The organism is Sphingomonas arabinosi (genome assembly GCF_036663715.1).
Lineage (GTDB): Bacteria > Pseudomonadota > Alphaproteobacteria > Sphingomonadales > Sphingomonadaceae > Sphingomonas.
Genome location: NZ_JAXOJN010000003.1, coordinates 169,959 through 227,629, shown reverse-complemented (window position 1 = coordinate 227,629; position 57,671 = coordinate 169,959). Strand labels below are relative to the sequence as shown.

Here is a 57,671-nt window from a genome sequence, read left to right as displayed (position 1 = left end):
GACGCCGGCCGCAACACGCGCACCGGCACGCTGCTCGGACTAGACCCACAGCGCGTCTATCCGTCGATCGACGCGATGATCGCAAGCGAGCGAAACCTACCCGCAGACCAGCGCATCGACGCGCTCGCGGTCGTCACGCCGAACCACCTCCACGCCCCGATGGCGATCGCCGCGCTCGACGCGGGCTTCCACGTGTTCTGCGAAAAGCCGATGGCGATGAGCGTCGTCGAGGCCGAGGCGATCGCCGCCGCCGCCAAGGCCAGCGGCCGCCTGTTCGCGCTGGCGTTCACCTATAGCGGCTATCCGCTGATCGAGGAGGCGCGCGCGCGCGTCGAACGCGGCGATTTCGGCACGATCCGCCTGGTCCAGGTCGAATATCTGCAAGGCTGGCTCAGCCAACCGATCGACACCGACGGCAACAAGCAGGCGGAGTGGCGCACCGATCCCGCCCGCGCCGGGCTCGGCGGCTGCCTCGGCGACATCGGCACGCATGCGTTCCAGCTCGCCGAGTATGTCTCCGGCCTGTCGGTACACTCGGTTTCCGCAGACCTGACGACGCATGTCGACGGTCGTCGGCTCGACGACGACGTCAGCGCGCTGCTCCGGTTCGAGGGCGGTGCCCGCGGCGTGCTCAAGGCGACGCAGGTCGCGGCAGGCGAGGAGAACGGGCTGCGACTGCGCATCCACGGCGAACGCGGCGGCTTGGACTGGTCGCAGATGGAACCCAACACGCTGACGCTCCGCTGGCTCGACCGCCCCGCCGAGATCGTGCGGACCGGTGGCCCCGGCATGCTCGACGCGACCGCCTCGCTGGTGCGTACACCTGCCGGTCATCCCGAGGGCTATATCGAGGCTTTCGGCAATCTTTACCGCGCGTTCGCCTCGGCGATCCGCGGTGATCAAGACGGCAGTGGCGGAGAGCGCCGCTGGTTTCCGGGCGTGACCGATGGCCTGCGCACGATGCGCTTCATCGAGGCGGTGATCGCCAACGCCGGCGCAGACCAGAAATGGACTTTAGTAAATCCGGGAGAGAATGAATGAAGCTGCTCATGGCTCTGGTCGCGGGAAGTATCGCGGCAGTTGCGGCAGTCACGGTCTCAGCGCCGACCACCGCGCAATCCACCGCGGCTGCACCGCCGGCCTTCGCCGCGTGCCGCGCGTGCCACACCGTCGTGAAGGGCGGCAAGAACGGCATCGGCCCCAACCTGTACGGCGTGGTCGGCCGTGCCGCCGCCGCGACGCCCGGCTTCAACTACTCGCCCGCGATGAAGGCATCGAAGCTGCGCTGGGACGAGAAGACGCTCAACGACTATCTCGCCGCACCGCAGAAGAAGGTGCCGGGCACGCGCATGCCGATCGCGACGCCCGATGCCGCCAAGCGAGCGACGATCATCGCCTACCTCAAGGCCGAGGGCTCGAAATGACGGTAATGGTCGCATGACGCTCTCCCGCCGAAATCTGCTCGGGGCCGGGCTCGCGGCAGGCGCTGCCGCGTCGCTGGTGCCGGGCATGGCCGGGGGGCAACGCCGCAGCTCGAACGCCGCGCGCTTTTCGCTCGGCTACGCGCCGCACGAGGGCAGCTTCGCCAGCCGCGGCGGGCGGATCGAACAGATCGCCTACGCCGCCGATCAGGGCTTCACCGCCTGGGAGGACAACGAGGCGGCGACGCGGTCGGTGGCCGAGCAGGAGCAGATGGCAAAGGCGCTGGCGCAGCGCGGTATGACGATGGGCGTGTTCGTCGCCAGCATGCCCAAATGGTCGAAGTCGCGGCCCTTGCTCGGCGCGACCGACGGCGCCGAGCGCGAGGCGTTCCTCGCCGATATCCGCGCCTCGCTCGAGGTCGCCAAGCGACTGAATGCGAAGCGGATGACCGTCGTCACCGGGTTCATGGACCCGAAGGTTCCGGTGGATATCCAGACCGCGCGCGTGATCGACGTGATGCGCCGCGCCGGCGATATCGTCGCGCCATCGGGGGCGGCGATGGTGATGGAGCCGCTCAACACGCGGACCAACCATCCGGGCGTCTATATGCAGACGATCTCGCAAGGCTATGCGGTCGCGCGCGGTGCCAACAGCCCGGCGGTCAAGGTGCTCGCCGATCTGTATCACGAGCAGATCCAGTCGGGGAACCTGATCCCGACGCTCGACACCTGCTGGAACGAGATCGGCTATATCCAGTTCGGCGACAATCCGGGCCGCAACGAACCATCGACCGGCGAAATCAACTACGCCTCGATCGTGAAGTGGCTGCGGGCAAAACGCTATTCGGGCGTGATCGGCATGGAACACGGCAATTCGATCGCCGGGCGAGCGGGCGAGGATCGCCTGATCGCCGCCTATCGCGAGATCGATGCAGCATGAGGGGGACGGGGATGAGGGGAAGACGCATGAACACCTGTTTGATGGCGAGCGTCGCCACGGCGTTGACGCTGATGGCGACGGGGTCGGTCGCGGCTCAGGAGAAGCCCGGCTTCAAGGACACGCCGATGCTGCCAGGCGGCCAGTGGCGCGTTCATGACGCCGACCGCCCTGCGCCGGTCGTCGTCGCGCCGGCCGCGACCCCCGGCGGTCCACCCGCCGATGCGGTCGTGCTGTTCGACGGACGTTCGCTCGATGCATGGAAGCCCGATCGGATCGCATGGCCGATCGCGGACGGTGCGCTGACGATCCCGTCGCGTGCGAAGAGCGGCGGCGAGAACAACCTCGTTTCGAAACAGAGCTTCGGCGACGTGCAGATGCATCTCGAATTCCGCTCGCCAAACCCGCCGACCAAGACCTCGCAGGACCGCGGCAACAGCGGCATCTGGTTCATGCAGCGCTACGAACTGCAGATCCTCGATGGCTCGCAGAACCCGACCTATGCCGATGGCACGGTCGGCGCGGTCTATGGCTGGAAGCCGCCACTGGTGAACGCCTCGCGTCGCCCCGGCGAATGGCAGACCTACGATATCGTGTTCGAGCGACCCCGCTTCGCCGCTGACGGTAGCCTGGTCCGCCCCGCTTATGTCACCGCGCTGCTGAACGGCGTGCTCGTCCAGAACCACCAGGCGATGCTCGGCACGACCATCTGGCGACAGGTCGCGAGTTACAAGGCGCACGCCGATGCCGCGCCGATCCAGCTCCAGGATCACGATTCGCCGGTGTCGTTCCGCAATATCTGGGTTCGTCCGTTGCCCGAGGCGGCGATCGCACAGGACCTGAAGAAGGACGGTAAATGATCGATCGTAGAACTGCACTCGCGGGCGTCGTCGCCATGTTCGGCACGGCCCTGTATGCGCCGATCGCGCGCGCGGCCGGTGTCGCGCAGGCGCCCGGCGCGGCCGCCGGCATCCCCGTCATCAGCGAGGGCCCGCCCAGCGTCGCGGTCTTCACGGCCCCCCAGCGCGCGCTGATGACCGCACTCAGCGAACGTGTGCTGCCGACCACCGATACGCCGGGCGCGATCGCCGCCGGCGTCCCGGCCTATATCGAGAAGCTGCTCGCCGACTGGGCCCTGCCGGCCGATCGCGTGCCGATCCTTGCCGGGCTCGACGCGATCGAGGCGCGCAGCCTGAAGGACTATAAGGTCGCCGGTGCGAAGGCGACGGCGGCGCAGCAGGATGCGCTGCTCACGCTCGCGATGAACGACCAGATCCCGTCCGGCGGCGTCTTTTTCGAGGCGTTCCGGCAGCTCGTCGTCACCGGCTATTACACCTCCGAAATCGGAATGACGCAGGAGCGGGAGTATTTGCCGGTGCCTGGTGAGTATAATGGTGAGTTTCCCTATTCTCAGGTCAACAAGGTGTATTCCGCATGATGCTCAGCCGTAGACACCTGCTCGCGGGTTCGGGCGCGGTGGCCGCGCTTGCGTTCGTGCCGGCCGCGTCGGCGGCGCAGTTGAGGGCGATCGGCCTGCAACTTTACACGATCCGCGACATCTTCGCGAAGGACCCGGTCGGCACGCTCGGCAAGGTCGCGCGGATCGGTTACCGCGAGATCGAGTTTGGCGGTGGCGGCTATGACGGCATGGACCACGCGATGCTGCGCCGGACGATGGACAAGCTCGGCCTGACCGCACCGTCCGTGCATATCGGCTACGACGCGCTGCTTCACCGGTTCGACCAGTCGGTGACGATGGCCAAGACGCTCGGCGCGACCACGGTCGTGCTGCCGTACATGACCGACGAGCATCGCAACGAGGCTGGCTGGAACGCGGCACTGCCGAACTTCAACCGGTTCGCGACCGACCTGAAAAAGGCCGGGCTGGGCTTCGCCTATCACAACCATGATTTCGAGTTCACGACCAAGCCGGGCGGCGTCAGCCTGTACGAACGTCTGCTGAAAGAGACCGATCCGGCGCTCGTGAAGCTCGAACTCGATCTCTACTGGGCGCTGCATGCCGGTGAGAACCTGACGACACTGATCGAACGCCTGTCGCCGCGCCTCTACGCCTATCACGTCAAGGACATGCGCCCCGATCGGAGCATGACCGCGGTGGGGCAGGGCACGATCGACTTTGCCGCGCTATTCAAGCTGAAGGCGAGCGCCGGCGTGCGGCATTTCTACGTCGAGAACGATCAGGCTCCGGCGCCGTATCTGCCCGACATCACCACGAGCTTTCGTACGTTGCGCGCGCTTCGTTTTTAAGCGGGGTCTCTAAACGGCGCGTTTCCGACGGGGCGTGAATCTGAGTATTAGGAGAGGAAGATCATGGCTGAGACCAACAGGTTCGACGCGATCGTTATTGGTTCGGGCGTCAGCGGCGGTTTCGCTGCGAAGGAATTGACCGAGAAGGGCCTCCGCGTCCTGATGCTCGACCGCGGCAAGATGGTCGAGCACGGCGAGGGCTACACCTATGACGGCAAGCCCGCTTACGAGGTGCCGGCGCGCAACATCATGCCCAAGCCGTTGCTCGACAGCGATTATTTCATCGCCAAACACGGCTATGTCGCGCCCAGTAACCGCGAGTTCCACAACGACGACCGGCTGAACCCCTATGCCTATGACGAGGGCAGCAAGTTCTACTGGATCCGGCCCGGCGCGGTCGGCGGCAAGTCGCTGATCTGGGGTCGCTGGTGCTTCCGCTGGAGTCCCGCGGATTTCGAGGCGAACAAGCGCGACGGCATCGATGGCGACTGGCCGATCCGCTATGACGACGTCGCGCCGTGGTACAGCTATGTCGAGAAATATATCGGCGTGTCCGGCTCGCGCGAGAATCTCGATTATCTGCCCGACAGCGAATTCCAGCCGCCGATGCCGATGAACGTCGCCGAGAAATGGCTCAAGCAGGGCCTCGAATCCAAGTTCCCCGGCCGGAAACTGATCAACACGCGGCTGTCGAACATGACCGAGGACAAGCCCGACCAGAACCGCACCAAGTGCCAGTTCCGCAACCAGTGCGGGAATGGCTGTTCGTTCGGCGCCTATTTCTCTACCCAGGCGGTGACGTTGCCGGCGGCGCGCGCGACGGGGCGCCTGACGCTCAAGTCGGACTCGGTCGTCACCAACCTCGTGTACGACGCGGCGCGAAAAAAGGTCACCGGCGTCCGCTATATCGATGCCAAGACCGGGCAGGCGGAAACGGTGCAGGCCGATCTCGTCTTCCTGTGCGCCTCGGCGATCGCCTCGACGCAGATCCTGCTCAACTCGCGCGCACCCGGCAGCGACCGGAGCTATTTCGACGATAGCGGCACGCTCGGGCGTTACGTGATGGACCATATCTTCCGCGTCGGCGTCGAGGGCGACATTCCGGGCATGGAGGAGTTCATCGAGTTCGGCCGTCGTCCGGGCGGCGTCTACGTGCCCCGCTTCCGCAATATCGGCGGCGACGAGGGTGTCGGCTTCAAGCGCGGCTATGGCTATCAGGGCAGCGCCTATCGCAACCCCGCGGCGCCGGTCGGGTTCGGCGCGTCGATGAAGCAGGGCATGCGCAAATACGCGCCGTGGCGGTTCAGCATGGGCGCGTTCGGCGAATGTCTGCCCTATGCCGACAACAAGGTTTCGCTGCACCAGTCGAAGGTCGACCGGTTCGGCGTGCCGCTGATGCGCTTCGACGTCCGCTTCCGCGACAACGAGTTGAAGATGATGACCGACGCGCGGACGCAGGGCGAGGCGATGCTGAAAGGGGCGGGCCTCACCAACGTCAGGAGCACGGAAGGCGAGCACGTTCCCGGCGACGCGATCCACGAAATGGGTGGCGCGCGAATGGGTCGCGATCCGCGTACGTCGGTGCTCAACGAGTGGAGCCAGGCGCACGCCGCGTCGAACCTCTACGTGACCGACGGCGCGCAGATGGCGTCGATCTCGTGCGTGAACCCGTCGCTGACGTTCATGGCACTGACCGCCCGCGCCGCCGATCACGCGGTGCGCCAGATGAAGAAGGCCTAGGCTGGGGAAGGACGTTCGTGCGGACGTCGGCTGGGGCGCGTTTGGTCGCGCCAGCCGGCGGTCGGGCCGGGCGTCGGACCGAGCGTACTGTCCGCGAGACCAGGCACCGGCAGGCGCCGTGCGGGATACGAAGCCGCCGCCGATCGGTCGGTGAACGGTTCCTTTCTTCCGATTTCGTGCAAGTGCCGATGAGATTGCGGTGCTTGTGACGTAGCGCCAGCCCCGGTAGGTCGCGAGCATCATGTCCAGCGCTCAGCGTCCTCCCAACCTCCGATCCGACGGCGACGTGCTGCGCTCCAATGGGAATGTGCTGCGTTCGATCGGACATAATCTCGGTTGGCTGGTGGGTAGCCGGGGCGTCGTTGCGATACTGTCCCTGCTGTATCTCGGCATTGCGGCGCGCACGTTGGGCGTGACCGGATTTGGCCGATTTTCGCTGATAACCGGAGCGGCGCAGGCTCTGGCCACGCTGGTCGCGTTCCAGAGCTGGCAGGTGATCGTCCAGTTCGGCGTCGGCCTGTCACGCGGCGAAGACGAACCGAGGCTGGCACGCCTGTTTCGCGGAACCGCGGCGCTCGATCTCATCAGCGCCTTGATCGGAGCAGCGCTCGCGGTCGCCATTCTCGAGCTCTGGAGCGATGCCTTCGGTATCGGTGCAACGCTCAAACGTGCCGCGCTGATATTCACGGTGGTCCAGCTGGTGACGATCCGGTCCGCCGCCGTCGGCATCCTGCGCCTGCGGGACAAGTTCCGGCTTGCGGCGATCGCGGACAGTATAACGCCGATCGCGCGGGCGGTCGGGGCCGTGCTCGTCATGATCTTCCATCCCACGGTCCAGGCGTTCCTGGCGGTATGGGCGATCGCCGAAGTGCTGACGTCCGCCACGTACTGGGGGATGGTCGCGCATATCGGCGACTTGAAGCTCCTGTGGGGCGGGGCCGGCTTCAAGCGGATGGTGCGGGAGAATGACGGCATCCTGAATTTTGCGCTGAGTACGAACGCCAGTTCGACATTGGCGCTCGCCAGCAAGCAGTTGCCGTTGCTGGCCGTCGGCAACGAGCTGGGCGTCGCCGCGGCCGGCACGTTCCGGCTGGCCGCGCAACTCGCGCAGTCGCTCGGAAAGATAGGCCAGCTGATATCGCGGGCGGCGTTTCCCGAAATCGTACGCGCCGTTCAGGAAGCCAAAGACGAAACCGTCCGGCGACTGGTCCTGCGAACCGTCCTGATGAGTACCGTGGCGGGCGCGGTGATCATGCTGATCGCGGTCGTGTTCGGGAAGTCGGTACTCAAGCTGGTGGGCGGGCATGTCTTCGGTCAGGGAAACGTCGTCCTGATCTGGATGGCGGCGGCCGGTGCGATCGACCTGGTCGCGGTCGGGCTGGATACCGTATTGACGGCTCGCGGCTATGCCGGGCGCATTTTCCTGATCCGGATCGTCAGCGTCGCGATCATGCTGGCCACGGCTCTGGTCACGCTGCCCCTATGGGGTGAGGTCGGGATGGCCGTCGCGGTCGTCGCGGGGTCGACCGCCGTCACCAGCCTGCTCTTCGTCATAACCTATACGAAGAAGCCCGAACCCGCTTGAAGGTGCACCGTCCGCGCTATCGGGGATGTGGGATCGCTCAGCGATATGCGTAGGTCCGCCACGCGTCTTTTACCCATCCCCTGACATCTGGGCCGAGCAGGCTGGTCGGCAACCGCGTGGTAAAGGCCTTGATCGCCTGGGCGCGTCCGATCTTCGGTGCCATCGCGCGGCAGGCAAGAAGCCAGAAATAGTCGCTCGCCGTATCGAGCGCGCCGGGATCGAAGACGTGCGTATCGTCGTTCGCACGTCGCAACCGGGACAGCCAGTCGCGGGCCCAGGGCAGGAATTGCGTATCGACATCGGCATCCCGCAAGTCGGCAAACCCGAGCAGGACATGCCGTTCGACGTCGGTCCTCGTCGCGTCGATCCGCAGGGCCGCCAGCGTCGGCGCGATCAGCATCTCCCGGCTCGTCAGGATCTCGCTTCGAAATTGGCGAACGGTCTGGTCGGGGTGCATGCGACGATCGATCAGGATTTCCGGCAGGTTCGCAAGACGATGGTCGTGCTGTAGGCGTACGAACATGTCGACGTCTTCGCAGACCCGGTATCGTGGATCGTACCGATACGACTTCAGTATCTCTGCGCGTCCCATGATGGAGGATTGCTGAAACGCCGACCGGAACAACAGCCACGCGGCGATCATCGGCGGGCTGAGCGGCGGCATGCGGGTCCCTTTCTTCGGGGTGCCGTCCGCGTTCATCTTGCCGGCAGCCGAACCGACCATCGCGATAGTCGGGTTGTCGCGCAGGAAATCGACCTGTTTGCGTATCCGCGTCGGGCGAGCGACGTCGTCGCTGTCCAGCCAGGCGATATACTGGCCGCGCGCGGCCGCAAGGGCGGTGTTGCGTGTCTCCGGAATGCCGCGGTTGATCTCATGGCGTACAAGTCGCAATCTCGGATCGTCGAATGCTGCGATGATCTCGAGCGTTCGATCGGAGGATCCGTCGTCGACGACGATCACTTCGGTATCGGTCAGCGTTTGCTTGAGCGCACTGGCGATCGCGTCGCCGACGTAATGCGCGCGATTGAACGTCGGGATTAGGATCGAGACCGTCGGAATGTGCATGCGAGCTGCTTAAGCGCGCCACGAGCGAACGCCAACATCATCGGCGAGGGTATGATGGGCCTCCGAGCGTGAGCTATTGCGGGAGCAGGCGCGGAAACTCGGCGGGAACCTCGCGGGCGAGAAAGCCGATCGGACCGCGCGTGGTTGCGACGCGTCGCCCGCTCTGTCCGTGCAACCAGACGCCCCAGCCGGCCGCGATGATCGGGGACGCGCCGCGGGACAGTAGGCCGCCGATCGCACCGGCCAGGACATCTCCCGATCCGCCGGTCGCGAGTCCGGTGCCGCCGCCGCCATAATGCAAGGTCGTTCCGTCGGGTGCGGCGATGATGGTATCGCTGCCCTTGAGGACGACGACGGCGCCGTATTGCGCGGCGACGTCCCGCGCGATCTTGTCCGGGGACTGCGCGATCGCGTCTTCCTCGATACCCGTCAGCATCGCCATTTCGCCGTGATGCGGCGTGAACACCATGCGACCGTCGAATGCCGCGAGCGCTTCGCGCTGACCTCGCGCGGATCCGATGGCCATGGCATCGACGACCAACGTGACCTCGTCGCAAGGCTGTGTCAGGATCAGACGGAGTAGCGCCTCGGCGGCATCGGCGGACCCCATGCCGGGCCCGACGACCAGCGTATCGCAGCCGTTCAGCGATTTTTCGAGTAGGGGGCCGGCTGCGCCGTCGATCTCTCCGTCGCCGTCTTGCGGCAGTGCGAGGACACCGGCCTCAGGGACGAGCAGGCCGAGGCCGATCGCCGCGGATGCGATCGTGGCCATCTGGAGCTTGCCCGCGCCGACCCGAAGCGCGGCCTCGCCCGTCAGGCGAAGCGCGCCCGGCACCATCGCCGAACCGCCGATCGCCAACACGCGGCCCCGGCTGTTTTTCGTGGTTCCGGGGCCATGAACTGGGGGCGGGTTGGCGGCGATCCAGCTGCTGTCGAGGGGAATGGTATCGGTCATCCTCGTACTCCGGTGGTACGGTCCGGCTCGGCGGTGACCGGGGCGGACCCTTTGTGGTCGACGACGTCGTTGTAGCGAACGAGCGTGAGCGCGCCGTCCTGCGGTCCGTCGGGATCGAAGCGATATTCGGTGACCGAGCAGTTCGCGACGTCACCTTGATGGTCGATCGCCAGGATCTCGTCCTCGGTCAGGTTCTCGATGACATAGCGCAGGCAGAGGACGACGACCTGATGCGCGACGATCATCACGCGGCGTCCGGCATAGTGCAGTGCGATCGTATCCATCAGCGATCGGAGGCGGAAGATGACGTCGCACCAGCTCTCCCCGCCGGGCGGCCGATGATAGAATTTGCCGAGGATGCGGCGGAACTCGGCCTGGTCCGGATATACCGACGCGACACCGCTGGTGGTCAGGCCGTCGAGAATGCCGAACTCCTTTTCGCGCAGGCGTTCGTCGATCCCGATCGGCTCGTCGCCGACCGAACCGCCCTGTTCACGGAACAGGTTTAGGGTCTGGCGCGCGCGGACATAGGGCGAGACCAGCAGGATGTCGGGGCGATCGTCGGGATCCGTGCGGGCGAACCATGCGCCGAGCGCGCGGGCCTGCTCCTCGCCCAGGGGGGACAGCGGAATATCGACGTCGCGGTGCGACAGGTCGATCCGTTCAGCGCCGGCGGCGTGTGCTGCATCGCGCGCCACGTTTCCCGCACTCTCGCCATGACGGACGATCCAGAGGCGAGACGGCCAACGTGCAGAGGTCATGGAATCCTGTCCAAAAGAGTTGCTACGGTTCGCTCAACGCGGTCGGCACGGGATGGCTGCATGACTCTTCGGCGAAGTCTGCGCGGTCGTGATCGCGAGGGGCGGGCTCCCGATCGGCATGGCATGAAAAAGGGCGCCGACATTGCTGTCGACGCCCTCTCTTCAGGTCCTGAACCGACAATCAGTCGAGCAGGTCGTAGCGGTCCGCGTTCATCACCTTGGTCCATGCCGTCACGAACTCCGCGACGAACATCTCCTCCGCATCGGCACAGGCATAGACCTCGGACAAAGCGCGCAATTGCGAGTTCGAGCCGAATACCAGGTCGGTACGCGATGCGGTCCACTTGTGATCGTGCGTGCCGCGGGTCGTGCCGACATATTCCTGGTCGCTTTCCTCGCTGACCTGCTTCCATGCGGTGCGCATGTCGAGCAGGTTGACGAAGAAGTCGTTCGTCAGCTGGCCCGGGCGATCGGTGAACACGCCGTGCGCCTTCGCGTTGGAATGGTTCGCACCCAGCACGCGCAGACCGCCGATCAGCACCGCCATCTCAGGGGCCGACAGGCCCAGGAGCTGCGCCTTGTCGACCATCAGCTCCTCCGTCGGCACGGTGAAGCGCGTCTGGAGATAGTTGCGGAACGCATCGGCCTTGGGCTCGAGCACCTTGAAGCTCTCGGCGTCGGTCTGCGCTTCGGTCGCGTCGGTGCGACCAATCGTGAACGGCACTTCGATGTCATGGCCAGCGGCCTTGGCGGCGGCTTCGATGCCGACCGATCCGCCGAGCACGATCAGGTCCGCGATCGAGACGCGCTTGGCACCCTCGCTCGGATCCTTCGCGTCGAACTCGGCCTTGATACCGTCATAAACCGCCAGAACGCGAGCAAGCTGCGCGGGTTCGTTGACGTCCCAGTCCTTCTGCGGCGCGAACCGGATGCGCGCACCATTCGCGCCGCCGCGGTGGTCCGACCGACGATAGGTCGAGGCCGACGCCCAGGCGGTGGTGACGAGTTCTGCGATCTCCAGACCCGAATTGGCGATCGCCTTCTTCAGGTCGGCAACGTCGAACGAGTCGATCGGCTTGTAGTCGGCCTTCGGGATCGGATCCTGCCAGATCAGTTCCTCGGTCGGCACTTCTGGGCCGAGGTAGCGCTGCTTGGGTCCCATGTCGCGGTGGGTCAGCTTGAACCACGCACGCGCCCAGGCGTCGGCGAAGTATTCCGGGTCCGCCCGGAACTTCTCCATTACCGCGCGGTAGCTCGGGTCCACCTTGAGCGCCATGTCGGCGGACGTCATCATCGTCGGCACGCGCTTGTCGGGCGAATGCGCGCCGGGCGCCAGCGTCTCTTCCGGGTTGCCGACCGGCTGATACTGATGCGCGCCCGCCGGGCTGCGGACCAGTTCGTATTCATGGTCGAGCAGCATGTCGAAATACGTCATGTCCCACGTGATCGGCGTCGGCGTCCAGGCGCCTTCGATCCCGCTGGTGATCGTGTCGTCGCCCATGCCGGTGCCATGCGTCGACGTCCAGCCGAGACCCTGCGACGCGATGTCCGAGCCTTCGGGTTCCTTACCGACCTTCGACGCGTCGCCGTTACCATGCGCCTTGCCGAAGGTGTGGCCACCCGCGGTCAGCGCCGCGGTCTCGACGTCGTCCATACCCATCCGGGCGAACGTCTCGCGCATGTCGCGTGCCGAGCCCATCGGGTTCGGGCAACCGCCGGGACCTTCGGGATTGACGTAGATGAGGCCGTGCTGGATCGCCGCGAGCGGCTCCTCCAGCGCCATGCCGGCTTCCTCGTCGATCCGGGTCTGGCCGAGCCACTCTTCCTCGGTGCCCCAGTAGATGTCCTTCAGCGGCTCGAACACGTCGGCGCGGCCACCGGAGAAGCCGAAGGTCGGTCCGCCCATCGACTCGATCGCGACGTTGCCGGTCAGAATGAACAGATCGGCCCAGCTCAGCGCGCGGCCGTATTTCTGCTTGATCGGCCACAGCAGGCGGCGTGCCTTGTCGAGGTTGCCGTTGTCCGGCCACGAGTTGAGCGGTGCGAACCGCTGTGCCCCCGACGACGACCCGCCGCGACCGTCACCGGTGCGATAGGTGCCGGCCGAATGCCATGCCATGCGGATGAAGAAGGGGCCGTAATGCCCGTAATCCGCAGGCCACCAGGGCTGGCTGTCGGTCATCAGCGCAACGAGGTCGGCCTTTACCGCGGCATAGTCGAGCGCCTTGAACGCCGCGCGGTAATCGAAGTCATCGCCCAGCGGGTTCACCGCGAGGCCGGGGCCCTGCAGGATTTCCAGCGGCAACGTATCAGGCCACCAGTCACGGGCGGTACGACCCAGCAGCGCGCGCTTGGCAGCCGGCTGCTTACCCGGATCGTTGATCGGGCTACCTTCGGTGATCGCGTCCATGTCTCTCTCCTAATGGCAACTTGTGTGCCTTCTTTAATACCCGTTTACCTCGGACTACGGCAACGATTTGCTGAGATAACTATGATCGAACAACTCGATCGTAGGCTCCCGGTACTTATGCTTCGATGCTGACTTTTGGCCAGTCCGGTAGAAAAGGCGAGTCCTACTTCTAGCCGTCAAGGCAAGCAGTATGCGCCGGATGGCCGCAGTCGGGCGACCGGAATCCCGGAACATCGAGTCCGGGTTCCGGTCGCTACGCGCACCGTAACTGTATCTAATCCACGTCACCGGGAAGCGGTGCTGCGGAGTCGACGAGCCCGGCGTGACGGAGGTCGTGCCAGAACTCGCCGGGTATGATCTCCGTCAGCGCGGCCCGATCCTCGGCTATCCGGCTTGGCCGGCTGGCGCCGGGAATGACGGCCGCGACCGCCGGGTTCGCCAAGGAGAATTGCAGACCGGCGGCCTTCATGCTGACACCGTGACGATCCGCGATCGCCTTGATCCGGGCGACCTTGTCGAGGATCGCGGGCGAGGCCGGGGCGTATTCGAAATTGGGTCCACCGACGAGTACGCCAGAACTATAAGGACCGCCGACGACCACGCCGAGACCGCGTTCGGCGACCAGCGGCATGACGCGTTGCAGCGCGCGGGAATGGTCGAGCAGGGTGTAGCGTCCCGCGAGCAGGAAGGCATCCGGTCGCGGCTCTTGAAGGTCGAGCAACGTCTCGATCGGCTCACACAGGTTTACGCCGAGACCCCAGGCCTTGATGACGCCTTCGTCGCGGAGGCGGTCGAGCGCGCGGAACGCGCCGGTACGCGCTTCCTCGAACCGGCCGATCCATTCGTCGCCCCAGAAATCGCGGGCAAGATCGTGGACGAAGGCGATTTCGATATGGTCGGTGCGCAGGCGTTCGAGACTGCCCTCGATCGAGCGCAACGTCGCATCGTAGGAATAGTCGTTGACCACGGTGTTGGCGCGACCGTGCGCGAAGACGCCGGCCTTCTCGCCCTGTTGACGGGCGCTGACGTCCTCGAGTTCATCCAAGATGACGCGGCCGACCTTGGTGCTAATGACATAGGCATCGCGCGGCTTGTCGGCGAGCGCCTCACCCATTCTCAGTTCGGCGAGCCCGGCGCCGTAGAACGGAGCGTTGTCGTAATAGCGGATGCCGTCGTCCCACGCCGCTTGAACCGTTGCGAGAGCCTCGTCCTGCGGAATGTCGCGGAACATGTTGCCGAGCGGGGCGGTACCGAAGCCGAGCTTGTCGGCAAGAACGTCCTTGAGAGCCATGATCGGTGTCCTTTGCGGGGGAAAGAAGGGGCGGGGGCTCGGCGCGTATCATGCGCGTCCAGGTCCGAGTCCGGTCGTGCCGATGTATGCGCGATGCGGGCATGCGCAACCACGGGATTTCGCCATCGGGGCGATCGTCTTCCTGGTATCGAGCGCCGCCTTGGCCGCGCGCGGGGTGGCGGGCAGGTCGTCGAACAACCCCGAGTGACCGTTAATCTTCGGGTTCGGAACGTTGCTGGCCAACCCCGTTGCAGGCGTGCCGCTCGGTGTCCCTGCGCGCACCGTCGCCCAGGGAAAGCGAGTTTCGGATATGGCCCGGTCCGGTAGGAACCGGCCCGTTGCTCAGGATGCTATGGCGTAGCTGACGAAGACCTGGGCCCTGGTCTCGATCGGTGTCGGTTTCAGGTCGATCGTGACTGGCGATACCCTTGGCGCCGGCGGCGCCGCGGGAGCATTCGCGCCACGCAACGCTCCCGTCACCGTTATGTCGTAGCTCGCCTGATCACGCACGGCGATGATCGGACCCAAGCGAAGACCTGCGCCGCTTGCCAACGCAGCGGCACGCTTTGCGGCATCGGCGATCGCTGCCATGTTCGCTCTGGCTCGCGCAGCTTCGGGATCGGACAACGCGAACCCCTGCACGCGGGCGTCACTGGCGCCTAGCCGCGAGGCCAATCCAGCGGCGGTCGCGGCCTTCTCGACCGCGCGCGTACGCACACTCGTCTGCATCGTCGCGATGAAGCCCGACACGGCACAATCGCCGGTGCTGAGGCGTGGTCGACTGCCATATCCCTGCCCGTCGGCGCACGCGCCGCTCCGCGCTTCGATGATCGTGACGTTGCTGGCGGTAAGCTCGCTGTTCGACCCCAACAGGCCGACCAGCGCCTCGTTGACCGCTTTCTGCTTCGCCGCGATCATCGTCGTGGCCGCGTCTGGAGTAGGTCCTTCGCCACGAATATATATGGTGAGCAACGCAATGTCCGGGGCCGTTTGAATGGTCCCGGTGCCCGTCACCTGGACGGTGCGCTCGGGCGGGACTTGGGCGAGGACAGCCTGGGGGATCAGTACGGCAACCGCTGTAACCAAATACCTCATGATTCTATCCTCCCATATTGTCCCGCTAGCATCCTCCGCGCGGCACGCGACGGCAAGGGGCTCGCCCACGTTCGTGCAAGGATAACCGAGTGGAGACGGGGCGGTCGTCTCGATCAGCGCTCCGTTAAGAGGGAGCGGCTATGCGGGTAGGGCGACCGTGATACGGGAAGATCTCAATCGATCCTTACCACCGCGATCGATTTCGCCGGCATGTCGAAAACGATGTGGTCCGCCTCTACGCGACCGGCGAATGGCACCGGCTTGACCGTGTCCGGCGCGTCGAAGCTGTTGTGGCTGTCGATCTGCGGGGCGGTCAGCAACCGGCCCCGAGCGGTCCCGGTCAGGTTCGTACGGACATGCGCCGCCTTGTTCGGGCTGACATTGACCAGCGAGAGATAGAGCTTCCCGTCCTTGCCCCGTGCCGCCGATGCGTCGATCGTCGCCATGCTGACCTTGCCCTTGGTGTAGGTCGGGCTCGCGACCAGCGCGGGGAACGGGGTCGCATCCATGAACGGCTGGTACATGTCGAACACGTGATAGGTCGGCGTCAGCAGCATCTTCTGCTTGTCGGTCAGGATCATCGCCTGCAGCACGTTCACCATCTGCGCGATGTTGGCCATCCGCACGCGGGCGGTGTGGCGGTGGAAGATGTCAAGCGTGAGCGCGGCCACCATCGCATCGCGCAAAGAGTTCTGCTGGTAATGCGCGCCCTCGGGAGCTTCGGGCGGCTGGGTGTACCAGCTTCCCCATTCGTCGACGAAGAGCGCGATCTTCCGCTCGGGATCGGTGCGGTCCATGATCGCCTCGGTCCGCGACACGAGCGGCTCCATCCGCAAGGCGAGCGCGATTTCGTTCGCCCAGCCGTCCTCGTCGAAGCCGACCGCGGGGCCCTTCGCGCCGTCGGGCATCGCGTAATAATGGAAGCTGAGCGCCTGCGTCGCGCCCATGTGCGCCATCATCGCGGTGGTGAACGCCTCGAAGTCGCCGCCGCCCTGGACGCTGGCGCCGCTCGCCACCTTGACCATCGGATAGCCGCTCGGCGCGCGCGCGAAAATCGCATAGCGCGCGTTGACGTCGGCCGCGTAATCGGGACGCATCTCGCCACCGCAGCCCCAGGTCTCGTTGCCGATGCCGAAGAACGGCACGCGCCACGCCTTGTCGCGGCCGTTGGACTTGCGCTGTTGCACCAGCGTCGATTCCGGCTGGTCGGAGGTCATGTATTCGATCCACTGCGCCATATCGCGCGGCGTCATCGATCCGACATTCCCCGAGACATAGGCGTCCGCGCCGATCAGTTCGGCGAAGTCGAGAAACTCGTGCGTGCCGAACTGGTTGGTGTCGATCGTGTTCGGCCAGTTCATCGTCACGCGGGTCGGCCGCTTCGCGCGCGGCCCGATCCCGTCGCGCCAGTCGTAGATTTCGCTGAAGCAGCCGCCCGGCCAGCGGATCACGGGGACGTGGATATGGCGCAATGCCTCGACCACGTCGCGACGATAGCCGCGGATGTTCGGGATATTGCTCTTCTCACCGACCCAGATGCCTTCGTAGATGCCGCGTCCGAGATGCTCGGCGAACTGGCCATAAATGTGCTTGGCGATGACCGGGCCGGGTGCGTCGAGGTTCACGACTACGTCCGCCGAGACGGCCGCAGCGTTATCCTGTGCTGCCGCGCGCCCGTTGGGTGCAGGCAGCGCGGCGGCGATCAGGATACCGATAAGAGCCAGGCATGTACGCATCGCGATCTCGTCAAATACAGGAGGACTGGGGCATCATGACCGAACGATCGCCCAGGGCGATACCAGTCGGCCGAGTTTCGCAGGGCGCGTGTCGAGTATCGGTGGTCCGAAATACGACGCCTTGGGATCGTCGTTCGCAATCGCGATGGCCTGCACCACCATCGTCGGATCGATCATCGCGACGGTCAGGACGTGGCGGCCAGGGCGATCCGCGTCGATCGTGAACCGCATCGTCCGCGCGTTGTCGGCGGTGTTGACCGCGTGCTTGGCGCCGAGAAAGTCCTGCGACGGACCGTCTTCGGGTGTGAAGACCGTACCGATCTCGGGCTGCTGGTCGTCGAGCCAGACCGCGACGCTCAGTTTCCGCCCGGGGATGACTTCGAGCGTCGGGCCGGTGACCAGATCGACGCGGTACTTGCCCGCTGCCGCCAGGAAGATCGGGTACTCCAGACGCGGTGCGCGCGTCGGGTCCGCGAAGGAGGGCGCATCGACCGGGAAGATCGACATCGCCGTCTCGACCCGACCGAAATCGGGGATCGTGTCCCAGCGCACGTTGCCGACGGGGACCGACCGCGTAAATTCGGCAACCGGCACCGCGAAGGCGCCGGCGAGCCCACCGAACGCACCGCGCGCGTCCTTCTCCTGCTGCGGCGTCGCGCGAACCGCATCCAGCCGGACGGTGATCGTCGTGTCGCCCTTGACCGCGATCGTCGCCTTTGCCTTGCCTACCGGTGCCTTTGCCCAGTCGACATCGATCCAGAACCGCTTGTCACGCGGCGATGCGCTGAACGCCTTGCCTTCGCGGATCGTCACCCAGGGCTGATCCGCGGTCACCGTCACCGGGGCTTCGGCCAGCCCGCGCGGGAACACGTCGAGATAGGTGGGCAGTCGGGTGATGCTGTCGAGCGTCGGCAACGTGGGGGGCAGGTAATAGCCCGGCCATCCGCGGCTGTCCCCGTCGACGCTGATGCCGAAGCTGGTCACGCCGTCGAGATCGAGGTCGGCGACCGCGGGCATGATGTCGGATTCTGGCGGATACCAATCGAAATAGCCGATGTGCGTCTGGTCCATCATGTGGTTCCATTTGCCGCCGGCCATGACGTGATTGTAGGTGTCGCGGAGTTCGTGGTCGTACTTGAAACGCCGCCGCACCTCGTCCGCCTCGGCCTTGGTGCTGGCGCGTGCCTGCTCGGCGAACCGCGCGTTGCGCGCGGCGGCGGCGTACATCAGCATCAGGTTGGCGCAGGCGCGGACCGGATATAGCACGAGCTGGTAGAACGCATCGCGCTGGTCGGGACGCAGCGCCGCGTTCACCGCATCGGCGCGGCGCACGAGATCGCTCCAGGCCTCGCACATGCGCTCCGCCTCGCGGTAATGTTCCAGGCTGAACGTTGTGGGCCTGAGCTGCTCGGGTTTGCGCATACCGTTGTATTTTGCGTAGCGCGCCGCGAGGAACGCGATCTCGGTCGCATGCTCGGGCCCGAACTGGCGTTCCGCCCAGGCGCGCGTCCAGTCGGCGATCTTGTCCTTGGCGACGTCGGCGGGGTTCCACGCCATCGCCAGGAAGAATTCGATCGGCAGTTCGAGCGGCTTCAGGTCGCCGACATTGGCGATCCACATCTCGTTCGCGCCGTACTGGTTGGCCAGGTTCATCTGCTCCCAGATTTTCGGCAGCGGGTTCGAATTAATCCACTGATACGCAAACGGCCCGCCGTGCATATCCATGTGGAAATACACGCCGAAGCCACCCTTGCGGCTGCGCTCGGTCGGGGTCGGCAGGCGGCGCAGATTGCCGACATTGTCGTCCGCGAGCATCAGCGTCACGTCGTCGGGGATCTTCAGCCCGGCATCGTAATATTTATAGACCTCGGTGAACAACACCCACACCTGCGGCACCTGTTCGGCGGGTTTGCCCATGCCGGACGCGATGATCGCGCGCTGGTCGGTGATAATGCCTTCGAGCAATTTGACGTCGGACTGGATACCGCCGGTGCTCTCCAGCGCGACATCGCCGTCGCCGCGCATCCCGATCGTGACGACGACTTCGTTGTCGCGATTGCGGACGATCCCCTCACGGAAGAATTTGGCGACCGCCGGCCCGTTGGTCGCGTAATTCCACGCGCCGTTGCCATAGTCCTTGCGGTTGTCGGTCCATTCCTTGTGCGCGCGCATCATCGGCTCGTGATGCGACGTGCCCATCACGATGCCATACTCTTCGGCGAGCGGCGCGTTGGCCGGGTCGTCGATCGCGAACGCGTTGTTCCACATCGCCGGCCACAGGTAATTGGCGCGCAGCCGCAGCAGCAGTTCGAATAGGTTGCCGTAGAATTTCGCGTTCATCCCGCCGAACTTCTCGGTGGTCCAGCCTGACAGGCACGGGGCTTCGTCGTTGAGGAAGATGCCGCGATACTTCACCGCGGGCGATCCCTGCACGTAACGGCCGTTCGCGACGCGAAGGTGTGCCTGGCGGACGACGGGCACGTCCGCCCACCAATACCAGGGCGACACGCCGATCATCCGCGACAGGTCGTACGCGCCATAGATCGCGCCGCGCTTGTCGCTGCCGACGATCACCAGCGCCTCGGTCACGCCCGGCAACGGGTTGGCGATCGTCTCGACGACGAACGACTCCCATTTGCCGCGAATGCCGGCGACGTCGAGTTTACCGCTGGCGATCATCCGGTCGATCAGCGGGCTATGGCCGATCGATCCGACCAGGATGATCCGCGCCGGCAGACGCGTGCGGTCGCCGACGACCTGCGCCGCGGTGCCAGTCACACGGCCGATATCAGCGGCCAGATCGCTCGCGGCCCGACGCACGCCGGGCAGGTCGTTTGCATCGACGAACACGGGCACCACGCCGCCGCCGGCTAGCGTGATGTCGAACCCGCGCTTGCACCGGTCGAACCGCACTGCGGCGGCCAACGGCGATGCCATGAGCCCTGCCGCCACCGCGCCGCCCATCATCTTACGGCGCGTGATCATCGTTCCGTCTCCGCATTCTTTGGGGGCCGCAGCATCGTGTCGGTGAAGTTCGCGATGTTAGCCGGTGACGGCGCCGCTAGCGGCCGCATCGATCGTGCCTGGGGTATGAGGCGCCAAAATCATCCAATTCCCGATCAAGCCTGTCTGACGCTGGCGTTTGATAGCGTTACCTTACGCTCGCTGATCCGGGTGTCAAGTTTTCGGTCTGGCCAATCGTAGGGATCGGTCGGCCAGTCCGTTCCAACTGGACGGACAGAAACGTTTCCTGACTTATCAGTTACTGATCTGCTGCCGGTTCCGAGCCGTCAAGGCTGGTCAGTGTACCCGGGCAACTTCGTGCAGCTATTTTCTCATGATGATGCCGGCAGCGGCCGGTCGATGGAGCTTATTTCACAGTCGATGGTAACCTGTGTAATATTGGTTAGAACAGATCTATTATAGGATTTAGCTTGGAATAAAATCAAAATGGATGTTTCCATAATTGAGCTTTGGATCAGGACTTTAAAGGAATTTAAACCAAGGATTCGATAATGTTCGGTCCCATGGCTCTTTCTGAAATTCACAGGGTTGAAAGCGGCAGCGATACTGTCAGTATTTTGCTGCATCTTCAGAACGTCATCTTGCGAATGATTGCCAGAGGTGCGGGGCTCGAGCCGACGTGCAGCAGGCTTTGTCGGGAAGTCGAGAAAATCCTTCCAGGGGTAACGTGTTCGGTTCTGACGGTCGATTTGGCAGGCCTGCTCCATCCGCTAGCCGGGCCTAGCCTCCCAGAAGCATATTCCCAGGCGCTGGACGGCGTTTCGGTCGGTCCCTTGGCAGGCTCGTGCGGGACTGCGGCCTATCTGAAAACGGATGTCGCCGTGACGGATATCGAAAGCGACGTCCGCTGGCAGGCTTTCAAGCATCTCGCACTTCCGCATGGGCTGCGTGCCTGCTGGTCCAGTCCGATATGCGATGCGGAGGGTCATGCGATCGCGACATTTGCGTTCTACTATCGCGAGGTCCGGGGGCCGACGGCCTTCGAATACGAAGTCGTGGCCAACTGCGTTCATCTTACGCAAATAGCGATAGACCGGCACGAGCGTGTTCTCGAACATCAGCGTCGAGCATTTACCGACTCGTTGACCGGGTGCCCCAATCGCGCCGCCTATCATGCGGCGCTTTCCAAGCTCGAAAATGCTCCGGTCGGCAGCTGGGCGCTGTTCGTCCTGGATCTGGATAACCTGAAAGTGGTCAACGATACGTTTGGCCATCACGCGGGCGACACGCTTCTTCAGGTGGCCGGCGAAAGGATTTCCAAAGCGGTAAGTCCAGGTCGGACGTTCCGTGTGGGGGGTGACGAGTTCGCGGTCATCCTGCAGGCGGCCGAGGACCTGCGGGATCTGGAGGCGACCGCGGAGAACATCCTGCGCGCACTTTCGCTGTCTACGGACTGCGGCGGGCACATCATAGTCCCGCGCGCTACTATCGGAGGCGCGCCTTTCTCGCAGGACGATGCCGGTGTGGAGAGCGTTCGCCAGAATGCCGACTTCGCGCTCTACCATGCCAAGGAAACGGGCCGGGGCGGGTTCGTGCGATACTGGGCAGGGCTCCGTTCGAGCATGACGCGCCGGATGGGTGCAATCAGGGAACTGAGCGCTGCCTTGCGGGAGGACCGGGTCGAGCCGTTCTATCAGCCGATCTTCCGACTGGACACGAGGGAGATCGTTGGGCTGGAAGCGCTTTGCCGCATGCGTATCGGCGACAAGATGGTTTCCGCCGCCGCCTTCCACGAAGCGACCGCCGACGCACAGGTCGCGACGTCGCTGACTGAGCGGATGATGACCCTTGTCGCCGCCGACCTGCGCCGGTGGCTGGATCTGGGCATTCCGTTCCAGCATGTCGGTATCAACGTCTCTTCTGCGGACCTGAGCGGCGGCGCCGTCGGACAGGTCCTGAACGCAGCGCTCGAACGCGAAGGGGTCCCTATCGATCATGTCATTCTCGAGGTGACCGAGACGGTGTACATGGGCCGTGGAGACCAGGCGATCCAGGAAGCGATCAAGGCGCTACGTGCCGACGGCATACGTATCGCGCTGGACGATTTCGGGACGGGTTTCGCATCGTTGACGCATCTGCTCACGGTTCCGGTCGACATCATCAAGATCGACAAATTGTTCGTCGACCATCTCGAACCCGATGGGGTGAGCGTGACGATCGTCGAGGGCCTTATCCGTACCGCGAAGAAGATGGGCATCCGGATCGTGGCCGAGGGGATCGAGACCGAAGAACAGGTCGACCAGCTTCGTGAGATCGGTTGCGAGCTGGGGCAGGGGTATATCTTTTCGCCGGCGGTCGATCGCGATGCCGCGACGGCCCTTCTGCTGGAACACGGCCAGGGTCTCTCGCAAGCCTCGGCCATGCCTGCGAAGAAGAGAATAGAGCGGATTGCGCAGCCGGGCGACTTCGCAGCTTAGTCGGACCGTCTTCGATCGGCGTTCGGGATGGGTTGGAAACTATGTTGCCGACCAATCTATGATGGGGCGGGCAGCAAGCGCATCGTACATAGCCGCCCGCGTAGGGCAGCTCGACCCTAGGCGAAAATGCTGGCCAGCATTTCAAGATGGGGAACGAGAGTGGAGCCGGCGTTAGGAGAGCCCGAACCCGCAACGCGGCAGGTTCACATTCTGGTCGTCGAGGACGAGCTGTTCATTCGGATGTTCGTCTCCGATGCCCTCAGGGATCAGGGCTATACCGTCATCGAAGCGATCAACGCCGATGAAGCGGTCGATATCCTGATGGCCGGCAAGTCGATCGACGTCGTCTTCAGCGACGTGCGGATGCCTGGCTCGATCGATGGGTTGGGTTTGCTCGGGGTTATGAAAAGCCTGTTTCCGCACGTTCCGGTCATATTGGCCTCGGGTCACTTGGGTTCCCAAGAGGCGCTGGCCAAAGGAGCGAGCCACATCTTGTCGAAGCCCTATCAGATCGACGCAGTTCTCGAGTGTATCGCGAAAGAACTGGCCAGCACGGTATGACGGAGTCGATCAGTCCGACGACCGCTACCGGCGCCGTCGTTATCGTCGACGGCGATATCCTGTCGCGTCACGCGATCGCCGACTACCTCCGGCACTGCGGTTACGATGTCGTGGAGGCGGCCAGCACGGATGAAGCCGTGATTGCCGTCAAAGATCCGTCGTTTGCCGTCGATATCGTGCTCTGCGACATTCAAGCCGTCGGTACCAAGTCAGGGTTCGAGCTATCCACCTGGATACGCGGGAATCACTCTGAAGTTGACGTCAAATTGGCGGGCAATCTCACTGGTATCGTCGATACGGCGACGGATCTTTGTGAAGAAAGCCCGCATTTCGCCAGACCCTATGAGCCACAGGCCGTAGTCGATTATATCAAGCAGCTTCGCGCTACCCGTGACCGAACCGCGCGTTCGTTTTCTCGACCATGATACGCGTTCGTGACGTGCCTATCCGACGACGTTTGTTTCTCGATCGGCCATATCTTAACGATGATATGCTGAAACATGGTATCGACCGGTAGAGGGCGCATGCGACTGATCGAGCGTCGGGGGGGCGACGTGGGATGACTATAGGCACCATTTCGATCGACAGCATCGACGCAAGCTCGAACGAACGCTTTGTCAGGCTCGTCACCGACAGCCCGATACCCTCGGTGATCAGCGACCCACGCCTGCCCGACAATCCGATTATCGCCTGCAACCAGCCGTTCTGCGATCTGACGGGCTATTCGACGGACGAGGTCGTGGGGCGCAATTGCCGATTCCTTTCTGGACCGGCGACCGAACCCTGGTTGTCGGAAGAGATCCGACGCGGCGTGCGGGAGCACAAGCCGGTGCTGGTCGAGATCCTGAACTACAAGCGCAACGGCCTGCCGTTCCGAAACGCCGTATTGGTTGCGCCGCTGTATGACGAGGAGGACCGTCTCCTGTATTTCCTCGGCTCGCAGGTCGAGATCGACACCAATGCGGCGACACCGACCAGCATGCGCCGGATCAGGGCCGCGGAGATGGTCAAGGCGCTGTCACCACGGCAGGGTCAGGTGCTCAAATTCGTTGCACAGGGCCTGCTCAACAAACAGATCGCCGCCGAACTCGGCCTCGCCGAGAAGACGGTCAAGATGCACCGGGCCATCCTGATGGACCGACTGGGCCTGAACACTACCGCCGATCTGATCCGGCTCGCGGTCGAGGCGGGCCTCTGAATCGCTAGCCGGTCGTCGCGGTAATTCCGCGGCGGATATGGCCCAAGGTCCGTATCGCCCGCTGCCCGGCCCCGGCGTATCCGGTGCTTGGTCGTCACAGCGGCTGGGTCGCGGGCCGTATTAGCCATCGGTTCCGCGACTTGGGTGGGACTCCCTCCGTTGCCCTTCAAGTCGCTGTGGCGCCATCTCCGGGTGGACGACAACCGATCTCTCCATCGGCCTTCGCTCTCCCGCAACAAGGCCCGTTCGCCACCGTAGCGGGCGCGGCACAGCAAGGTGATGGAGACCTTCATGGACAGCATAACCCCGTTCCAGTTCTCGCTGGTATATAACGCGTTTTCATTCACGTTCGCGACGATGGCCGCGACCACCGCCTTCCTGTGGCTGTGCCGATCGCAGGTCGCGCCGGCATACCGTACCGCCGTCACCATCTCGGGGCTGGTTACCGCGATCGCGGCGTATCACTATCTGCGGATCTTCGAGAGCTGGAACGAGTCCTATTCGCTCAAGGACGGGATCATCGCGGGCACCGGCTTCGCGTTCAACGACGCCTATCGCTATGTCGACTGGCTGCTGACCGTGCCGCTGCTGCTGATCGAGCTGGTGCTGGTGATGCGGTTGTCGCCCGAGGAGACGTCGTCCAAGACCGTCCGTCTCGGCTCCGCCGCGGCGCTGATGATCGTCCTGGGGTATCCCGGCGAAATCGCGACCGACATCCCGACCCGCGTCCTGTGGGGCACGCTGTCGTCGATCCCGTTCGTCTATATCGTCTGGGAGCTGTTCCGCGGTCTCGGCGAGTCGATCGAGCAACAGCCTGCCGTCGCGCGCGCCCTGGTGCGAAAGGCACGCCTGCTGACCTTCGCGTCATGGGGTTTCTACCCGATCGTCTACATGGCGCCCTATGCCGGGATCAGCGGCGCGACCGCCACGACCGTCATCCAACTCGGCTACACGATCGCGGATATCGTCGCAAAGGCCGGGCTCGGCGTGCTGATCTACATGATCTCCGTTCGCAAGTCGCAGGTCGAGGCGGGTGGTGTCGCTCTTCACACCCATTGACCCGAATGCGTCCGTCCGTGTCGCGGCACAGATTGCCGTGACCAGCCTCGACCGCCGCGCCTCATCGGGGCGCGGCGGCGTCGTGTTTCCCGGCTTCTGGCTCGCCGCCGTCTATCTGACCGCCGCGCTGGTTGCAGGCGTGCCGCTCGGAGGACCCGTAGCGACGCTGATCGCGACGGTGGTTTTCATCGGCGGTGGGATGCCACACGGCGCCTACGACATATCGTTGCTGGCGCGCGCAACGCGTCTCGGCCGTCGTGGCCTGGCTTTGGCAGTGGGCGGCTATGTCGGTATCGCGGTCGCGATGGCCGTGATGTGGATCATCAGTCCGCTGGTCGCACTGGTCCTCTTCATCACGGCCGCCTCGGTGCATTTCGGCGAGGACTGGGCGATGCTCGACGAGCCGTTGCTCAAGGTCGCGGCCGGAACAGCGATCATCGCCGCACCCGCGATCGGCCACCCCGCCGACGTCGCACGACTGTTCGTCGCGATGGTCGGCAACGCCAGCGGCGAGATCGTGGCAAAGGTTCTGATCGCAGTCGCACCGGTTGCGCTGCTGGTGACGATCGTCGGCATCGTCGATGCGTGGCGCGGCGGCGCGCGGGAGTGGGCCGCGGCGACCGGGGCCGCCATTCTCGGCCTGATGATCGCGCCGCCGGTGGTCGGGTTCGCCCTGTTTTTCGTGTTCCTCCATTCGCCGCGCCATCTGGTGGATGCACGGATCACGCTGGGCAAGGTTTCGCATCGTTGGTGGCTTGCGACCGGCGCGATCTTGTCGCTGACGGCGATCGGGGGGTGGGCGATCTTCGCCACGAGCCTGGCGCAGCGACTTCCCGCCGACCTTACCGCGCAGGCGTTCCAGCTGCTCGCAACCGTCGCGGTGCCGCATCTGGTGTTTTCGAAGTGGATCGAGCGGCGACTGATGCTTGGCGCTGGTCAATTCGACATGGCCTGATGCACAGGCGGTCGCGCGGCCTCAGGTGCGTTCGAGCATTTGCTCGGCGAGATGGCGGCCGGACACCCAAGCGCTCTCGATCCGCGGTGCCAGCAGCCAGTCTCCCGTCGCGCCGATCCGCTCACCGGCATTCCACAGCGACCCGAGATCGGCGCCCGACGCTCGCGCGTAGCGCCAACGATGCCCGGTACGGATGATCAGCTTTGGGAATTCGGTCGGGCTGTGGGTCGCCAAGGCCGCCAGCAACCGATCGACGACGGTCTCGATGGAGTCCTCCAGATGGTCGCGCGACCAGTCCGGCGTGGCCTGGACGACCCAGCTTTCCGGATCACGGCGTCCGGGCTTCGCGCTGTTCCGCGCGGCCCAGCCGATAATGCCGGCATCTTTCAGGACATCGGACTGGATTGCCAGCCGCGTGTCGAACGCGAACATCGCCGTCCAGCATGGCGCCGATCGACAGGCGAGAGCCTCGCTCGCCATGGCCGGTTCATGCGGAGCGAGCAACGGCGCGGCCTGTTCCGCCGGGGTCGCGATGACGACTGCGTCGAAGAGGGTGCCGGTCGCATCCGGCTCAATCGTCCAACCTGCTGCCGTCCTGCGGATTCCATCGACACGGCAGTTCCAACGGACCTCCGCCTGGGCGGCCAGATGCTTGACTATGGCATTCATTCCAGGCGTGCCAACCCATGCATCGGGGCCGGCGGCGGGCCAGCGCGCAACGACACCGGCAGCCTCCCAAGCGTGCATAGCGGCGACGAAGTCGGGATCGCGCATCGTCAGATATTGCGCGCCGTGATCGAAGAACACTTCGTCCCCGGCCATGTCGATGCGTCGCGTCGCCATGCGACCGCCTGCGCCCCGTCCCTTGTCGAACAGCGTCACCGCAAAGCCGCCATGCTGGAGATGCACGGCGCACGACAGCCCGGCGATACCCGCACCCACGATCGCAACCTTCACGCGCGCCTCCGTTTCAGTGATACCGGGGCGGGAAGCCCCGGTACCGGTTATACGAACGGATCAATCGGTTGGCAGCAATACCGTGTCGATCGCGTGAATCACGCCATTGGTGCATGTGATGTCGGCGGTCACGACGCGGGCGCCGTTGACCGTGACGCCGTCCGTGCCGTCGACATGCACCGTCGCGCCGCCCACGGTGGCGGGATCGAGCACCTTGCCCGCTACATCGTCCGCACGGACTGCGCCGGGCAGGACGTGCAGGAGCAGGATCGCGGTGAGCTTATCCTTATTCTCCGGCTTGACGAGGTCGTCGACGGTCCCCGCCGGCAGCGCCGCAAACGCCGTGTCGGTGGGGGCGAATACGGTAAACGGACCCTCGCCCTTCAGCGTATCGGCGAGACCTGCCGCGCCAACGGCTGCTACCAGTGTTATGAACGACCCTGCGGCAATCGCGGTGTCGACGATGTCGTGCTTCGTATCGGTCATTGTTTGTCCTGGAATAGGAGGGCGATGCCGGTGTCCGGCCCGCGTCCTTCCCACCAAGCCAATCCAGGTGCGATATGACCTTTCGGTCGTATGGAAGTCGTTGGAATGCGCTGTCGGGATTTCGAGGACGCTGTTCGAGGCGGACAGAACGCTCGGTGAGTCGGGGTGTTCTAGGATCGACGTCGTTCGGATCGAGTCTCGGTTGGACACAGTGAGGAGCGTGATCAATAACCGACTTGTCATCGATCACGTGTGCACGGACACGCCACGAGTGCCCTCTTTATCGGTTTGTTCGAAAAAGGCCTAACGCTATACGCTGTGCGGCATTGACGAGATATTGACCGTAGTTGCCAATAAGCGGTCAAGCCTCCGGATCCGGTCATATTTTATACGCATTGGCCACGTACGGGCGATCGATCGCAATTGCCGGTGTGTTTCATCGGCATCACGCTTGAGAGGCGCTTCATATGGCAATCGGTCGCCGGACCTTCCTACTCGGCGCGTCTGGTGCCGCAGCCGCACGGGGAAGCGCCGCGGCAGTCCTGCGCCGTCCGGGCGCGCAGGGGTCTATCGCGGACGTCGAGCATGTCGTGATCCTGATGCAGGAGAACCGCTCGTTCGATCATTATTTCGGGACGCTGCGCGGCGTGCGCGGGTTCGCGGATCCTCGCCCGGTCATGCTGCCCGGCGGCCGGACGGTATGGGCGCAGCGCGGCGCCGATCGCGACGGCGGACGTACGATCTGGCCGTTCCGACTGGATTACAACAGCAGCAACGCGCGTTGCTTCACGGGCCTCGATCACAGCTGGAAGGACAGCCAAGCCCGCTGGCGCAACTGGGACGTCTGGGCGGACCAGAAGGGCCCGCTGACCATGGCGCACCTGACCCGCGCCGACCTTCCTTATTATCACGCACTCGCCGACCAGTTCACCATCTGCGATGGCTATCATTGCTCACTGCAGGGTCCGACCGGGCCCAACCGGCTCTATCATTTCTCCGGCACCAACGGGCTCAGCGTGGGGCAGGAGGGGACCTATTGCGTCACCAACGGTGGTACCGATCCAAACCCCGGTGCCGACATGGCCAAGGACGACGCCACCGAAGGATTGCCGTGGCGCACCTATGCCGGACGGCTCGAAGACGCGGGAATATCCTGGCGCGTGTATCAGGAGGCGGCCAATTATTCGGACAACCCACTCGGGTATTTCAGCGAGTTCCGGAAATTGGACCGCTCATCGTCACGCTACCGACGCGGGCGCGCGAGTGTCGATTGGATCGACGGCGTCGCGCCGACGGATCCGGAGAAGACGCAGGCGAAGCACCTGATCGCCGCGTTCGCCGCCGATGCCGCCGCGGATCGGCTGCCCGCGGTGTCTTGGATCGTGCCGATGATGCAGATGAGCGAGCATCCCGATGCGCCGGTGCCGTTCGGCGAAGTGCTTATCAGCAGCGTGGTCGCAGCACTCGCGGCCAATCCGGAGGTCTGGGCGAAGACCGTGCTGATCGTCAATTACGACGAGAATGACGGCTTCTTCGATCACGTCCCCGCGCCGGTCCCGGCGATCGCGCCGCGCTACGGTGCGAGCAATGTCGATGTTCGCAGCGAAACCTATCAAGGCGAACCGGTTGGGCTCGGCCCGCGCGTCCCGATGACGGTCATCTCGCCCTGGACGCGCGGCGGCTGGGTAAACTCGCAGATGTTCGATCACACCTCGGTCCTTCGCTTCCTCGAGAAGCGCTTCGGCGTCATGGAGCCCAACATCTCACCGTGGCGGCGCACGGTTTGCGGCGATCTCACCTCGATCTTCGATTTCGACGTACCGCTGAGCGTGCGGCGGGATGTGCGTTGGGCCGCCGCCCTGCCGTCGGTCGCCGACTATGTCGTGGAGACGGAGCGGCTGTGCGCCACGGCACCGCCGCCGTTAATTGCCAACGGGCAGGGCGTGCCGGTTCAGGAGGCAGGGACGCGGCCGGCGCGCGCGCTGCCGTACCGATTTGCCGTCGAGCCCTCATGGTCGGCGTCGGGCCTGACCTTGCGGTTCGTGAACGAGGGCCCGGTGGGCATGGTGTTCGGCGTGCAGGACGAGGTGGCGTTTCCCGGCTGGCGCTATTTCACGGTGGCCGCCAACTCGCGCCTGGAGGAAAGCTGGGTCGTCCCATCGGACCAGCCGCACGCCCTGGTCGTCCGCGGCCCCAACGGCTTCCAGCGCGACTATCGCGGCTCGGGCGGCAGCGCGCGGGTCGAAGCCGCCTGGCGCGACGACGGCACGAGCGGGGTGATCCAGCTGCGCAATCGCAGCGTCGCGCCCTTGGCGATCGCAATGCACTGCGCGCATTCGGGTTCGCACCGCGAGATAGTCATCGCGGCCGACAGCGCTGCGGAGATCGCTATCCCGTCCGTCGACCATCGCTGGTACGACCTGCTGCTGACTGGCCCGGGCGGCGTGCGCCTTCGCCTCGCCGGTCATGTCGAGACCGGGCGGCCAAGCATCAGCGAACCGGCGGCACGCTTTCCGCATCCCGTCTGATCGCGACTGTCACGGTCGTGTCGCCAAGCCGGCCTAGCTGCGCGATGTGGCCAGGGTGGACGAGATGCAGGGCGGCGCGACCGTCGAAGGCCGGATCTTCACGCGGCGCTTCCTCTCGCTCGCGGCGATGGAGTTTCTCGAACGCTTTGCGGTCTCGGGGATCAAGTCGCTCCTCGTCCTGATGCTGGCCGATCGGTTGCTGGTCGGCGACCTGTCGCGCATCGTCGGCGCCACAGTGTTGCGCCAGGCGAGCTCGGCGATGTTCGGTCCCGTCTCCACGACAGGACTCGCGTCGCAGCTCTACGGGTATGCGAACGCGCTGATCTACCTTGCGGTCCCGATCGGCGGACTGATTGGCGACATGATAGCCAGCCGGCGCGCGATGGTGGCGATCGGCGGGCTAGGTATGCTGGGCGGCCTGACGATGATGCTCAGCGAGCCGACGTTCCTCATCGGCCTCATTCCCTTCGCGGTCGGAGCCGGGCTGTTGAAGGGCAATCTTTCGGCGCAGGTCGGACTGCTGTTCCACGACGAGGCGCAGCGGCGACGCGGCTACACCGCCTATCTCGGCTTCCTCAACGCCGGCGCCATTTGCGGCCCGCTGACCTGCGGCGCACTAGCCGCATTCGCAGGCCCAGACTACGCGATCGGTGCAGCCGCAGCGGCGATCGCGCTGGGACTGGTGCTGTACGCGGTGACCGGTCGCGATACGGTCGAGGCCGATGCGCCGACCATGCCCGCCGGGACGCCACTGGGCGGCGCACAGGCAACCGCGCTGCTGGTGGTCGCGCTGGCCGCGGTCTATCTGGTTTATTCCGCCTATGATCAGCTCGGCAACATCTTCCTGATTTGGGCGCGCGAACGGACCGACCGGCAGATCCTCGGCTGGACCATGCCGGTCGCCTGGTTCATCGCGCTCGATGGCGTCTTCACGCTGGCGTTGATCGGAGGGTCGGGGCTGATCTCCCGCCTATCCGCGCGGCGCGGCATCCGGATCGGGTCGCTGATGCAGATTTTTCTTGGCGGGTTGCTGTGCGCAGCCGGGTACCTCGTTCTGGCGCTTGGCGACGCGGTCAGCGACGGCGCACCGCTCGGGTTGCCCTGGGCGCTGGTCTATCTCTTATTCGTCGACGGCGCGATCGTGCTGATATGGCCTTCCGCGCTCAGCCTCATCGTCGGCGCCGCACCCCGCCGGTTGGTCGGCTTATGGATGGGACTGTTCTACCTCCACGGCTTCGTCTCCAGCTTGTGGGCGGGATTCAGCGGCGTCTATTACGATCGCCTCGCCAGCCCGCATTTCTGGCTGCTGCATGCCGCGGTCGCGGGCTCCGGCGCGCTGCTGATCTTCGTCGCCGGGCCGCCGCTTACCCGGCGGATGCGTCAAGCTAACAGCACCTGCGCATGGGCGAACGCGTCGGCATAGTCGTCGGCGAGCGGCTGGTCGGTCACCAATATGTCGACATCGGACAATGCCGCGGTCTGGATCAGCGCGTACCGCCCGAACTTCGATGCATCCGCCGCAAGCAACACCCGCTCCGACGTGGCATAGGCGATCCGGCTCATTGCCGCCTCGCCCGGATGGAAGTCCATCAGCCCGCGTTCCAGGCTGATGCCCCCGACCGACAGGATCGCCAGATGCGGCGTGAATCCCCGGACATAATCTTGCGCGACGTGATCGGAGAAGGCGCGGTAGTCATAGTCCATCTGCCCGCCCGCCAGGAAGAGCCGGTTGTTGTTGATCGCGCCCAGATCGGCCGCCACGCGTAGCGAGTTGGTGATCACTGTCAGCGACCGCCGTGACGCCAGATGCCGCGCGATGAAGCAGCTCGTCGTCCCCGAGTCGATGAACAGGATCGCGCCGTCTTCCACCAGTTCGGCAGCGGCGCGGGCGATCCGCAGTTTTGCATCGGCATTCTCCTCCATGCGCTGGTGGAGCGGTCCTTCGTGCACGGGCGTCGTCATCCGCGCGCCGCCATGTTCGCGGATGATGACGCCGTGATCCTCGAGCGCGCGCAGCTCTCGCCGGATCGTCTCGTCCGAAACCGCGAGCTCGGCGGCCAGCGCCGTTACCGACAGCGTCCGGCCACCGCGCAACCGCGCCATGATCTCGTGCTGGCGTCGTGATCGTTTCTCTATGATGCCCTCCATCGTCCGGATCAGACATGCTCCATGCCCCGGTCGACACGCAAGCGCATGCCGACCGAGATGGCATCAGAAGCCGACGACCGCCGTCAGCCGGACCGAGCGCGGAGTCTGATACGCGACCGGCGAGCGATAGTCCGAGTTGGCCGAGCCGTCGCTCAACTCGCCGAAGTTGTTGTACGAGGTCGTCGCCGAACTATCGAACACGTTGAACACGTCCAGCCGTAACGAGGCCTGGAGGTGGGGGATCGGCAGGTGGACGACCGCACTGACGTCGAACTGCGCCAGCCAGTCGCCGTTGAACGCCGTCCCGCGCGGGACCAGATTGCCCTGACAATAATAGCCATAGCCATGATAGGTGTTGGCATAGGCATCGACCGCCAGCGGTACCGCGCCGATGCAGCTATATTTAGGCGCGGACTGTACCAGCATGTTGGCGCCCAGATCCAACGCTTCGAACACGCGGTAGCTGCCATAGGCCTTGAAGCTGTGGCGGCGGTCGTTGGGCAGATAGCCATAGGCGCCGTTGACGAAGCCGGGCGAGTCGAAGTCTGCGGTGCGGTTGATAGCGAGCTGGCCGTTCTCGGAACGAACGCCGCCCTCGTAATTGCCCTTGTCGAACGCCAACGTGTACGACGCCGACAGGCTCCACTTCTCATCGAAGCTCCGATCGAAGGTCAGCGTCAGGGCGTTGTAGTTGCGGCTAGGCTTGGGATAGCCGAGGTCGGATGCCTTCAGCGTCACGGTCGGCGTCGTTCCGTCGGGCAACTTGTTGATCTGGGTCGTCACGTCGCGCCCCGGATTGGCAATGACGAACTGGCTGCCGCCGGGATACGCCGTCTGGCACGCGGCGGCAGTGAACCCGGCACCCACGCAATAGGCGCGGGCGCCGCCGTCGATCGAGATGTCCTCGATCACGTCGGTCAGCGCGCGGTGGGTGAAATACGCGCCGATCCGGATGCGGTCGCTGAACTGATGTTCGGCGCCGATAATGAACTCGTTGTCCGACTGCGGCTTGATGTTGGCGGCGATCGCGCCGGCGGGGTTGAACGCCGAACCGTCGGCCGAGACCTCGCAGTTGCGGATGCCGGTGTCGGGGCAGGCGGTGGTGTTCACGACCGACAGGATCGGCGCGCCGGCGTTCGGCACGCTGCCCGCGCCGCTGACGCCGGTGAACAGGTTGTAGCGCGTGTACGTCACCAGGCTGCCCGCGACGTTCAGGTTGATGTCGCCCGCCATCGGCAGATAATACTTCGAATAGGATCCGAAGATCTTGGTGCGGCCGTCACCGACCGGATCGAACGCGGCACCCAGCCGCGGCGCCCATTGACTGCCCGATTTGAAGAACGACTTGCCGTTGACGCCCTGGTTGCTGAAGCGATCGTTGCGCACGCCAAGGTCGAGCCGCAGGCGGTTGTCGAACAGCGACCACTGGTCCTGAAGATAGAAGGCCTCGTTGCGGACGTGCGCCACCCCGCTCTGCGCATAGACGCGGGTCGTGTAATATTGCGTGCCTACCGGTGCGCCGATCCGCGCCGCCGAGTCTGCCGTCACGTTGAAAATCTTGTACGCGCCGCCGCCGATCGTCTCGAAGGTCTGCGACTGGGTGTTCTTCTCATGATCATAGCCACCGCGGACGTGGTGCGCGCCGAACAGCTGGAACTGCAGGTCGGCGTCGATGCGGTAGAATTCACGCTCGTTGTCGGTGCTGCTGAACGCGTCGGTCACCTTGTTGGCGCCGATCTGGATACCGGCGGGGTCAGTGCGATAATCGATGACCTGCGGATTGGTCACGTCGAGCGGTACGTTGCCCGAGCGAAGCTTGTTGACGCCATACGCGCCCGACAGCGTCAGCCACGGCGTGAAGGTGCCCGTGTAACGGCCGACATAGTTGATCCCGCCCGCACGCGCGTTGGTTCCGCCGGTCTGGTCGCCGCGCTCATGCGTGGTGCGATCCCAGTCATAGCTGCGGTTGCGCGTCTCGTTGGTGGTGTCGAAATAGGTGAAATCGAAATGATGGTCGCCGGTGATGTAGCCGTCGATCTTGCCGCCCCAGAACGGGCTGGTGTTGGCTACCCCGGTGGCGTTGTCCTGGTTGGCCTGCGGCGTCAGCGATTTGATCTCACGCAGATTGTAGAGGCCGTAGATGAACAAGTGATCCTTGATGATCGGCCCACTCGCCTGGAACACCGCCTCCTGGCGGCTCGCGGTGGCATGCCTGTAATCGACGGTGCGGGTCGACGGCGCGTTGCCGCGCAGGTCGTCCGGCTCCCAGATCCCGGTCATGCTGGCATGGTATTCGTTGGTGCCCGACTTGGTCGTCGCGACGACATAGCCGCCGGTCGCACGGCCGAACTCGGCGGGCGCGCCACCGGTCTTGACTTCCACCGTCTGGTAGAAGTCGAACGGCACTTCGGCGGGTTGTCCGCCCGATACGAAGTCGGTGACGTTCAGCCCGTTGATGTAGAACGCGTTCTCGGTGAACGCTGCGCCGCCGATCGAAACCTGGTTGGAAAAGCCGCCATTCGAAGGCGACGATCCCTGTACTGCGCCCGGTGTCAGCAGCATCACGTCGCGCAAGGTGCGTCCAATTGGTACCCGCGTCGTCAGCGAGCCGAGGTTGATCGTGCTGCCGACGGTCGTGTCTTGGAAATCGGCGACGCGCTGGCGCGTGCCGACGACGACGATGTCGCCGCTCTGGTCCACGGGCACGAGCTTGAAGCTGTTCGCGCCGCCGGTTTCGCGGGTCAGTGCGATACCGCGCTCGTCGTACGTGGTGAAGCCTGCGGCGGTGATCGCGATGTCGTAATTGCCGGGCGGTAGCTGGGGAATGGTGTAGTTGCCGGTGGCGTCCGTCGCGGTGGTACGGCTGACGCCGCGGTCCGACGAGGTAATCTTCACTTCCGCCCCGACAATAGCCGCGCCGTCCTGCCCGGTTACCCGACCCGACGCCGCGATGTTGGTATAGTCCTGCGCATGGACGGATGCCGTTCCCAAGACCACAACGCCCGCCGTGGAACCTAGCATCAGCAACGCGCGCAGAGCTGCGCGCGACGAAAGTCGCGTGGACCGAAACATCAGAACCCCTTTTGTATCTCGCAGTACGGGTCACCCGCTCTGCTAAAAGCGGCCTAGCCGGGAGTTGTGGACGTTCTGTGACAATCTCACATAAAACGGACAATTCTGGCCGCCCGCGAACTTAAGGGGCTGCTGGAAAGACTGCGCACTTTCCCGGTTGGCAACCTGCCCGCTGCGGTCGGTCGGCTGATTTTCAACCGTGAGCAAGCGTCCGGTTGTGGGGAGCTGCAACCTGACGGGGAATATCTGGAACTGGGTCGAGCCGGACTGCCCTAGCTTTGTCCGGCGGCATCATCGCAATTCGGGGCAGGCCGCATTCGACTCGCGGATGAATGGAGCATCGATTGCGATCATGCGGCAGGCAAATTTTCGGCATGGTCGTGAGCCTACTAGTCGTGCCGTGTGCGCTGGGGCAGCCCGGTGGATCGGACCGGCTAGCACGCGGCAATTCGCTCGACGATGACCTTGATCGCATCGCGGTCGAGGGGTGCGCGATCGATCGAATTGTGGATGCCGATACCCTCGATCAACGCGTCGAGCGCTCGCGCCGTCAGTGGGTCGAAGAAGCGGGCCAGGGCACCTCGGCTGCTGTCCATCCAATTTTGCATGACCGCGCCCACCGGTGGGTGTCGGGCCGCAAAGGCGTATAATTCGTAGCTCAACAATAGCGTGCGCGGTTCCGCCCAGACCTGGTTGGCGATGATGTCGATCACTGCCGCACACGCCGTCGCGCGGTCCGTCGCGAGCTCCAGACGCGCGCGAAAGGCAGCGGAGGATTCCGCGGCCAATTGGAGGAAGGCCGCCGTGAGCAGGTCCTCCAGCGTCGCGAAATAATAGGTGACCGAACCGAGCGGAACCTCAGCCGCCTCGGCGATGCGGCGATGGGTCGTTGCCGCGGTTCCATGATCCGCAATGACCGCGAGCGTCGCATCGATAATGCGCTGCCGCCGTGCCGGATCGTTGCGCCGGGACTGTTGGGTCATCGCCTCTTTACCTCGATCTCGGGATGTGTACATATGTACATAACATTGATGGTGATTGGAAGGCAGCGGATATGGCGGAGGATCGGGTGAGCCGGCGGACGTTGATCAGTGGTGCTGCAGCGCTTGCGATCGCGGGCAATGCCGGGGTCGCGGGCGCGCAGGGCTCGGGAACCGCGGCACTTGGACGCCGTGACGGTCGCTGGCTGAATGCGCCTAAGTCCTGGAAAGTCGCACCCGGCGGAGACCTGACGCTTGTTACCGAAAAGGGCAGCGATTTCTGGCGCGAGACGCATTACGGCTTCACCCGCGACAGCGGCCATTTCCTCGGCTTCACCGCGCCTGCTGCGTTTACCGCCCAACTGCGCATCCGCGGCCAGTATCAGAAACTCTACGATCAGGCCGGCATCATGGTGCGGGTCGACGAACGGCGCTGGGTCAAGGCGGGGATCGAATTGTCCGACGGGCGCGCCATGCTGAGCAGCGTGCTGACCGACGGCAAGTCCGATTGGGCGACCGGCCCCTACGAGCATGACGCGCAGGATTTCTGGATGCGCGCGACCGTCGCCAAGGGCGTCCTGCGGCTGCAGGTCTCGGCGGACGGCAAGGTTTGGCCGCTCGTCAGGCTCGCGCCTTTTCCGATCGCGTCTTCCTATCAGGTCGGACCGATGGCCTGCACGCCCGAGCGTGCCGGACTCGACGTGCATTTCTCCGACCTCAGTATCACCCCGCCGTTGGGCAAGGACCTCCACGACTTGAGTTGATCGCCATGACGCAGAAAGAACGGATGCTGGCGGGCGAACTCTATATCGCCGACGACCCGGAACTCGTCGCGGACGCCGCGCGCGCGGCTGCGTGGCTCGACCGCTACAACCGCGCTTCGACAGCTACCGTGGCGGAGCGCCATGCGCTGTTGGTGGAAGGGCTTGGTCACGCGGGGAGTGGCGCGACAATCCGACCGCCGTTCCACTGCGACTATGGCTATAACATTCACCTGGGTGAGGGTGTGTTTCTGAATTTCGGGTGCACGGTGCTCGATGTCGTGCCGGTGCGGATCGGTGCGGGCACGCAGATCGGTCCGGGCGTGCAGATCCTCACCGCCGATCATCCGCGCGATCCGGCTCAGCGTGCCCAGATGCTCGAGTTCGGGCGGTCGGTCACCATTGGTCGAAACGTCTGGATTGGCGGTGCGGCGCTGATCCTGCCCGGCATTACCGTCGGCGATAACGCGATCGTCGGGGCAGGCAGTGTCGTGACGCGCGATGTTCCGGATGGCATGACCGTGGCGGGCAATCCCGCTCGCCTCCGAAAATAGTGGCCGATTACTGACAGACGCCAGCCTTCGCACAGATACGAATGAGAGTGTTCGGAGCAGGGTAACGCAAAGGGGCCTACGAATGTCTGCAATAGGTCATCCTGTCTTGAGACTGCGGGAAATGCAGAAATGCCTGCGAACAGCCGGCATCGGACTTGTTAAGGGCACCCCTCCGAACGTTCTAGGCAAGCTGTAAGCTACTCCGTTGGTCTCAGCACAGTCGTAGAAGCACGGAGCACGAGCCGTGTCGGAACCGCCGCCGCCATCGGCAAAGCGAGATCTTGCGGCAGTGCGATCTGCGCCACTAGCATTGCGATCGCGCGTTCTGCCATGTCCTCCACCGGTAGTTCGATCGTGGAAAGTGCCGGCAGGCACTGTTCGGCCAGCGGAATGTCGTCGAAGCCCAGGATCGACAGGTCCTCGGGCACGCGCAGTCCTTTCGCCTGGATCCAACGAACCGCGCCGATCGCGATCACGTCGGCCGCCGCAAACACGGCAGTCGCTTCGCCTCCGTCCAGCGCCGCCCGCGCCTCGGGTTCGAGATCGGAGGAAAAGGCATTGCCGACGCGAAATGCAAGTTTGCCCTCCGCTCGGATCAGCGCCTCTGCGCCATCGCAGCGATCGCGCATGCTCGCGATATCGGTCGGGCCGGTGATGATCCCGATGCGACGATGCCCGGCATCCAGCAGATGCCGGATCGCAATCCTCCCGGCTTCGACATAGTCGACGCCTACTGTCGCATAGCCGGGCACGGTGCGGTCCAGAACAACCACCGGCGTGCGCGTCAAGACGCCGTTCGACGTATCCTTGTCGCGGATCGGAAACCAGACAATGCCGTCCAATCCGAGATCGACGGCCTTGGCGAGTGCCGCCTGTTCCAGCACTTCATTGCCTTCGGTATCGATCAGGAAGGTCGCATAGCCGCTGGCTCGCGCGGCGCGGAATATCGCCTGCGCCAGGCTTGGGAAGAAGGGGTTGGTCAGATCGGGCACGATCAGCGCAAGCGCCGCCGTGCGCCCCGTCTTCATCGCGCGCGCGGCAACGTTCTGACGATAGCCGATGCGCTGCGCGACCTCCAGGATATGGATGCGCGTCTGCTCGCCGACCGATCCGTTGCCGTTGACGGCATAGGATGCGCTGGCCAGCGATACGCCGGCTTCGCGGGCAAGGTCCTTCAGCGTCGGGCGGCGTCCGCTCGGGGTATCGGGCAATCCTTACTCCGCTTTCTGCGTCAGCAATATGGGCGACAGCTCCAGCACGATCAGCCGGGTTGGCTCGCCCACGACGAAATTGTTGTCGTTCACCAGCAGAATGTGGTCGCGCGAGCCGGGCATCCACGCCATTCCTTCCAGATTGCCCAGGCTATCCCCGGGCAGCGTATCGAAATCGAGTAGCAATTGCTTGACCGCGATCCCAGCCTCCCGGTCCTTCAGGCTGTCGACGCCAGCCACATCGTCGGCGGAGGTGAAATCGGCAAGATAGAGCCGGCAGTGAAAGGCAAAACGTCCGTCCGCATTTCGCGCGCCTGATCGTTCCAGAACCAGCATCCGCCGATCATCGATCGCGAGTATCTCGGTCACGCCATTATCCGCGTTGCCGCCATGCTGCGATGGAGGCGCGGCGTCCAGGCGATAGGCGAATTGCTGCACAGCCTTGCCTGGCGCCATCCGCGTGAAGCGTACCAGCGGCGCATTGCCTGCACGGGCAGGACTGCCATCTTCGATGAGCGGTGCCTCCATCGACAGCCACAGTGCGCCGTCCGGCGTGTAGGTCATCCCCTCCAGCGTGCCATTGTCGCGGATGCCGCGCTTGCCCGCTGGATCGAGGACCAGATTTGCCGGAAGGGCGACGGTGTCGAGTAGCCGCCCTCGCCGATCGCTCCTGTGCAACGCGGGGCCGAAACCATCACGGACATCGCCCTCGCTCGTCCACAGCACCGACCGGCCGTCCGGGGCGATACGGATCGATTCCGGGTCGACGGCCTGCCGCCCGGTGCCGGCTTTGGGGAAGGTCGCGCCGCCGGCATCGCGCAGGACCACGCGCCGCCCCTTGTCGATCCGCCAACCACTCGCCTGGCGTTCGATCCGCACCGTGTAGAAGCGGGCTGGCGCGTGGTCCGATCGATCGTCGCTCAGCAATAGCCAGCGGCGTTTGCGGTGATCATAGTCGATCCCCGAAATGCCGCCAAAGGCCGCGTCGAACACACCCGGATCGAGCGTTACCTGATCGACGCGCTCGACTAGTGCCTGTGCCGTGGCAGGGGAGGCGCCACCGATCGCCAGCAACGCCGCCGCGATGAGGCCACGCCTCCAATGCGCCATCAGAACTTCGCCCGCAGAGACACGGTGTACGTCCGCGGCGCGCCCAGGAAATAGCGATCGAGCGTGATCGCCGGCAGGCTGAATTCGGGCTGGGTGATGGTGGAACTGGACACCGAGCCGATATACGCCTTGTCGAACAGGTTATCGACATTGAACTGCATGGTCAGGCCGCTCAGCGGGCCCAGGTCGCGCATCGTATAGCTCGCACCCGCGCTGGCCACGGCATAGCCCGGGATATGCTCCACCCCTATCTCGCGGAAGGTGGTGGCCGCGAGCAGGTGCCCGCCGACGCGGTCTCCGACATATCTGACATTCGCGTGGATCCGCGCTCCTTCCACCGGTTTCACGCCGATCTCGCCATAGGCGCTGTGGCGGGGGATGTTGCGTACCCGCTCGCCTGCGATCACGCCTACCGAAGCGAGTTCCGCTCGCTGTGCCGAACCGACGGCCGCATCGTCGTGTCGCGCGTCCTGATAGCTGTAGCTCGCGTAGAAATCGACCGGGCCCATATCGCCCAGCGCCGTTGCTTCGATGCCGCGCGTCCACTGCCCCGCGATGTTCGCCGCGCGCGTGGCGACGTTGCCGCGGATGATCTCCTCAGGATCGGTCACTGTCGGATCGTTGGGCACGATGCCGATATTGTTCTTGAGATCCACCGAATAGGCCTGGAGCGAGAGGGCCAGCCGGCCGGTGGTATAGCGGACGCCCAGATCGATATTCTCCGACTGGATCGGATCGAGCGAGCCCGGGCTGATCGCGGCAGTGGAGCCCAGGAACGCGTCCTCCGGGATGCCCGCGAAATTCTTGGCATAGCCGCCAAAGACTTCGATGCCGCGCGTCGGTGTCAGCGTGAAGCCGATCTTGGGATTGACGGGTGAATCCTGCGTGAAGTTGAGCCGGGCGTTATATTCCAGCGGCGAGCGCACCTTATAGCGCACGTTCAGCCAGTTGATCCCGGCATCGACACGAAGCAGCCCTGGCACCAGGTCGATCGAGTCCTGCGCGTAGAGCATCAACGTCTCGATCCCGGCCCAGCGCCGATATTCGACATAGTTCAGCGCGTTACGATCGTAGCTGATACCGGCGGCCGGATTGGGGATGCGGAAGAAACGGCGCTCCTCGCTCGAATCCCCGCCTTCCCACCAGCCGCCGATACGGATGCGATTGCGGGCCAGCACCTCGTCCAGCTTCAGTTCGGCGGTGACGCCATAGCGATCGCGGTCGCGGGGCGTGACTCGCATATCGGCGGGTCCGCCGACCATATTGCTGTTGCGCAGCGTCGTCAGCGCCGGGCGGATCGCGCCGCCATTCGCGTTATAGCCGGTGACGGCATAGGGGTTGCCGCCTGCCAGCGATCGCGCACGATCCTGATAGCGGAAGGATTCGCCGCGGAGCGTTTGGTAATAGGGATTTACCGTCAGCAGTACCTTGGAATTCAGCTGCCACCCGGCATTGAGATAGGCCATCACGTCCTCGCGCGAGCCGCCCAGCGCGGCACCGAAATCCAGGTCGCGCGCGGGAATGCCGGTCAGTACGTCGCTCGCGCGGTCCGAACGTTTGTCGGCGCGGAATTCGGCAAGCGAGATGATGTTGAAGTCATTGTCTTTTTGATCGTTCCAGCTGACACGCGCCTTCAGGAATGAACCGTCGTCGAAATTCTGGACAATCTTCAGTTCGGCATGGTCACGCTTCGAATGGCGGTTGTCCGGGCCGGTCCAGACATCATTTTCCTGTGTTGAGAAACTGGCATAGGCGGAGAGACCGTTGGCGATCTCGCCGGTGTCGACACGGAAATAGCTGCGCCAGAATTCATAGGAGCCGTAGCCGGCCTCCACTGTCGCGCTGGGCGTCCGCGATGGGTCATCGGTAGCGAAATCCACGAAGCCGCCGAGCGCAAAGCGTGACGGCGCCCCCAGATCGCCCGCACTTTGTGACACGGTGATGCGGCGGATATTGCTCGATTCGATGAAGCGCTGCGGCGGCGATCCGCCGTTGAACCGCGCGTCGCCCGTCGGAATGCCGTCCAGCGTGAAGCCCACCTGCTCCTTGTTCAACCCGCGCATCGCGAACTCGAACGAGAAGCTGCCCCCGCGCGCATCGCCGGTCGTCACCTGAACACCAGGAATCTTGTTCAAGCTTTGGGTGATATCGGCACCGAAGGGACGCTCATCGATATCCTCACGTCCCAAAACCGCCACTGCACGACTTTCTCCGTGCCCGACGCGCGCGGCCGTCACTACGATATCGTCTCCTGGCACATCGGCCCGGATGCCCTGCGCCCAGGCATTACTTAGCGTGAGCGCCACCACCCCCACGCCCAAAAGGAAACGAGACGATATTGATGCAAACGACCGAAACTTCGTCATGTAGGCAACCCTCGAAAGTTGAACGACGTGTCCTTCGCACAGCCTTGTGACTGTTTAGTGAAACGTTTCACTAAGGGGGCAATACATCGACGATGACTGGTTTTTAACCGCGTCGTGTACCTTTAGTGACCGCATTCAGCCTTCACGCGGCAGGGAGGCTTCATCGATGCGTCCCACAGTGACTGGGCTCGGCATCCATGCCCATCGGGCGGGAGAACCAAGAGTCAGGGACGCACCGGAGCACATGCGCGCTAACATTCAGCGCCGTCGACGGCCGTCGGGCTTTAGGCGCTGGGCGAGATGTCGCACAGATAAACGGACGTCTTGCCGGCTGGGCAGAGAGGCTTGTCATCGTCTCGACAATCCAGCGTCCGTCGGTCTTCTGGGTCAACTATACTCCAGGCTGACCTACAGCTAGCGCCGAAAACCTAGCCGCTGATGCATGGCGAAATCAGCCAGCTAGCTGCCATCAGTCTGTCGAACAGGTTGAAGGCGCTTGCTCGGAAAGCCCGCGTTGCGGTGGTGCATACTGAAAAACGCACAGTTAATGCCGTATCGTAACATGCACGTCACAAGTTTCACGCATTCAACCTTTAGCCGAAAAGCGGCGAGTGGGGGCGTAATGTGTTAGATCTTGGATGGTTGCCGACGTTCGTCACCGTAACGGCCTGATACGAACGGCAAAGTTTGTTAGGAACTAAGCTTGTGGCTGCGATACAGCGGTATGCAGCAGATCTTGATATTATCGAAGAGTAGTTAGATCGTGCGCTAGGATCGGCGTCAAATCGCACCAAAACTGCCGTGTAACTAAATAAGATACACCAAATCTCAAACTCATGGGGTTCGGGGCACGAAGTCACACGTCTAGAGCCCAGCTCGCGAAGTGTCACCGGCCTATAGCAACGGGGAAAACCGAACAGTGATTCGCAATTCAAAGCATGTCGGCCGCATGACGCACCTTTTACTCGGAAGCGCGATCGCTGCACTATCCGTGGCGCCCACTGCCGCCCAAACCGGACCGGCTCCAGTCGGCCAGGAGACCGAGACGGGTGAGGAGATCGTCGTCTCTGGTTATCGTCGCAGCCTTGAAGAAGCGATCGACATGAAGCGCAACACGATCGGTTTTTCCGACTCGATCATCGCCACCGATATCGCCGATTTTCCTGAGCAGAACCTCTCTGAGGCGCTGCAGCGCGTGCCTGGCGTAACGATCGAGCGCGAAAGGGGCCTTGGCACGCGCGTCAACATCCGCGGCCTGCCGAGCGAATTCACCTTCGTGTCGATCAACAAGCTGGCGACGGCCTCGGGCTCCGGTGGACGTGATGTCGAGTTCGACATCTTCGCGTCCGAACTGATCCAGTCGGTCACGGTGCAGAAGTCGCCGGTAGCGGCGGACGAGGAGGGCGGCATCGCCGGCTCCGTGCTGATCCGTACCGCGCGGCCGTTCGACAACGCCGGGCTGCGCGTGGTGGGCAGCGCGGACGGCGCGTACAACTCGATCTCCGAGAAGATCGATCCCAATTTCTCGTTTCTCGCCAGCAACACCTTCGGCGACTTCGGCGTGCTGGTCTCGGTCGCCAAGCAGCAGCGCACCAACCGCACCGATTCCAACTCGGGCATCAACTTCCGCCCGATCGCGCGCTGGACCGACCGTACCGGCACCGTCTACCGCAACCAGGCGATCGCCGTGCTGCAGCGCGACGCCGGCATCACCTTCGCCAACGCCGACAAGAACAAGATCGTCTTCCTCGATAAGGTCGGCGACCGCGTCTACCAGAACGATCAGGATCGCCTCGGTCTGTCGGGTTCGGTGCAATACAAGCCGAGCGACAATTTTAATATTGCCTTCGACGCGTTCCTCGGCTCGTACGATACGACCGAGGATGAATATGATGCCGCCGGTTATGCGGCGTCGAGCAACTCGACGCTCGAGACGATCCACGAGTTCGACGCCACGACGCTGGCCGACAGCGGCATCGTCGTGCTCCGGGATGTCTCGTACACCAACACGCAGCATGAATTCCTGAGCAAGGAATATATCAACGAGACCGACTATCGCCAGTTCGGCGGCGAAATGAACTGGACGACGGGGAACTGGAAGATCAATGCGCTGGGCGGTTATTCCGGCGCGAAGAAAACACTGGACTACGCCAACCTGAAGCACGTCGCCTACGCCCCGTCGCGCACGCGCTACACCGAGAATGGCGGCGAGACGATCCCGAGCGCCAATCCGCGTACGATCGACATGTACAATGCGCCGAACGCCTATCTGTTCGAAGCATATGAGACCACGCGCGAGCAGATCAAGGACGACAAATACGCCGCGCAGATCGATCTGAGCTACCAGTTTGAGTCTTTGGTGCTCAAACGCTTCAATTTCGGTGGTCGCTACACCGACAAGAGCAACGAGCGCGAATATGGCGAGGAGAAGATCCAGGGCCCGACGCGCGGCAGCAGCGCCTATGTCAATGTCCGTAAACTTGGCGACAGCCCACTCGAGAACGTGACCGACATCACAGGCGGCAAGAGCTATCAGGCACGCGATCTTAGCTGGGCGCAGGTTTCCAACGCCTATGCCCGCGACTTCTTCCGGCCCGACGGGTTCGTCACGCCGTTCAGCGACGCCAATTATTACAAGGTCCAGGAAGAGACGATCGCCGGTTATGCGATGGTCGACCTCGAATTCAACGTGGCCGTGCCGGTGTTCGTCAATTTCGGTGGCCGCTATCTGCGCACCAGCATCCATTCGGAAGGCTTCCAGCAGGTCCAGAACCCGAACGGCTCGATCGGGCTGACGCCCGCGCCGGTGTCCAGCGACGGCAAGTATGAAAAGTTCCTGCCGTCGTTCAACGCGCATGCCGAGCTGACCGACAGCCTGTTCCTGCGCGCCGCTGCCTCGAAAACGCTGATCCGTCCGGCGTTGACCGATCTCGCTTACAAACGGATCGCGAGCATCGGCAATTTTCGCTACACCGATGGCAATCCGGGGCTGGAGCCCACATTGGCCGACCAGTGGGAAGTCGGCGTCGAGAAATATCTCCCCCGCGGCGGTATTCTAGCGGCTTCCTACTTCTGGAAAGAGATCAAGGGCGTGGTGCAGAGCCAGCTGACCGGTGTGGTGCCTGGCGTGACGGTCTACAACGCCAACGGTTCGGTCAACGGCGTCTATGAGTTCGACGTCTACCAGCCCGTCAACGCCGAGGGGTCTTACAAAGTCAGCGGCGTCGAGGTGAACGCGGTGATCCCGTTCGGCATGTTTGCGGACTGGGCGGACGGCTTCGGCATCAACGCCAACGCCACCTTCCTCGACAGTTCGCTCACCGGTGAGTCCGACCTCGGCATCGATACCTCGCCGATCGGTCTTGCTGACAAAACGTACAATGCCACGGTCTTCTACGACAAGGGGCCGCTTTCGCTGCGCGTCTCATACAACCGCAAAGGCGCCTATGTGGAGCGGATCGAGCGTAACATGTATCCGGTGTACCGCGATGCGTACGGTCAGTTCGACGTTGCCGCCAGCTATCAGGTGACGCGCAACTTCCGCGTCGAGCTGCAAGGCATCAACGTCGGGAACGCGAAGACCACCGGCTATACGATGGATCCGTCCTTCCCAACGACTTACGAATCCTCAGGTAGCCGCATCAGCCTGGGAATCCGCGCGCAGCTCTGATCCTCGACAGGCCCCGCCACTGGCGGGGCCTGTCACGTAATATCCAGTTCCGCAGTATCCGCATGATCTCGCATATCGCCCTTGCCGCGCTGCGCGCCGCGTCCTTTCAGCCGGCGGTTGCCCAGCGGGCAGCACCCGATCTGTCGCACGCGGCGCGGGGCGATGTGTGCGGACCCGGCGGCGCGCGGGGGCTGCCCGGTGACATGCGGCAGGCCTATCGTCCGCTCTCCACCAAAGGCAAAGTGCGTAACGTCATTCTGCTGATCGGCGATGACAGGGGGGTGATTCCGAGACCACGATCGCGTGCAACTATGCCGAGGACGCTGGCGGTCATTTCAAGGGCATCGAGGCACTGGCCTCACTGGCCAATAGCGGAACCTCTGCAACCGCATGGGCCTCGGGGGTCAAGAGAATCATAACCGCCCTCCCAATTCGAAGTCAGAAAATGAATGAGCGTCTAGTTTCAGGAACGGGCAACTGGACATCGAATGTGCACGACGATTTGTAGTCACAACCCGCTAACTCATCGGTAGAGGTGTGAGAAGTATTGACCCATCATCATTGACGACCATGCGAATAGGAAAGCTCTGTTGAACAGCGTCGATGAACTGCTGCGAGTCGGATGTACCAAAACGTCCTCCGACGCGTAGTGCGGCAAGGCGATTGTCGCCGAGAACTATCGGGGCGCGTCGGTATCGGTTGAATTCCGCGATGGCTTGTTCGAGGGTATCGCCGTCAAGTTCAATCACACCTTCTTGCCAGGCAGTCCGTTGTCGGATGATGGCTTCGCCCAGATGGTTCGTTTCCGCGACCCCACCGCGGATCGCGGCGCCGTAGCCCGCCGCCACAGTGCGCAGCATCCTGGCGCCATCGCTGATGCCGACCAGGCCACGGGAAACGGTCAGTTCAACAAGTTCGGCGCGGATCCGCACGTTGAATGCGGTGCCCAGCACGCGGAGCAGGCTGCCGCCGACCTGTACGTAGAAGGGGCGTTCCGCGTCATGCGCGACGTCGAACATTGCCTCGCCCTGCAACAGGCGGACGACGCGGCGGCTGGTTTCGAAGGCAACCGCGATGACCGTGCTGGTGTTCAGATCGATCCGGCTGCCGTCGGCGAGCGATACCGAGCGGCGCGTGCCGATATCGGTGGTGTAACGTTCGTCGCGCGATCCGAGTGCGAGCGTCGTCGCGATACCGCCAACCGCGCTCGCAGCGAGCAAGCCGGCCAGCAGCGTACGTCGATGCGTCGGTTCGGCGATCCAGTGTCCGGTCGGGTGCGAACTTTCGCGCACGGCGTCGCCTTGCGGAGCGACTGCGCGCAGCCGACCTGCCGTCTCCCACGCACTTTCGGCTCGGGCGAGGGCGATCGCGTGGAGATGGCTCTGTCCCGCCCAATCCATCGCGATCCGTTCGCGCGCGGGATCCGGGGTCGATGAAAGGCTAGCGACTAGGCGCGCCGCCTCCGCGTCGATCTGGCATCTCTTCGTGTCCGCGGTCGTATCGTTCAACGGCAACTTCCTCGCGGTCCCTGATCGCCTGCATAATGCGGGTGATCGCCTTGGTCAGGTGCTTTTCGACTGTAGAAACGGACAGACCCAACTCTTCCGCTATCTCGCCCATCGACCGATCGTGCACGCGCCGCAAAAGGAACACGCGGCGGCATTGCGGGGGCAGCGTGTCGACGATCACTTTCAGCCGGCGGAGTTCGTCGCGCGCATGAAGCCCGGCCTCGACGCTGTTGTCGACGTGAAGGAGATCGAGATCGGCGACGACGTCGAACGAGACGATCTTGTCGCGCCGCGCGATGTCGATGATCAGGTTGCGTGCGATCTGGAACAGGAACGCACGGCCGCGGTCGATCCGCGCAAAATCGGCGCAGGCATAGGCGCGCGCCATCGTCTCGGCGGCAAGATCCTCGACATCGTCATGGTTGCGGACGATCCGCCGTAACCGCGCGAGCAGCGTCGGTTCGTGCGGCAGCACGACGGTCTTGAACCAGGTATATCGATCGATATCGGCAGCCACGACGCACTCCCGGGCGTTCGAGTTGCCTCTCCTAAAAGCGTCTTCGATCCGTAACAAACCACGGTAGCATCGCGCTGTCCAGTGTGGGGACATGCGTCAAACGCCCCACGACATTCCGAAAATTTCGTGAACGACGAGTGGCGGGTTTTTATCGGCAACTCGTTTGAAGGGGCAGGACGCTACGGATCGGGGGATCTTCGCCACATGCCAGCCTTCTCTATTGTCGCACGCAGCCTGGCCGGTTGCGTCGTCATCGTCGCCGTGCCGAACACCGCGCTGGCCAAGCCGCAAGAGGTCAGCTTCAAGATCGCCGAACAACCCGTCCAAGCCGCGCTCGCGCAGTTCTCACAGCAATCCGGGCTGCGGCTCTTGTATCCTTACGAACAGATCGTCGGGCTGCGGTCGCAAGGCGTCACCGGCGCGATGCTGCCACGCGACGCGCTCACTCGGTTGATCCGCGGAACGCCGTTGAAGATCGTCGTGATCAAGGACGGCTATGTCGCGTTGCGCGCCGACAAGGCTGCACTCCGCCCGGTCGCGCTGACTGCGGCGATGACGCGTCCGATGACGGGGCAGACGCCGCAACGCCGCGACACCGCGCCGGCGCCAGTCGCGCCGCCGGAGGCTGAAGTCCAGGAGAATGCCGGCAGCGATATCGTCGTCACCGGATCGCGGGGGCAGCCGCGGACGGTCGCGGACAGCCCGACGCCGATCGACGTCATCGGCGGCGCGGATCTGCAACGCACCGGACGGTCGGGCGTGCTCGCCGCGCTCAACACGCTGATCCCGTCGTTCAACCTGCCGTCGCGCGCCGGCGGCGGCACGTCCACGGTGATCTCGACCGGCGGCCTGCGCGGACTGAACCCGGACCAGACGCTGATCCTGGTCAACGGCAAGCGGCGCCACAAGACGTCGCTGATCAACGCGGTGTCGACCTATTACAACGGATCGGTGCCAGCCGACCTCGACATGATCCCGACGGCGGCGGTCGATCATATCGAGGTGCTGCGCGACGGTGCCGCGGCGCAATACGGTTCGGACGCGATCGCCGGCGTCATCAACATCATCCTGAAGAAGTCGAGCGGCGGCTTCGCGACCGCCAGCGCAGGCCAGAACATGGACCGCAGCGATGGCGAACTCTATCGCGCCGAGTTCGATATCGGCACGAAGCTGGGCGAGGACGGCTTCCTCAACGTCGCGGTCGGCGCCAAGAAACAGCTCGCCTCGAACCGCGCCGAGCCGATCGCGTCGACGATCCGCCTTTATCCTTTGGTCGCCGGCCAGCTAGATCCGCGCGAGGCGACGATCGACCGGCAAGTGACCTCAAACTACGGGGCGATGCCGCAGGAGAGCATCAGCGGCAGCTACAATGCGGGCTATGACCTGGGCGACGTCACGCTCTACTCGTTCGGCACGTACGGCCAGCGCAAGTCCGACCTGAACTACACCTACCGCCCGGCAACCAACGCCAACTCGCTGCCGGGCGTCTACCCGAACGGCTTCTATCCCCGCGTCGTGATCGCCGAGGAGGATTACGAGTTCGCGGTCGGCGCGAAGGGCATCGTCGCCGGCTGGCACTGGGATTTCAGCAGCACGCTCGGCAAGAACCGTTCGCGGCAGAATGCCGACAACACGATCAACGCATCGCTCGGGCCGACCAGCCAGACCGAATTCTATGTCGGTACACTGGTGTCGAAGGAAGCGGTCAATTCGCTCGACCTGACGCGCGGCTACAAGGTCGGCGGCGGCAACCTCCAGGTTTCGACCGGTATCCAGCACCGGATCGAGAGCTATCAGATCAAGCAGGGCGAACCCGCAAGCTATGCGGCGGGGACGTACACGAGCAGCCTCGGCCGGCCATCGCCCGGCGCTTCGGGCGCGGCCGGGTTCACGCCCGACGATGCAGGCTTCATCAAGCGCAACAACTTCGCAGGCTATCTCGACGTCGCGTACGATCCGACGCGCGACATCACGATCGGCGGCGCGGTTCGGTATGAGCATTATGACGACGAGAGCGGCGATACGCTGATCGCAAAGCTGAACGCGCGCTATGCGATCACGCCATGGGTGGCGTTGCGCGGTGCGGTGAGCACGGGGTTCCGCGCGCCGGCGCTCGCGCAGCAGATCTATGCGTCGACGACGGGGCAGTTCCGCAATCTCGGCAATCCGCCGGTGCTGAACCTGTTGCAGATCAAGACACTGCCGGTCGGATCGCCTGCCGCGATCGCGCTGGGGGCCGAGCCGCTGACACCTGAGAAATCGACCAACTTCAGCGGCGGGATCGTCCTGCAACCGCTGGAGCGACTGACGGTAACGATCGACGGCTATCAGATCAAGGTGAAGGACCGGATCGCGATCACCAGCACGCTGACCGGCTCGGCGGTGTCGGCGATCCTGATCGCGAACGGCCAGTCGCCCGATATCAGCGCGCAATATTACACCAACGCGATCGACACGCGGACGCGCGGCATCGACGTGGTCGCGACCTATCGCCACCCGCTGTTCGACGTGGCGAACCTGTCGTGGAACCTCGGCTACAACTACAACAAGACGATCATCACCAGGGTGAAGGATAACCCGGCGGCGCTGGCGTCGCTCGGCGCGGACTACGTGCTGTTCGACCGGCTTTCGCGGAGCAACCTGACGGTCAATCTGCCGCGCACCAAGCTGTTCATCGGCAACGTCGCGACCGCGGGCGACTTTTCGTTGAGCACGCGCGTCGTCCGGTACGGCGGGTTCAAATCTTATGGCAACGCGGTCGTCAGCGATCGATCGTTCGGTGCGAAGTGGATCACCGATCTCGAATTCGCGTGGCAGGCGACCAAGGCGCTGAACCTCGCGGTCGGCGCGAACAACCTGTTCAACACCTATCCCGACCGAAACGACACCGCGACCAACGTCAACACCGGTGCGGGCTTCTATTCCACCGGCGGCGCCTACGGGTTCACCGGCGGCTTCTATTACGGCCGCGTGTCGGTCGAGTTCTGAGGATGAGCATGCGCAACCTTATGATCGTGAGTGCCGTGATCGCGGCTGGCCTGATGGCACCCGCCGCGACCTCCAAGACGCCCGTCGCGAAAGGCGGCGAGATCCTGTGGGACAGCTTCGGCGTGCCGCATGTCTATGCGAAGACGGAGGCGGGGATCTTCCACGGCTTCGGCTATGCACAGGCACAGAGCCACGGCAATCTGCTGCTGCATCTGTACGGCGAGGCGCGTGCGCGGGCGGCGGAATATTGGGGCGACAAATACGCGGCGTCGGACAAATGGCTGGTCGCCAACGACGTACCCGAGCGATCGGCGCGCTGGTATGCGCAGCAGACGCCGCAGTTCCGCGCCGACCTCGATGCGTTCGCAGCCGGCATCAACGCCTATGCCGAGGCGCACCGCGAGACGCTCGATCCGACCGTATTGCAAGTGCTGCCGATCCGCGGCGTCGACGTCATGGCGCACGCGCACCGTCTGATGAACTACGTCTATATCGCGTCGGAACAGAAGGTGCTGGCGAACCCCGAGGCGAATGAGGCGGGTGGATCGAACGCCTGGGCGGTCGCGCCATCGCGCTCGGCGAGCGGCAAGACCTTGTTGCTGGCCAACCCGCATCTACCCTGGTCGCCGAGCCTGCTGACCTATTACGAGGCGCATCTGAACGGGCCGGGGCTATCGTTGTACGGTGCGACGCAGGTCGGGCTGCCGATCCTGCGTTTCGGGTTCAACGACCAGTTGGGGTTCACCAACACGGTCAACACGATCCTCGGCTTTACCGCGTATAATTTGAAGCTGGCGGACGGCGGGTATAGTTTCGATGGCAAGACGTTGCCGTTCAAGACGATGGGCAAAAGCTTCAAGGTGCGCCAGCCCGACGGTACGCTGAAGACGGTCGCGTTCGAGCAACGATCGAGCGTGCAGGGGCCGGTGTTCGCGACGCCCGACGGGCGCATGATCGCGCTGAAGGTCGCCGGGCTCGACCGGCCGGGCGTGCTCTCGCAATATTACGATATGGGTCGCGCGCGGGACTGGGCTCAGTTTCAAAAGGCGGTGAGGCGGGTCGAGGTGCCGATGTTCAACATCGTCTACGGCGACCGGGCAGGGCACATCCTGTACCTCGACAACGGGATCCTGCCGAAGCATCCGGACGGCGATTTCAAGACATGGTCGCGACCGGTGGCGGGTGATACGTCGAAGACCTTGTGGACCGACGTGCACGGCTATGACGATCTGCCCAAGGTGCTCGATCCGGCATCGGGCTTCGTCCAGAACGCGAACGATCCGCCCTGGGTGTCGACATGGCCGCAGGCGCTCGATCCCGGGAAATTCCCTGCTTACGTCGCGGTGCGCGGGCCGATGAGCCAGCGTGCGCAGATGTCGGTCAAGCTGCTCGCCGAGGGGCCGAAGATCAGCTTCGACGATTTCGTTGCGAAGAAGCTCACGACACGGTCGTTGATGGCGGACCGGCTGCTGCCCGAACTGGTGCCGCTGGCCGAGGCGAGCGACGATCCTGAACTCAAAAGCGCGGCGGCGTTGCTTAAGGGGTGGGATCACCGGTTCGAGCCAGACGCTCGGGGCGCGCTGTTGTTCGAGACCTGGGCGCTGCTGTTCTCACCGACCAACTTCACGACGCTCAAGAACTACCGCGAGACATGGTCGGCGGAGCGGCCGCTCGAGACGCCGACGGGGCTGAAGGATCCGGCGGCGGCGCTGGCGATGCTGAAAGCGGCGGTGGCCAAGACGCGGACCCTGTACGGTGCGGTCGATCGGCCGTTCGGCGAGGTCTCGCGCTTCCATCTGGGGGCGGTCGACCTGCCGGGGAATGGTGGGTTCGGGAATACCGGCGTGTTCCGGACGATGACCTGGGGACCGATGAAGAACGGCCAGCGCACGCCGCTCCACGGCGAGACCTGGGTGTCGATGGTCGAGTTCGGGACGCCGATGAAGGCGGTCGGGCTGATGAGCTACGGCAATTCGAGCCAGCCTGGATCGAAGCATGGATCCGACCAGCTTTCCTACCTCGCGAACAAGACGTTCCGGACGCTTTGGACGACCCGCGCGGAAGTCGAGAAGCATGTCGAAGAGACGACCAAATTCTGAACCTGGGGAGACGTTCGATGACGAAATTCTGGATGGCGGCAGTATTGGCCGCGATGACGGCGACCCCGGCGATGGCGAAGGACACGCATAGCGGTACCTGGGTCTCGAACGAGGCGAAGAGTTACTGGAGCGACGGCAAGTTCCCCAAGGGGTTCAAGCTGACGATCGAGATGAAGTTCGAACCGAACAAGCTGGTCTATCACGCGGTCAACACGACCCGGCCCGAGACGCCCTACATCAACGATTTCGTCGCGACGCTCGACGACAGCGTTAGCCCGATGGACAATCCGCGCTTCAACGAAATCCGCATCAAGCCGCTCGATGAGGACACGTTGCAGGTGCTCGAGCAGAAGAACGGCGATGTCATCGTCGGGCAATATTGGCGGTTCGCCAAGGACGGCAAGTCGCTGGTCCGGTGGGGTATCGGCAAGGCGCCGGACGGCAAGTCGAAGGCGTTCCTCGAATGGTTCGATCGGGTGAAATGATGCGGAATATCGTTGCCGTTCTGCTTGCCGCGCCGCTGATTATCGGCGCGGCGCCTGACTCGAAAACTGTACGCGCGGTGCATGAGCGTGCGATCGTGCTCGATACGCATTTCGATACGCCCGCCAATCTCGGGCGCGCGGGGTGGAGCATCATGGACCGCCATGACGTCGCGGTGACGGGCGACCAGGTCGACTATCCCCGACTGGTGGAGGGCGGTGTCGATGGCGGGTTCTTCGCGATCTATATCGGGCAGGGGCCGCGGACGCCCAAGGGCGACCGGGCGGCGCGCGATGCCGGGCTGGTTCGCGCGGTGCAGATCCGCGAGATGGTCGCAGGCCATCCGACTGTGTTCCGGCTGGTGACGACGTCGGCGGAGGCGCGCGCGGCGGTCGCGGGCGGCAAGCGGTTCGTGTTCATGAGCATGGAGAACGGTTATCCGTTCGAGGCCGACCTGACGCTGATGCGGACGTTCCAGCGGCTCGGCGTGACGATGATGAGCCCGGCGCATTTCAAGCACAACGACCTCGCCGACAGCGCCACCGACAAGCCCGAATGGAACGGGCTGAGCGACAAGGGGCGCGCGTTCGTCGCGGAGGCGAACCGGTTGGGGATCGTGATCGACGCATCGCACAGCTCGGATCTGTCGCTGCGCCAGATGATCGCGCTGTCGAAGGCGCCGATCATCCTGTCGCATTCGGGCGTGCGGGCGATCTTCGATCATCCGCGCAACGCGACCGACGCGGACCTGCGGCTGCTCGCGGCGAAGGGGGGCGTGGTGCAGGTCAATGCGTTCAACGGCTACATGGTGCCGCAGCCGAAGATCGCTGAGCGTGACGCGGCGATGAAGACGCTGATGACCGGCATCGATTTCGAGAAGATGACCGACGCGGATCGCCGGAAACTGGTCGCGGGGCGCAAGGAGATCGACGCGAAATGGCCGGTGCCGAAGGCGCATTTCGACGACGTGATGAAGCATCTGCTCCACGCGATCGCGGTGGCCGGGATCGATCATGTCGGGATGAGCGGCGATTTCGATGGTGGCGGCGGGGTCGAGGGGTTCGATGATGTCACGGACTATCCGAAGATCACCGCGGCGTTGCTCGCGCACGGGTTCAGCGCGGCGGATGTGGCGAAGGTTTGGGGCGGCAACGCGCTCCGCGTGCTCGACGAGGCGCAGCGACTGGCCGAACCGGGCGTGAAGCCGGCGATACCCGTGACGTCGTGATCGCAAGGCCGGCGAGCCGTAGAATGGCCGTCGCGGATTGAATTAGGGGGAGGGGACCGGGACGCCGTTAGACGGTGGCCGGTCGGTCTGAAGGCACTCAACGGTCGGTTCGCCGACCCAGAAGGGAGCCTTTCGCATTGACCAACGCCCGTTATTCCGCCGGTACCGCCCTCGTTCTGCTGATGGCCGTCGCTGCCCCCGTGACCGCGTGGGCGCAGGCGACCGCCGAGCCGCAGGTGACGGAAGAAACGACCGATGACATCGTCGTCAGCGGACGTCGCATCTCGCAGGCGGACGAGGCGGTCGGGCAGGACCGGATCACCAGCACGGTGGCGGTCACGCGCGAGGCTCTGCTGTCTGCGCCATCGGGCATCTCCGGCCTCAAGATGCTGGAGTCGCTGCCGGGTTTCAACGTCCAGACCGACGGGGCGCTCGGCCTCTACGAGTTCGGCAACAGCGTGCAGGTGCGCGCGTTCAACCTCGACCAGATCGGCTTCATCGTCGACGGCATCCCCACCGGGCGCAGCGACGCATTCGGCGGCAGCCCGATCTTCCGCTATGTGGACAACGAGAATCTGGGCGTGGTCGAGGCTTCGCCGGGCGCCGGCGGGGTGACGATGCCGAGCTATTCCTCGCTCGGACCGATCGTCAATTACCGCTCGATCGAACCGCAGGAGGAGCTCGGCGTGTTCGCGTCGCAGAGCTTCGGCGATTTCGACATGAAGCGAACGTTCGTGCGCGTCAGCACGGGGCGGGTCGGACCACTAAAAGCCTATGTCAGCCGCACGAAGCTCGATACCGATCTGTGGCGCGGGGCAGGATCGGTCGACCGCGAGCATTGGGAGGCGATGGCGCACGTCGATCTCGGCGGGACGAGCTGGGCGCGATTCAAGTTCGTCGCCAACGACTTCTTCGATTACGATTCCCCTTCGCTGACGCGCGCGGAATACAACTCCACGACGCCCGATCTCGGCGGCAATGTCGGGCGGTATCGCGGCTATCTCGGCACGGTGCCGGTCTACGCGCCGGTCGTCGGCGGTCCGCAATATTCGAACGCCAACTATACCTATGTCTCGAACCTCGCGATCAACGTGCGCAAGGACAAATTGTACGGCGCGACCTTCCACGCCGGGATCGCCGACAATGTCTACGCCGAGACGACGCTCTATTGGGAGGACAAGGACGGCTATGGCGTGTCGCCCGACAGCTACGCCAACTCGCTCACCCGGTATCGCCAGCAATCGGCGGTCGGCCTTGCGCTGACCGCACCGCGCGGCACGCAGTTCGGCGTGTCGGGCGTCGGCGGCGACCGGATCGGCATCGTCCAGTCGATCCACGCCGATGTCAGCCGCCATGCGCTCGACGCGGGGATCTGGGCGGAGCAGGACAAATATCAGCGCACGCAGCTTCGCTACAACACCGTCGGCGGCTCGCCTGCCGCCGATCCGATCTACAGCGAGCCAGTCTATCTGCGTCGCGACTACCGCACCGAACGCCAGACGACGCAGCTCTATATTCGCGACCGGATCGCGCTGACCGACAGCTTCAGCCTCGATCTCGGCAACAAGATGCTCGATCTCGATTACCAGCATCGCGGCTATCGCGACTTCAACGATTACGCGCGGGTTGTGAACGGCGTTGCGGTCGCCGGCTGGGGCCCGCAGTATAACCGCGCGCACTATTCGGACTATTTCCTCCCGACCGCGGGCATGTTGTTCAAGCTGCCCGATGGTCGCTCGCAGCTGTTTGCCTCCTATGCCGAGAACATGGCGCTACCAAAGGGGATGGATGACGTCTTCTCGGTGTCTTATGCGAGCTCGGCGGCGCTGGTCGCGGCCCCGGCACCAGAGCGCTCGAAGAATGTCGAGCTGGGCGTCCGGACCACGCAGTCGCAGTTCTTCGCGTCGCTGACCGGATATTACACCAAGTTCGACGATCGCATCCAGTCGATCACCTCGATCCTGCCGGGTACGAGCAACGTCACCGAGACCTTCTACCAGAATGTCGGTGGCGTGGAGGCGTATGGCGCCGAGCTGCTCGCGAACTTCAAGCCGACCGCACTGCGTGGGTTCGCCTATTTCAACGCGAACGTGACGTACAACCACGCGCAGTTCCAAGACGATATCGTCGCCAACCTGACGCTCACCTATCGGACCGCAGGCAAGTTCCTGCCCGACAGCGCGAAGTGGATCGTGTCGGGTGGCGTCACCGTCGAGCCGTCGCCGTGGCTGGTCGCCAATCTGACCGCGAAATACACCAGCAAGCGCTTCTCGACGTTCGACAACAGCGCTGGGTCGTCGGTGCCGGGCTTCACGGTATTTTCGGCCTATGCCGATATCGGCGACGGCTTCTCGCTCGGACCGATCAAGAACGCGAAGATCCGCGTCAACGTCGACAATCTGTTCGACAAGGACATACTCTCGTTCATCTCGCCCGCGATTACCGGCGATGGTCTGTTCCGCCCCCTGAGCCCGCGCACCGTACAGCTCAGCCTGTCGGTCGATCTTTGATCTCTGTCTCCAGCGA

42 protein-coding genes (1 of these 42 only partly in view) are annotated in these 57,671 nt (G+C 64.1%); 24 read left to right on the top strand and 18 right to left on the bottom strand.

The features are described 5' to 3' along the window. From U1708_RS06705 to U1708_RS06670, 8 genes are all read left to right on the top strand, one after another. Window positions 1–1,041, top strand: partial view of a Gfo/Idh/MocA family protein gene (locus U1708_RS06705; protein ID WP_332743997.1) — the 3' portion only. 120 nt of this gene lie to the left of the window's left edge; the window shows 1,041 of its 1,161 coding nt (coding positions 121–1,161); its start codon lies off the left edge, out of view; the stop codon is at window positions 1,039–1,041. Further along, complete coding sequence (locus U1708_RS06700) at window positions 1,038–1,424, top strand: c-type cytochrome (protein ID WP_248520848.1); 387 nt, start codon at window positions 1,038–1,040, stop codon at window positions 1,422–1,424. Before U1708_RS06705 ends, U1708_RS06700 begins: the two co-directional genes overlap by 4 nt. 13 nt (window positions 1,425–1,437) lie before the next feature. Beyond that, on the top strand, window positions 1,438–2,361 hold the full coding sequence (locus U1708_RS06695) for a hydroxypyruvate isomerase family protein (RefSeq protein ID WP_332743995.1): 924 nt from the start codon (window positions 1,438–1,440) through the stop codon (window positions 2,359–2,361). A 41-nt stretch (window positions 2,362–2,402) separates the two neighbouring features. Beyond that, a complete protein-coding gene (locus tag U1708_RS06690; RefSeq protein WP_332744547.1) occupies window positions 2,403–3,218 on the top strand; it encodes a 3-keto-disaccharide hydrolase in 816 nt (271 codons plus the stop codon). Beyond that, window positions 3,215–3,796, top strand: a complete 582-nt coding sequence (locus U1708_RS06685) for a gluconate 2-dehydrogenase subunit 3 family protein (protein WP_332743993.1) — start codon at window positions 3,215–3,217, stop codon at window positions 3,794–3,796. Before U1708_RS06690 ends, U1708_RS06685 begins: the two co-directional genes overlap by 4 nt. Continuing rightward, window positions 3,793–4,626 (top strand): sugar phosphate isomerase/epimerase family protein, encoded by an 834-nt coding sequence (locus U1708_RS06680; protein WP_332743991.1) that lies wholly within the window; start codon window positions 3,793–3,795, stop codon window positions 4,624–4,626. The genes U1708_RS06685 and U1708_RS06680 overlap by 4 nt, the downstream gene beginning before the upstream one ends. Window positions 4,627–4,689: 63 nt before the next feature. Beyond that, window positions 4,690–6,366: a GMC family oxidoreductase gene (locus U1708_RS06675; RefSeq protein ID WP_332743989.1), complete on the top strand. Its 1,677-nt coding sequence runs from the start codon at window positions 4,690–4,692 to the stop codon at window positions 6,364–6,366. 241 nt (window positions 6,367–6,607) lie between these two features. Continuing rightward, on the top strand, window positions 6,608–7,951 hold the full coding sequence (locus tag U1708_RS06670) for a lipopolysaccharide biosynthesis protein (protein ID WP_332743987.1): 1,344 nt from the start codon (window positions 6,608–6,610) through the stop codon (window positions 7,949–7,951). 37 nt (window positions 7,952–7,988) lie between these two features. Here U1708_RS06670 and U1708_RS06665 read toward each other — a convergent pair whose 3' ends face one another. The 8 genes from U1708_RS06665 to U1708_RS06630 all read right to left on the bottom strand — a co-directional run bounded on the left by U1708_RS06665 (window position 7,989) and on the right by U1708_RS06630 (window position 20,250). Beyond that, a complete protein-coding gene (locus tag U1708_RS06665) occupies window positions 7,989–9,017 on the bottom strand; it encodes a glycosyltransferase family 2 protein (RefSeq protein WP_332743985.1) in 1,029 nt (342 codons plus the stop codon). 73 nt (window positions 9,018–9,090) lie between these two features. Continuing rightward, window positions 9,091–9,972 carry an NAD(P)H-hydrate dehydratase gene (locus U1708_RS06660; protein ID WP_332743983.1) on the bottom strand — a complete coding sequence of 294 codons (882 nt, stop codon included), beginning with the start codon at window positions 9,970–9,972 and terminating at the stop codon, window positions 9,091–9,093. Next, a complete protein-coding gene (locus U1708_RS06655) occupies window positions 9,969–10,733 on the bottom strand; it encodes a histidine phosphatase family protein (protein WP_332743981.1) in 765 nt (254 codons plus the stop codon). Before U1708_RS06655 ends, U1708_RS06660 begins: the two co-directional genes overlap by 4 nt. A gap of 181 nt (window positions 10,734–10,914) precedes the next feature. After that, window positions 10,915–13,143 carry a catalase/peroxidase HPI gene (katG, locus tag U1708_RS06650; RefSeq protein ID WP_332743979.1) on the bottom strand — a complete coding sequence of 743 codons (2,229 nt, stop codon included), beginning with the start codon at window positions 13,141–13,143 and terminating at the stop codon, window positions 10,915–10,917. 274 nt (window positions 13,144–13,417) lie between these two features. Further along, window positions 13,418–14,434 (bottom strand): aldo/keto reductase, encoded by a 1,017-nt coding sequence (locus U1708_RS06645; protein ID WP_332743977.1) that lies wholly within the window; start codon window positions 14,432–14,434, stop codon window positions 13,418–13,420. A 342-nt stretch (window positions 14,435–14,776) separates the two neighbouring features. Then, window positions 14,777–15,529, bottom strand: coding sequence for an SIMPL domain-containing protein (locus U1708_RS06640; RefSeq protein WP_332743974.1), 753 nt, complete (start codon window positions 15,527–15,529; stop codon window positions 14,777–14,779). A gap of 173 nt (window positions 15,530–15,702) precedes the next feature. After that, a complete protein-coding gene (locus tag U1708_RS06635; RefSeq protein WP_332743972.1) occupies window positions 15,703–17,265 on the bottom strand; it encodes an alpha-N-arabinofuranosidase in 1,563 nt (520 codons plus the stop codon). A gap of 33 nt (window positions 17,266–17,298) precedes the next feature. Next, window positions 17,299–20,250, bottom strand: a complete 2,952-nt coding sequence (locus U1708_RS06630; protein WP_332743970.1) for a glycosyl hydrolase 115 family protein — start codon at window positions 20,248–20,250, stop codon at window positions 17,299–17,301. A 530-nt stretch (window positions 20,251–20,780) separates the two neighbouring features. On the opposite strand from U1708_RS06630, the gene U1708_RS06625 reads away from it, so the two are divergent. The 6 genes from U1708_RS06625 (at window position 20,781) to U1708_RS06600 (ending at window position 26,479) form a co-directional block, all read left to right on the top strand. Then, window positions 20,781–22,706 carry a sensor domain-containing phosphodiesterase gene (locus tag U1708_RS06625; protein ID WP_332743968.1) on the top strand — a complete coding sequence of 642 codons (1,926 nt, stop codon included), beginning with the start codon at window positions 20,781–20,783 and terminating at the stop codon, window positions 22,704–22,706. 126 nt (window positions 22,707–22,832) lie between these two features. Beyond that, window positions 22,833–23,267 (top strand): response regulator, encoded by a 435-nt coding sequence (locus U1708_RS06620; protein ID WP_332743966.1) that lies wholly within the window; start codon window positions 22,833–22,835, stop codon window positions 23,265–23,267. After that, on the top strand, window positions 23,264–23,692 hold the full coding sequence (locus U1708_RS06615; RefSeq protein WP_332743964.1) for a response regulator: 429 nt from the start codon (window positions 23,264–23,266) through the stop codon (window positions 23,690–23,692). Before U1708_RS06620 ends, U1708_RS06615 begins: the two co-directional genes overlap by 4 nt. 134 nt (window positions 23,693–23,826) lie before the next feature. Continuing rightward, window positions 23,827–24,465, top strand: a complete 639-nt coding sequence (locus U1708_RS06610) for a LuxR C-terminal-related transcriptional regulator (RefSeq protein WP_307086530.1) — start codon at window positions 23,827–23,829, stop codon at window positions 24,463–24,465. 291 nt (window positions 24,466–24,756) lie between these two features. After that, window positions 24,757–25,524, top strand: a complete 768-nt coding sequence (locus U1708_RS06605; protein WP_332743960.1) for a bacteriorhodopsin-like — start codon at window positions 24,757–24,759, stop codon at window positions 25,522–25,524. 37 nt (window positions 25,525–25,561) lie between these two features. Continuing rightward, entirely contained in the window at window positions 25,562–26,479 is a 918-nt protein-coding gene (locus U1708_RS06600) for a Brp/Blh family beta-carotene 15,15'-dioxygenase (RefSeq protein ID WP_332743959.1), read from the top strand. A 21-nt stretch (window positions 26,480–26,500) separates the two neighbouring features. Here the strand turns inward: U1708_RS06600 and U1708_RS06595 are convergent, their stop codons facing one another. Continuing rightward, window positions 26,501–27,436: an NAD(P)/FAD-dependent oxidoreductase gene (locus U1708_RS06595; protein ID WP_332743957.1), complete on the bottom strand. Its 936-nt coding sequence runs from the start codon at window positions 27,434–27,436 to the stop codon at window positions 26,501–26,503. Between the two features lie 60 nt (window positions 27,437–27,496). After that, window positions 27,497–27,922, bottom strand: a complete 426-nt coding sequence (locus tag U1708_RS06590; RefSeq protein WP_332743955.1) for a fasciclin domain-containing protein — start codon at window positions 27,920–27,922, stop codon at window positions 27,497–27,499. Window positions 27,923–28,389: 467 nt separating this feature from the next. Here U1708_RS06590 and U1708_RS06585 point away from each other — a divergent pair, with 467 nt between their 5' ends. Then, window positions 28,390–30,450 carry a phosphocholine-specific phospholipase C gene (locus tag U1708_RS06585; protein ID WP_332743953.1) on the top strand — a complete coding sequence of 687 codons (2,061 nt, stop codon included), beginning with the start codon at window positions 28,390–28,392 and terminating at the stop codon, window positions 30,448–30,450. A 64-nt stretch (window positions 30,451–30,514) separates the two neighbouring features. Next, window positions 30,515–31,873 (top strand): POT-type proton-dependent oligopeptide transporter, encoded by a 1,359-nt coding sequence (locus tag U1708_RS06580; RefSeq protein ID WP_332744545.1) that lies wholly within the window; start codon window positions 30,515–30,517, stop codon window positions 31,871–31,873. On the opposite strand, the gene U1708_RS06575 is transcribed toward U1708_RS06580, so the two are convergent. The 3 genes from U1708_RS06575 to U1708_RS06565 form a co-directional block, all read right to left on the bottom strand. Then, a complete protein-coding gene (locus U1708_RS06575; RefSeq protein ID WP_332743951.1) occupies window positions 31,831–32,598 on the bottom strand; it encodes a DeoR/GlpR family DNA-binding transcription regulator in 768 nt (255 codons plus the stop codon). The genes U1708_RS06580 and U1708_RS06575 overlap by 43 nt on opposite strands. Before the next feature lie 63 nt (window positions 32,599–32,661). Further along, on the bottom strand, window positions 32,662–35,595 hold the full coding sequence (locus tag U1708_RS06570) for a TonB-dependent receptor (RefSeq protein ID WP_332744543.1): 2,934 nt from the start codon (window positions 35,593–35,595) through the stop codon (window positions 32,662–32,664). A 509-nt stretch (window positions 35,596–36,104) separates the two neighbouring features. Further along, entirely contained in the window at window positions 36,105–36,653 is a 549-nt protein-coding gene (locus U1708_RS06565; protein WP_332743949.1) for a TetR/AcrR family transcriptional regulator, read from the bottom strand. An 86-nt stretch (window positions 36,654–36,739) separates the two neighbouring features. Here U1708_RS06565 and U1708_RS06560 point away from each other — a divergent pair, with 86 nt between their 5' ends. Together U1708_RS06560 and U1708_RS06555 are read left to right on the top strand one after the other, a co-directional pair. Continuing rightward, on the top strand, window positions 36,740–37,414 hold the full coding sequence (locus U1708_RS06560; RefSeq protein ID WP_332743947.1) for a DUF1349 domain-containing protein: 675 nt from the start codon (window positions 36,740–36,742) through the stop codon (window positions 37,412–37,414). Window positions 37,415–37,419: 5 nt separating this feature from the next. Next, window positions 37,420–37,965, top strand: coding sequence for a sugar O-acetyltransferase (locus U1708_RS06555; protein WP_332743945.1), 546 nt, complete (start codon window positions 37,420–37,422; stop codon window positions 37,963–37,965). A gap of 197 nt (window positions 37,966–38,162) precedes the next feature. Here U1708_RS06555 and U1708_RS06550 read toward each other — a convergent pair whose 3' ends face one another. Genes U1708_RS06550 through U1708_RS06540 form a run of 3 tightly spaced genes read right to left on the bottom strand, consistent with a single transcriptional unit; the run spans window position 38,163 to window position 42,652 of the window. After that, window positions 38,163–39,176 (bottom strand): LacI family DNA-binding transcriptional regulator, encoded by a 1,014-nt coding sequence (locus U1708_RS06550; RefSeq protein WP_332743943.1) that lies wholly within the window; start codon window positions 39,174–39,176, stop codon window positions 38,163–38,165. Window positions 39,177–39,179: 3 nt separating this feature from the next. Then, window positions 39,180–40,286, bottom strand: coding sequence for an esterase-like activity of phytase family protein (locus tag U1708_RS06545; protein WP_332743941.1), 1,107 nt, complete (start codon window positions 40,284–40,286; stop codon window positions 39,180–39,182). Further along, the gene (locus U1708_RS06540; RefSeq protein ID WP_332743940.1) at window positions 40,286–42,652 is read right to left on the bottom strand and encodes a TonB-dependent receptor; all 2,367 of its coding nucleotides are present in this window, start codon (window positions 42,650–42,652) and stop codon (window positions 40,286–40,288) included. Before U1708_RS06540 ends, U1708_RS06545 begins: the two co-directional genes overlap by 1 nt. A gap of 919 nt (window positions 42,653–43,571) precedes the next feature. Here U1708_RS06540 and U1708_RS06535 point away from each other — a divergent pair. Next, window positions 43,572–46,322 carry a TonB-dependent receptor gene (locus U1708_RS06535; RefSeq protein ID WP_332743938.1) on the top strand — a complete coding sequence of 917 codons (2,751 nt, stop codon included), beginning with the start codon at window positions 43,572–43,574 and terminating at the stop codon, window positions 46,320–46,322. A 518-nt stretch (window positions 46,323–46,840) separates the two neighbouring features. Here the strand turns inward: U1708_RS06535 and U1708_RS06530 are convergent. Together U1708_RS06530 and U1708_RS06525 are read right to left on the bottom strand one after the other, a co-directional pair. Next, window positions 46,841–47,542 (bottom strand): FecR family protein, encoded by a 702-nt coding sequence (locus tag U1708_RS06530; RefSeq protein WP_332743936.1) that lies wholly within the window; start codon window positions 47,540–47,542, stop codon window positions 46,841–46,843. Window positions 47,543–47,762: 220 nt separating this feature from the next. Beyond that, window positions 47,763–48,347 (bottom strand): RNA polymerase sigma factor, encoded by a 585-nt coding sequence (locus U1708_RS06525; RefSeq protein ID WP_332743934.1) that lies wholly within the window; start codon window positions 48,345–48,347, stop codon window positions 47,763–47,765. A gap of 204 nt (window positions 48,348–48,551) precedes the next feature. On the opposite strand from U1708_RS06525, the gene U1708_RS06520 reads away from it, so the two are divergent. The 5 genes from U1708_RS06520 (at window position 48,552) to U1708_RS06500 (ending at window position 57,655) form a co-directional block, all read left to right on the top strand. Further along, the gene (locus tag U1708_RS06520) at window positions 48,552–51,335 is read left to right on the top strand and encodes a TonB-dependent receptor domain-containing protein (RefSeq protein WP_332743932.1); all 2,784 of its coding nucleotides are present in this window, start codon (window positions 48,552–48,554) and stop codon (window positions 51,333–51,335) included. Window positions 51,336–51,343: 8 nt separating this feature from the next. Continuing rightward, window positions 51,344–53,434: a penicillin acylase family protein gene (locus tag U1708_RS06515; protein ID WP_332743930.1), complete on the top strand. Its 2,091-nt coding sequence runs from the start codon at window positions 51,344–51,346 to the stop codon at window positions 53,432–53,434. 17 nt (window positions 53,435–53,451) lie between these two features. Next, window positions 53,452–53,919 (top strand): hypothetical protein, encoded by a 468-nt coding sequence (locus tag U1708_RS06510; RefSeq protein ID WP_332743928.1) that lies wholly within the window; start codon window positions 53,452–53,454, stop codon window positions 53,917–53,919. Next, the gene (locus U1708_RS06505; protein WP_332743926.1) at window positions 53,919–55,145 is read left to right on the top strand and encodes a dipeptidase; all 1,227 of its coding nucleotides are present in this window, start codon (window positions 53,919–53,921) and stop codon (window positions 55,143–55,145) included. The genes U1708_RS06510 and U1708_RS06505 overlap by 1 nt, the downstream gene beginning before the upstream one ends. Before the next feature lie 182 nt (window positions 55,146–55,327). Continuing rightward, on the top strand, window positions 55,328–57,655 hold the full coding sequence (locus U1708_RS06500) for a TonB-dependent receptor (RefSeq protein ID WP_332744541.1): 2,328 nt from the start codon (window positions 55,328–55,330) through the stop codon (window positions 57,653–57,655). The last annotated feature ends 16 nt before the right edge of the window (window positions 57,656–57,671 follow it).

Coding starts and splice junctions, on each gene's coding strand:
- U1708_RS06700 (WP_248520848.1), top strand. CDS start 1,038: ATGAAGCTGCTCATGGCTCTGGTCGCGGGAAGTATCGCGGCAGTTGCG.
- U1708_RS06695 (WP_332743995.1), top strand. CDS start 1,438: ATGACGCTCTCCCGCCGAAATCTGCTCGGGGCCGGGCTCGCGGCAGGC.
- U1708_RS06690 (WP_332744547.1), top strand. CDS start 2,403: ATGGCGAGCGTCGCCACGGCGTTGACGCTGATGGCGACGGGGTCGGTC.
- U1708_RS06685 (WP_332743993.1), top strand. CDS start 3,215: ATGATCGATCGTAGAACTGCACTCGCGGGCGTCGTCGCCATGTTCGGC.
- U1708_RS06680 (WP_332743991.1), top strand. CDS start 3,793: ATGATGCTCAGCCGTAGACACCTGCTCGCGGGTTCGGGCGCGGTGGCC.
- U1708_RS06675 (WP_332743989.1), top strand. CDS start 4,690: ATGGCTGAGACCAACAGGTTCGACGCGATCGTTATTGGTTCGGGCGTC.
- U1708_RS06670 (WP_332743987.1), top strand. CDS start 6,608: ATGTCCAGCGCTCAGCGTCCTCCCAACCTCCGATCCGACGGCGACGTG.
- U1708_RS06665 (WP_332743985.1), bottom strand. CDS start 9,017: ATGCACATTCCGACGGTCTCGATCCTAATCCCGACGTTCAATCGCGCG.
- U1708_RS06660 (WP_332743983.1), bottom strand. CDS start 9,972: ATGACCGATACCATTCCCCTCGACAGCAGCTGGATCGCCGCCAACCCG.
- U1708_RS06655 (WP_332743981.1), bottom strand. CDS start 10,733: ATGACCTCTGCACGTTGGCCGTCTCGCCTCTGGATCGTCCGTCATGGC.
- katG (WP_332743979.1), bottom strand. CDS start 13,143: ATGGACGCGATCACCGAAGGTAGCCCGATCAACGATCCGGGTAAGCAG.
- U1708_RS06645 (WP_332743977.1), bottom strand. CDS start 14,434: ATGGCTCTCAAGGACGTTCTTGCCGACAAGCTCGGCTTCGGTACCGCC.
- U1708_RS06640 (WP_332743974.1), bottom strand. CDS start 15,529: ATGAGGTATTTGGTTACAGCGGTTGCCGTACTGATCCCCCAGGCTGTC.
- U1708_RS06635 (WP_332743972.1), bottom strand. CDS start 17,265: ATGCGTACATGCCTGGCTCTTATCGGTATCCTGATCGCCGCCGCGCTG.
- U1708_RS06630 (WP_332743970.1), bottom strand. CDS start 20,250: ATGATCACGCGCCGTAAGATGATGGGCGGCGCGGTGGCGGCAGGGCTC.
- U1708_RS06625 (WP_332743968.1), top strand. CDS start 20,781: ATGTTCGGTCCCATGGCTCTTTCTGAAATTCACAGGGTTGAAAGCGGC.
- U1708_RS06620 (WP_332743966.1), top strand. CDS start 22,833: ATGCTGGCCAGCATTTCAAGATGGGGAACGAGAGTGGAGCCGGCGTTA.
- U1708_RS06615 (WP_332743964.1), top strand. CDS start 23,264: ATGACGGAGTCGATCAGTCCGACGACCGCTACCGGCGCCGTCGTTATC.
- U1708_RS06610 (WP_307086530.1), top strand. CDS start 23,827: ATGACTATAGGCACCATTTCGATCGACAGCATCGACGCAAGCTCGAAC.
- U1708_RS06605 (WP_332743960.1), top strand. CDS start 24,757: ATGGACAGCATAACCCCGTTCCAGTTCTCGCTGGTATATAACGCGTTT.
- U1708_RS06590 (WP_332743955.1), bottom strand. CDS start 27,922: ATGACCGATACGAAGCACGACATCGTCGACACCGCGATTGCCGCAGGG.
- U1708_RS06585 (WP_332743953.1), top strand. CDS start 28,390: ATGGCAATCGGTCGCCGGACCTTCCTACTCGGCGCGTCTGGTGCCGCA.
- U1708_RS06580 (WP_332744545.1), top strand. CDS start 30,515: ATGCAGGGCGGCGCGACCGTCGAAGGCCGGATCTTCACGCGGCGCTTC.
- U1708_RS06575 (WP_332743951.1), bottom strand. CDS start 32,598: ATGGAGGGCATCATAGAGAAACGATCACGACGCCAGCACGAGATCATG.
- U1708_RS06565 (WP_332743949.1), bottom strand. CDS start 36,653: ATGACCCAACAGTCCCGGCGCAACGATCCGGCACGGCGGCAGCGCATT.
- U1708_RS06555 (WP_332743945.1), top strand. CDS start 37,420: ATGACGCAGAAAGAACGGATGCTGGCGGGCGAACTCTATATCGCCGAC.
- U1708_RS06545 (WP_332743941.1), bottom strand. CDS start 40,286: ATGGCGCATTGGAGGCGTGGCCTCATCGCGGCGGCGTTGCTGGCGATC.
- U1708_RS06540 (WP_332743940.1), bottom strand. CDS start 42,652: ATGACGAAGTTTCGGTCGTTTGCATCAATATCGTCTCGTTTCCTTTTG.
- U1708_RS06520 (WP_332743932.1), top strand. CDS start 48,552: ATGCCAGCCTTCTCTATTGTCGCACGCAGCCTGGCCGGTTGCGTCGTC.
- U1708_RS06515 (WP_332743930.1), top strand. CDS start 51,344: ATGCGCAACCTTATGATCGTGAGTGCCGTGATCGCGGCTGGCCTGATG.
- U1708_RS06510 (WP_332743928.1), top strand. CDS start 53,452: ATGACGAAATTCTGGATGGCGGCAGTATTGGCCGCGATGACGGCGACC.
- U1708_RS06505 (WP_332743926.1), top strand. CDS start 53,919: ATGCGGAATATCGTTGCCGTTCTGCTTGCCGCGCCGCTGATTATCGGC.
- U1708_RS06500 (WP_332744541.1), top strand. CDS start 55,328: ATGGCCGTCGCTGCCCCCGTGACCGCGTGGGCGCAGGCGACCGCCGAG.